The organism is bacterium (assembly GCA_013360195.1).
Taxonomy (GTDB): domain Bacteria; phylum Electryoneota; class RPQS01; order RPQS01; family RPQS01; genus JABWCQ01.
Genome location: JABWCQ010000010.1, coordinates 115343 through 173013, shown reverse-complemented (window position 1 = coordinate 173013; position 57671 = coordinate 115343). Strand labels below are relative to the sequence as shown.

Annotated in this window: 49 protein-coding genes and 1 pseudogene (2 of these 50 running past the window's edge); 43 read left to right on the top strand and 7 right to left on the bottom strand. The window is 52.5% G+C overall.

From position 1 onward, the window contains the following. The 8 genes and pseudogenes from HUU59_09020 to HUU59_08985 all read left to right on the top strand — a co-directional run. A protein-coding gene (locus HUU59_09020; protein ID NUO19573.1) for a hypothetical protein crosses the window boundary here: on the top strand, positions 1–169 show its 3' portion. The gene continues 704 nt to the left of window position 1, outside the view; 169 of the gene's 873 nt are visible here — the last part of the coding sequence; the start codon falls outside the window, past its left edge; it ends in the stop codon at positions 167–169. 17 nt (positions 170–186) lie between these two features. Then, positions 187–429 (top strand): hypothetical protein, encoded by a 243-nt coding sequence (locus HUU59_09015; protein NUO19572.1) that lies wholly within the window; start codon positions 187–189, stop codon positions 427–429. A gap of 18 nt (positions 430–447) precedes the next feature. Next, entirely contained in the window at positions 448–1188 is a 741-nt protein-coding gene (locus HUU59_09010; protein ID NUO19571.1) for a hypothetical protein, read from the top strand. Between the two features lie 27 nt (positions 1189–1215). After that, positions 1216–1839, top strand: a complete 624-nt coding sequence (locus HUU59_09005) for a hypothetical protein (protein ID NUO19570.1) — start codon at positions 1216–1218, stop codon at positions 1837–1839. Between the two features lie 120 nt (positions 1840–1959). Next, complete coding sequence (locus HUU59_09000; GenBank protein NUO19569.1) at positions 1960–2559, top strand: T9SS type A sorting domain-containing protein; 600 nt, start codon at positions 1960–1962, stop codon at positions 2557–2559. A 60-nt stretch (positions 2560–2619) separates the two neighbouring features. Then, a pseudogene (gene udk / locus HUU59_08995) lies at positions 2620–3249 on the top strand (uridine kinase). Next, positions 3250–3861, top strand: a complete 612-nt coding sequence (locus HUU59_08990; protein ID NUO19568.1) for a thymidine kinase — start codon at positions 3250–3252, stop codon at positions 3859–3861. Between the two features lie 3 nt (positions 3862–3864). Beyond that, positions 3865–5115, top strand: a complete 1251-nt coding sequence (locus HUU59_08985; protein ID NUO19567.1) for a NupC/NupG family nucleoside CNT transporter — start codon at positions 3865–3867, stop codon at positions 5113–5115. A 52-nt stretch (positions 5116–5167) separates the two neighbouring features. Here HUU59_08985 and HUU59_08980 read toward each other — a convergent pair whose 3' ends face one another. Further along, complete coding sequence (locus HUU59_08980) at positions 5168–6829, bottom strand: STAS domain-containing protein (protein ID NUO19566.1); 1662 nt, start codon at positions 6827–6829, stop codon at positions 5168–5170. Positions 6830–6842: 13 nt separating this feature from the next. Here HUU59_08980 and HUU59_08975 point away from each other — a divergent pair, with 13 nt between their 5' ends. From HUU59_08975 to HUU59_08925, 11 genes are all read left to right on the top strand, one after another. Continuing rightward, the gene (locus tag HUU59_08975) at positions 6843–7382 is read left to right on the top strand and encodes a thermonuclease family protein (protein NUO19565.1); all 540 of its coding nucleotides are present in this window, start codon (positions 6843–6845) and stop codon (positions 7380–7382) included. Between the two features lies 1 nt (position 7383). Further along, positions 7384–8223: a purine-nucleoside phosphorylase gene (locus HUU59_08970; GenBank protein ID NUO19564.1), complete on the top strand. Its 840-nt coding sequence runs from the start codon at positions 7384–7386 to the stop codon at positions 8221–8223. A gap of 6 nt (positions 8224–8229) precedes the next feature. Continuing rightward, positions 8230–9960 (top strand): hypothetical protein, encoded by a 1731-nt coding sequence (locus HUU59_08965; protein ID NUO19563.1) that lies wholly within the window; start codon positions 8230–8232, stop codon positions 9958–9960. A gap of 31 nt (positions 9961–9991) precedes the next feature. Then, on the top strand, positions 9992–10255 hold the full coding sequence (locus HUU59_08960; protein NUO19562.1) for a hypothetical protein: 264 nt from the start codon (positions 9992–9994) through the stop codon (positions 10253–10255). Positions 10256–10803: 548 nt separating this feature from the next. Continuing rightward, a complete protein-coding gene (locus tag HUU59_08955; GenBank protein NUO19561.1) occupies positions 10804–13257 on the top strand; it encodes an ATP-dependent Clp protease ATP-binding subunit in 2454 nt (817 codons plus the stop codon). A 471-nt stretch (positions 13258–13728) separates the two neighbouring features. Next, complete coding sequence (locus HUU59_08950) at positions 13729–14022, top strand: hypothetical protein (protein NUO19560.1); 294 nt, start codon at positions 13729–13731, stop codon at positions 14020–14022. Between the two features lie 26 nt (positions 14023–14048). Continuing rightward, positions 14049–15737, top strand: a complete 1689-nt coding sequence (locus tag HUU59_08945; GenBank protein NUO19559.1) for a T9SS type A sorting domain-containing protein — start codon at positions 14049–14051, stop codon at positions 15735–15737. Positions 15738–16020: 283 nt separating this feature from the next. Beyond that, positions 16021–17919, top strand: coding sequence for a hypothetical protein (locus HUU59_08940; GenBank protein NUO19558.1), 1899 nt, complete (start codon positions 16021–16023; stop codon positions 17917–17919). Between the two features lie 245 nt (positions 17920–18164). Then, the gene (gene ribA / locus HUU59_08935; protein ID NUO19557.1) at positions 18165–18839 is read left to right on the top strand and encodes a GTP cyclohydrolase II; all 675 of its coding nucleotides are present in this window, start codon (positions 18165–18167) and stop codon (positions 18837–18839) included. Positions 18840–19195: 356 nt separating this feature from the next. Next, positions 19196–19495: an RNA-binding protein gene (locus HUU59_08930; protein NUO19556.1), complete on the top strand. Its 300-nt coding sequence runs from the start codon at positions 19196–19198 to the stop codon at positions 19493–19495. A gap of 123 nt (positions 19496–19618) precedes the next feature. Continuing rightward, positions 19619–20983, top strand: coding sequence for an FAD-dependent oxidoreductase (locus HUU59_08925; GenBank protein NUO19555.1), 1365 nt, complete (start codon positions 19619–19621; stop codon positions 20981–20983). Here HUU59_08925 and HUU59_08920 read toward each other — a convergent pair. From HUU59_08920 to HUU59_08895, 6 genes are read right to left on the bottom strand one after another with little or no spacing between them, the layout of a single operon-like run. Then, on the bottom strand, positions 20946–22376 hold the full coding sequence (locus HUU59_08920; GenBank protein NUO19554.1) for a glycosyltransferase family 39 protein: 1431 nt from the start codon (positions 22374–22376) through the stop codon (positions 20946–20948). The two genes, HUU59_08925 and HUU59_08920, sit on opposite strands and share 38 nt — an antisense overlap. 1 nt (position 22377) lies before the next feature. Further along, positions 22378–25047: an LPS-assembly protein LptD gene (locus HUU59_08915; GenBank protein ID NUO19553.1), complete on the bottom strand. Its 2670-nt coding sequence runs from the start codon at positions 25045–25047 to the stop codon at positions 22378–22380. A gap of 5 nt (positions 25048–25052) precedes the next feature. Then, positions 25053–27167: a DUF1926 domain-containing protein gene (locus HUU59_08910; GenBank protein NUO19552.1), complete on the bottom strand. Its 2115-nt coding sequence runs from the start codon at positions 27165–27167 to the stop codon at positions 25053–25055. Between the two features lie 41 nt (positions 27168–27208). Further along, on the bottom strand, positions 27209–27604 hold the full coding sequence (locus HUU59_08905) for a hypothetical protein (protein NUO19551.1): 396 nt from the start codon (positions 27602–27604) through the stop codon (positions 27209–27211). Between the two features lie 11 nt (positions 27605–27615). Beyond that, positions 27616–28536, bottom strand: a complete 921-nt coding sequence (locus HUU59_08900; protein ID NUO19550.1) for an ROK family protein — start codon at positions 28534–28536, stop codon at positions 27616–27618. Further along, positions 28533–30434, bottom strand: a complete 1902-nt coding sequence (locus HUU59_08895; protein ID NUO19549.1) for a hypothetical protein — start codon at positions 30432–30434, stop codon at positions 28533–28535. Before HUU59_08895 ends, HUU59_08900 begins: the two co-directional genes overlap by 4 nt. 81 nt (positions 30435–30515) lie before the next feature. On the opposite strand from HUU59_08895, the gene HUU59_08890 reads away from it, so the two are divergent. The 24 genes from HUU59_08890 to HUU59_08775 all read left to right on the top strand — a co-directional run. Further along, the gene (locus HUU59_08890; protein NUO19548.1) at positions 30516–32150 is read left to right on the top strand and encodes an AAA family ATPase; all 1635 of its coding nucleotides are present in this window, start codon (positions 30516–30518) and stop codon (positions 32148–32150) included. A 146-nt stretch (positions 32151–32296) separates the two neighbouring features. Next, the gene (locus HUU59_08885; GenBank protein NUO19547.1) at positions 32297–33418 is read left to right on the top strand and encodes an SPASM domain-containing protein; all 1122 of its coding nucleotides are present in this window, start codon (positions 32297–32299) and stop codon (positions 33416–33418) included. An 88-nt stretch (positions 33419–33506) separates the two neighbouring features. Beyond that, complete coding sequence (locus tag HUU59_08880; GenBank protein ID NUO19546.1) at positions 33507–34805, top strand: replication-associated recombination protein A; 1299 nt, start codon at positions 33507–33509, stop codon at positions 34803–34805. Positions 34806–34814: 9 nt separating this feature from the next. Continuing rightward, complete coding sequence (locus tag HUU59_08875) at positions 34815–35501, top strand: Crp/Fnr family transcriptional regulator (protein NUO19545.1); 687 nt, start codon at positions 34815–34817, stop codon at positions 35499–35501. 39 nt (positions 35502–35540) lie between these two features. Beyond that, positions 35541–36254 (top strand): Crp/Fnr family transcriptional regulator, encoded by a 714-nt coding sequence (locus tag HUU59_08870; GenBank protein NUO19544.1) that lies wholly within the window; start codon positions 35541–35543, stop codon positions 36252–36254. Between the two features lie 64 nt (positions 36255–36318). After that, the gene (locus HUU59_08865) at positions 36319–36513 is read left to right on the top strand and encodes a DUF2892 domain-containing protein (protein NUO19543.1); all 195 of its coding nucleotides are present in this window, start codon (positions 36319–36321) and stop codon (positions 36511–36513) included. Between the two features lie 288 nt (positions 36514–36801). Beyond that, complete coding sequence (locus HUU59_08860) at positions 36802–38790, top strand: T9SS type A sorting domain-containing protein (protein NUO19542.1); 1989 nt, start codon at positions 36802–36804, stop codon at positions 38788–38790. Between the two features lie 460 nt (positions 38791–39250). Beyond that, positions 39251–40381: a KamA family radical SAM protein gene (locus tag HUU59_08855; protein NUO19541.1), complete on the top strand. Its 1131-nt coding sequence runs from the start codon at positions 39251–39253 to the stop codon at positions 40379–40381. Positions 40382–40648: 267 nt separating this feature from the next. After that, positions 40649–41617 carry a hypothetical protein gene (locus tag HUU59_08850; protein ID NUO19540.1) on the top strand — a complete coding sequence of 323 codons (969 nt, stop codon included), beginning with the start codon at positions 40649–40651 and terminating at the stop codon, positions 41615–41617. After that, positions 41614–42132 (top strand): T9SS type A sorting domain-containing protein, encoded by a 519-nt coding sequence (locus HUU59_08845; GenBank protein NUO19539.1) that lies wholly within the window; start codon positions 41614–41616, stop codon positions 42130–42132. Before HUU59_08850 ends, HUU59_08845 begins: the two co-directional genes overlap by 4 nt. After that, a complete protein-coding gene (locus HUU59_08840) occupies positions 42133–43020 on the top strand; it encodes a 4-hydroxy-tetrahydrodipicolinate synthase (GenBank protein ID NUO19538.1) in 888 nt (295 codons plus the stop codon). It abuts the gene before it with no gap. A 111-nt stretch (positions 43021–43131) separates the two neighbouring features. Continuing rightward, positions 43132–43902, top strand: a complete 771-nt coding sequence (locus HUU59_08835) for a fumarylacetoacetate hydrolase family protein (GenBank protein ID NUO19537.1) — start codon at positions 43132–43134, stop codon at positions 43900–43902. Positions 43903–43905: 3 nt separating this feature from the next. Then, on the top strand, positions 43906–44427 hold the full coding sequence (locus tag HUU59_08830) for a DinB family protein (GenBank protein ID NUO19536.1): 522 nt from the start codon (positions 43906–43908) through the stop codon (positions 44425–44427). A gap of 7 nt (positions 44428–44434) precedes the next feature. Then, on the top strand, positions 44435–45910 hold the full coding sequence (gene hpaE, locus HUU59_08825) for a 5-carboxymethyl-2-hydroxymuconate semialdehyde dehydrogenase (GenBank protein NUO19535.1): 1476 nt from the start codon (positions 44435–44437) through the stop codon (positions 45908–45910). A gap of 159 nt (positions 45911–46069) precedes the next feature. Further along, positions 46070–46711, top strand: a complete 642-nt coding sequence (locus tag HUU59_08820) for a hypothetical protein (GenBank protein NUO19534.1) — start codon at positions 46070–46072, stop codon at positions 46709–46711. 51 nt (positions 46712–46762) lie between these two features. Beyond that, entirely contained in the window at positions 46763–48256 is a 1494-nt protein-coding gene (gene hpaB / locus HUU59_08815) for a 4-hydroxyphenylacetate 3-monooxygenase, oxygenase component (protein ID NUO19533.1), read from the top strand. 12 nt (positions 48257–48268) lie between these two features. Next, on the top strand, positions 48269–48844 hold the full coding sequence (locus HUU59_08810; protein NUO19532.1) for a flavin reductase: 576 nt from the start codon (positions 48269–48271) through the stop codon (positions 48842–48844). Then, positions 48804–49955 (top strand): fatty acid desaturase, encoded by a 1152-nt coding sequence (locus tag HUU59_08805; protein ID NUO19531.1) that lies wholly within the window; start codon positions 48804–48806, stop codon positions 49953–49955. The genes HUU59_08810 and HUU59_08805 overlap by 41 nt, the downstream gene beginning before the upstream one ends. 85 nt (positions 49956–50040) lie before the next feature. After that, on the top strand, positions 50041–51087 hold the full coding sequence (locus tag HUU59_08800) for a VOC family protein (GenBank protein NUO19530.1): 1047 nt from the start codon (positions 50041–50043) through the stop codon (positions 51085–51087). A gap of 207 nt (positions 51088–51294) precedes the next feature. Then, the gene (locus HUU59_08795) at positions 51295–51819 is read left to right on the top strand and encodes a SocA family protein (protein ID NUO19529.1); all 525 of its coding nucleotides are present in this window, start codon (positions 51295–51297) and stop codon (positions 51817–51819) included. A 129-nt stretch (positions 51820–51948) separates the two neighbouring features. After that, positions 51949–52101, top strand: a complete 153-nt coding sequence (locus tag HUU59_08790) for a hypothetical protein (GenBank protein ID NUO19528.1) — start codon at positions 51949–51951, stop codon at positions 52099–52101. A 45-nt stretch (positions 52102–52146) separates the two neighbouring features. Continuing rightward, the gene (locus HUU59_08785) at positions 52147–52545 is read left to right on the top strand and encodes a DUF3788 family protein (GenBank protein NUO19527.1); all 399 of its coding nucleotides are present in this window, start codon (positions 52147–52149) and stop codon (positions 52543–52545) included. A 1136-nt stretch (positions 52546–53681) separates the two neighbouring features. Continuing rightward, the gene (gene icd, locus HUU59_08780; protein ID NUO19526.1) at positions 53682–54923 is read left to right on the top strand and encodes an isocitrate dehydrogenase (NADP(+)); all 1242 of its coding nucleotides are present in this window, start codon (positions 53682–53684) and stop codon (positions 54921–54923) included. A 168-nt stretch (positions 54924–55091) separates the two neighbouring features. Beyond that, a protein-coding gene (locus HUU59_08775; protein NUO19525.1) for a TonB-dependent receptor crosses the window boundary here: on the top strand, positions 55092–57671 show its 5' portion. The gene runs 1089 nt beyond the window's last position; only the first 2580 of its 3669 coding nucleotides appear in the window; the start codon lies at positions 55092–55094; its stop codon lies beyond the right edge, outside the window.

Here is a 57671-nt window from a genome sequence, read left to right as displayed (position 1 = left end):
ACCGTGGACAGAGAAACTTGCGGCATTTGAGCAGAAGACCGGCACGGGTCAACCTGCGAACACGGGTGTAAAGATGGCACCGGGACAAAATCCGTCCTCGCTTCCCATCAACACTCAGCCGAAGAAGACATCGACTCAGCCCGGGCACGAAGGACACGACCACGGATAAGCAGAACGCACATTAGCATGAGAGCGGCTGTGATGCCGCTCTCTTTGTTTGAGTCAGCCACTAATATCGCACTGGTGATGAGATTTAATCGACAGAGATGCCGCCGAGGATCGGTCGGCGTGACCGGAATGTTACTGTTGGCGGCGAGTGTCCTGGTGTTCTCACAGCTCATGCTTGCAGCGAAGCAGGGGTCGAAGAACGCGGAGGCGCGAGTCATCTATTCAGGGCAATTCAAGGGTCACGTCGAGCCGTGCGGGTGAGGCTCGCGTAAAGGCGGGTTGGCCCGGCGGGCTACCTTTTTACACAAGAGCCGGACAGACAGTATCGCGACAGCGCTGGTGGATGCCGGGAATATCGTGACGATGGCCAATGACGCAGAGGCCGCGCAACGGAGAGACATTTTGCTCGATTTTTACCGGCAGGAGCATTACGATGCGATTACGCTGGGCGAGCAGGATTTGAATACTCCTATCAGCACGTGGATTGCGGCACGGGACAACGGCGTTCCCATAATCGCTGCGAACCTGTTTCACGGAAAACGTTCAAAGAAGCCGTTGTTCGAACCGTACAAGTGGTTCGAGCGCAATGGAGTCCGGATGGCGATCGTCGGGTTGATCCCTGAGCGGGCGATGCGGTTGTGCCCGGATACGGCAGATGTCAAGGTCACTTCGCCGTACGAGCAGCAGAAGCTGATGAAGAAGTTAAAGAAGCGGACTGACCATATTACGATTATAGGGGATTTCACGAAGGAGGAAGCGGCATCGCTGGCGATGGCGTATCCTTATGTGGATCTGATCGTGACGTCGAGCCCACTGGTTTTCAAGCAGGAGACCTACGGGACGACGGTACTTGCCGCGTGCGGAGGCAAGGGGTACTATGGGGACTACATGCAGATGCCGGTTGAGAGTCATGATTCGACGAGTGTTCGCGCAGTCCGGGAAACCTTGGACGTGAAGATAGCGGCGGATACGACGTATGAGCAGAAAATCGCGGCATCTAAGATTAAGCCCCGGAAATAGCAGATGTTGAAAAGAGGAAACCACTTGATGCTGGCAAAACGAAACATGGTGTTGCGATTCGCATGGTTTGCGCTGTTAATGGCGCTGATTTCGACGCAGGCGATGGCAAGAGAAACGATGAAGGGCCGTGAAATCTATGTGGACACGGAGGAGACGCCGACTCGGGACGTTGAGATGGGGAATCCGTTTAATATGCTTGTTTTGATGTACTCGGAAAGGCCAGTTTTGAACAGCAAAGATGCTCCGCATTCGCATGGTGCCTTGATTCAATTGATTATGGACGGCGGGAACGGGGTGCAGGATCCGCCAAATCCGGATGGCAGTCCTGGAGGAGACGACTCATTGGCACTTGGAAACTTCAATATTCTATATCTTGGCGGGCTGGAATATCCGCCGACGATGGAGGGGAATACGGGTCAGTTTGTCTCCGCAAAGTTCTTTATTCCATTCGTTGACGACAGGGTATATTATTTGCGATTGTGGGAAGGTGGTGACCCATCCAAGGCACCGTTCTATCAGGACACACGTGAATATGTTTCGACAATTGGTGATCAAGGCGGCGGACTCGTACGGTTATCGTCCCGGAATTACTCCGGCCCACAGGAGCTCAACTGGTCGTTTGGCAAATCGAAGCCACGGCCAAAAAAGTAGCTCGGAGGGTCAGTTTTGTGGTTGTAATGGAAGGGTTTGCGCACCCCGAACAGGTGTGCAGGCCTTTGTTTTTTGGCTGACAGGGGGCAATGAAAGATGAAGGCGTGGGGGGTATTATTCATGGGCATTTGGCCGGGGATTGTCTTCGGCCAATGGGTGCAGGTAGGATTCACGGATATTCGCAGCGATGCGCCGGGAAGTGTCATCGTGTCAAATGAGTCGGGTTCGTGGGAACGCGAACTGAAACTGCGCAGCCGCTATGATATTCGCCGGGAATGTATCGTCTCAGATCCGCTCGTCTTGCCCCGGCACGCTTCGGAGGGGACATTCTCCATTCGCTGGGAGCAGGGGGGGCTGGCCTTTTCCTATGAATTTAAGCCTGTGGTTGGAAAGCCAATGCAGATATTGCTGGACGACCGGAAGCCGTCCGGACCAGAAAAGGCAACGACTCAGTCAAGCGAGTTTGAATTGTCACTCGCGCCCAATCCCTTCAATCCCTTATCAACTCTTTCGATGAATCTGCCGGAGGCCGCACACCTTCGGCTTGAAGTTTTTGATATCCTTGGCCGTTCCGTACACTTGCTGGCGGACGGTCAACTGCCGCCGGGAACGCATCAATGGCGGCTCGACGGTTCCAGTTGGTCCAGTGGGACCTATTTCCTCTCTTATCGCCTCTCTCCCGGCCAGTCCGGTGTTCGCCGGCTGGTTCTGCTGAAGTAAGCTCCAGTTCTCTCCTACTTTTTTTCTTGCGACTTCGGAGTAAGCTCCGTAGATTACAGCACTATGCCTGTCCTTGTCGGGATCGCGGGCGCCTCTGCCAGCGGCAAGAGTACGTTAGCACACGGCCTCGTCCACGCACTTGGACCTGACCGGGTGCTATGGGTGCTACAGGATAGCTACTACCGTGAACTTCACGGCATGAGTCTCGAGCAACGCGCACTGCACAACTTTGACCACCCGGATGCATTCGAAACGCCGTTGCTGTGCCGTCATCTTGACCGGTTGTTGGCCGGAGAGTCTGTGGTGGTACCGGAATATGACTACACGACGCATTTGCGCAAACACACCGGGACAAGGGTGCACGCGGCGGACGTCATTCTGTTGGACGGAATTCTGGTGCTGCACGAACCGGAACTGCGTTCGCGCATGAACTTAAAAGTATATTTGGATTCTCTGCCCAAGATATGTCTGAAGCGGAGAATAGAACGAGACACGACGTTCCGCGCGCGGACAGAAGAGGAAGTCATTCGTCAATTCACGACTCAGGTTGAGCCGATGTATTGGGAATTCGTCGAGCCTTCGAAGCAGTTTGCGGATATTGTGATTGAAGAGGGGACGGAGATTCATGCGGCGGTAAAGAGAGTGGCGGAGAGAATAGCAAATCTTCTTGAAAGAAAGATCTCAGTTTAAATGCACCACTTCCCTCATAATACAGGCTGGATAGAAGTGATTTGCGGACCGATGTTCTCGGGGAAGACCGAGGAGTTGATCCGCAGATTGGTGCGCGCGCAGATTGCGAAATTGCGGGTAGAGATATTCAAGCCGCAGATTGACAACCGATATGCCAAGGATGAGATAGTAAGTCACTCGCGGCTGACGATTCCCTCGAAACTTGTGACCTCGCCTTGGGAGATTTTTGAGCTTGCGCAGCATGCCGATGTGATTGGCATTGACGAAGCGCAATTCCTGGGGAGAGACTTAATTGAAGTGGTGCAAAAGCTTGCCGATCAGGGGAAGCGGGTGATCTGTGCCGGACTGGATACGGACTATCGCGGCGAGCCGTTTGATCCGATTCCGCAGCTTTTGGCGATTGCCGAATACATTGACAAAACGCTGGCGATTTGCGTGTGCTGCGGCAATCCGGCCAAGCATACGCAGCGCGTAATAGCCTCGAATGAGCGTGTGCTTGTTGGCGCAACTGAAGCGTACGAAGCACGCTGCCGTAAATGCTTTGTTCCTCCCGATCCTGTGCATGAAGAAGCCGCGCAGGAGCAACTCCCTCTCTCCACACCTCAAGGGTAACACTTGGAACGACTACAATCCCTGATCGCGATACCGATTTTACTCGGTATTGCCTATGCTCTGTCTGCAGACCGGAAAAACTTCCCGTGGCGCGTTGTGCTTTGGGGTACCGGTTTACAGCTTTTGTTTGCTGTTCTAATCCTCTGGACTCCGTGGGGCCGCGACTTGTTCGCCTCGCTGGGTGAGCTGGTGACAAAGTTCCTGAGCTTCGCAACGGAAGGCGCGGCTTTTCTGTTCGGCAATATGGTCAAGCAGGAGTATCAGGAGACCTTTGGATTTCAATTCGCTTTTGCGATCCTGCCGACCATTATTTTCTTCGGCGCATTCATGGGAGTGATGTATTACTTCGGAGTTGTGCAAAAGATAGTGAAGGGATTGGCGTGGGTGATGACCAAGACGATGGGCACTTCGGGGGCTGAATCGCTTTCCGCAGCGGGGAACATCTTTTTGGGTCAGACGGAAGCGCCGCTTCTTGTGCGTCCGTTTTTGAAAACGCTGACACGCAGTGAACTAAATGCTATCATGGTCGGCGGCTTCGCAACCGTTGCCGGCGGCGTGATGGCGGGGTATATTTTGCTCGGCGTACCTGCGAAACACTTGCTGGCCGCGTCCGTCATGGCGGCTCCCGGCGCGCTCATTTTCTCCAAAATATTCCTGCCCGAGCGCGAAAAACCGGAAACCGCAGGGAAGCTGCATATGCCTGAAATGCCGAAGCAGGCGAATGTCATCGATGCCGCGGCAACAGGTGCACGAGACGGATTGGGACTTGCAGTCAACGTGGGCGCGATGCTGCTTGCATTCATCGCTCTCATCGCGGTTGTCAACGCCTTCCTGGCCTGGACTTCGGGACTGCTTGGCGGAGTCGGAATTGGCTGGTTTCCCGAAAGTCTGCGTGAGATTTTCTCGTATCTATTGTGGCCGATCGGATTCATACTTGGAGTTCCGATATCCGAGTGCAAGGATTTCGCGTATCTTGTGGGAACGAAAATCTCGATCAACGAGTTTGTGGCGTACGTGGAGATGTCGAATCTGATGAAGGAAGGCGTATTGTCGCCGCGGACGATTATGCTTGCCTCGTATGCGTTGTGTGGTTTCGCCAACTTCTCTTCGATAGGGATTCAAATTGGAGGAATCGGAAGTCTCGCTCCCGAGCGGCGGACGGATTTGGCGCAACTTGGCCTGAAGGCGATGATTGCCGGTGCAATGGTAAGTTTGCAGACGGCGGCAATAGCGGGCGTGCTGTCAGCAGAGTAGAAAGAAAAAAGTCCGCGAGCTACGCGGACTTTTTTGGCAGCACGGGATTCCGTCAAGAGGGTTGGACGGCGAGAATGTGTTTAGCGCGGACGATAGCTTCATCGAATGTCGGGAGAATATTGTCCTCTCCGAATTGTTGAATCAAGTCGGCTCGCTCCAAGACATCGCGCGGCTGTTTGTTGATGCCGGAAATCAGCATGACGCTTCCTTCCTTCCGGCAAGCGTGAAAGACCTCAACAAGCGCCTGCATGCCGGAGCTGTCCATCACGGGGACTTTGCGCATGCGGATGATTCTGACTTTTGGAGCGCGGGAGACGATGTGCATCGCTTCTTTGAATTTGTAGACCGCACCGAAGAAGAACGGCCCATTGATTTCATAGACCTGCACGCCGTTGGGAATGGCGCTTCGGTCGAGCACATCCTGCTCTTCGGCAGGGCTCGGGTCGCGCATTTCGCTGGAGAAAATCTCGATTTCCGTTGCACTGGACATGCGCTTCATGAATAGGAACACGGCCATGACCATACCGACTTCAATGGCGACGGTCAAGTCGAGCACGACGGTCAGTGCAAGTGTTGTAAGAAGCACGGCAACATCGCTCTTTGGTCCGCGCAGCATAGCAACGAAAGAGTGCCATTCGAACATGTTATAGGCGACGACGACCAGAATGGCAGCCAGTGCCGCGAGCGGAATCATCTGAGCGAAAGAACCGAAGACCAGCATCAACGACAGCAGCGTGACCGCATGCACAAGGCCGGCAACGGGAGAGCGGCCGCCGTTCCTGACATTAGTGGCCGTTCTGGCTATGGCACCGGTGACAGGCAGACCGCCAAAGACGGAGCTGCCGATATTTGCGACGCCCTGCGCGACAAGTTCCATGTTCGATCGATGTCTTCCGCCGACCATACCGTCCGCGACAACGGCGGAGAGCAGCGACTCAATGGCCACAAGGACGGCAATCGTAATGGCGGGTGAAACAAGGTGCCTGATTTCCGCGAAGGTCAAGTCGGGCACTTGCGGCATGGGAAGCATGGATGGAATCTCACCAAAGCGGGAACCGATCGTCTCGACATTGAGATTCAGGAAGTGCACCAATCCCGTCGTAACGACCAGAACGACTATGGAACCTGGAATCACATGTGAAAAGCGCGGCCAGATCATCAGGAAGAACACGCTGCCCGCACCGATTAACAACGCCGTTGGATTGATTGAACCGGACGCGAGCCACAGGAAGTAGATTTTCTCGAAGAAGTTCGCGGTTTGACCTTCGAGTTTCATGCCGAAGATATCAGCGATCTGCGAAACGAAGATGATCATGGCAATTCCGCTGGTAAAACCCGTAACGACGGGAAGCGGAATGAATTTGATCACGCTGCCGAGTTTGAATCTGCCGAAGACAATAAGCAGAATGCCGGCGAGAAATGTCGAGACAATCAGTCCGTCAAGGCCGTATTCTGCGATGATACCGAAGACGATAACAACAAACGCCCCTGCAGGGCCGCCGATTTGAACACGGCTGCCTCCAAGGAGGGAAACCAGAAAACCGCCGACGACACCAGCGATGAGTCCGCGTTCGGGCGACACGCCTGAGGCGATGGCAAAGGCGATGCAAAGCGGCAGGGCGACAATTCCGACGATTACACCGGCGATGAGGTCGCGGGAGAATTGCCGCCGATCATAGGATTCGAGCGTAGTCCAGAGCTTTGGGCGTAACATAAGCAATCAATATATGCGAAGACAGAGAATTTTGCAAGTTTTTTCCCTTGGCTTTGTAAGTCTATTACTGCTGTTGTCCGCGTGCCGTCACTCGTCACCGGACACGATTCTGCCGTTTCGCGAAACAACGGTTCAGAAGACCGATATCGAGGTGAAGGACGGTGACACGTTTACATGGCGCGGGCAAAAAGTGCGAATGCTGGGAATAGACTGCGCGGAGAAAGATTCACCGTTTCACAACGGCAATCAGGAGCCGTGGGGTTCGCGCGCAGAGGAATATCTTCGGCAGCAGATAGAAAAGGCTAACAAACTGTCGGTAATTCGCATTGAACAACCGGATCGGTACGGGAGATGGCTGGGCTATCTGCTTGCGGACGGAGAGAACGTCAATGCACGGATTATTCGGGCTGGATTGGCATATGAAACCGTATCACATTACGGTAAGCAAGGACTTGACCGTTACGCGGAAGAGTGTCTGGAAGCAGCACGAACTTCGCCCAAGCCCGAGTTTGAATCACCGCACGATTTCAGAAAACGCAATCGGAAAGAATAGTATGACAGCTCGACAGCACGCACGTGTTCGAGTATCTGAGCATGAGGCGGACATTTCAGCGCTTGCCAGCTATCTGCCGGGCACCGCAGATGTGGCCATCATTCTGGGTTCAGGCTTAGGTGCATACGCGGACACTTTGACAGATGCTAAGGGAATCAGCACGGATGACATTCCAGGGTATCCGGTGTCAACGGTGGCGGGACACGCGGGCAGAATTGTCGCGGGCAAGGCTGGCAGTACACGCGTGTTAGCGTTCAAGGGCAGAATACATATGTACGAGGGCTACTCGCCGGAACAGGTTGCGATACCGGTCCGGCTTGCGCACGCCGCAGGAGCAAAAACGCTGATTGTAACTAACGCTTCGGGCGGAGTCAGCAAGAGATTCTGCGCAGGGGATTTGATGTTGATTGATGACCATATCAATCTGCAGTTCCGTAATCCGCTTCGAGGACCTGTTTCAAATGGAGAGGCGCGCTGGCCGGACATGTGCAGGTGCTACGATCCGGAATTGAAAGAGTTGGCTGAACATGTCGCATTGGAACAGAAAATAGAGCTAAAGCGTGGAACATTAGCCGCTCTGCTAGGTCCGACATATGAAACGCCGGCAGAAGTGAAAATGCTTGCGACTCTTGGCGCTGATGGTGTCTGCATGTCAACGGTGCCCGAAGTCATCACGGCGGCGGCGCTTGGGCTGCGGGTATTGGGAATTTCCTGTGTAACGAATGCCGCATCGGGAATCGGAGAAGACAAGCTCTCTCACGATGAAGTGCAGAAAGTGGCGAACGACTCGGCGCGCAAATTCACGCAATTAATAACCGGTATATTAACCAGATTAAGTTAAACTGTCTTGCATCTCATCTTAATACTGATATTGCTGGGGTCATTTCAAACGGCCGGAGCTCAAACACAATATGCTCCTGGCGACTGGGTATCGTGGCGTGATTTCCGCGGCGCACGCGCATTGGACGCAAGCATGCACGAAGTCTTTGTGGCAACCGCCGGCGGCGTTCTGGTTTATGACATTTCACGCAGTCGTTGGGAAGACCCGGCGGTCATGGGATACGGCGCGTTTGAATCCGTTCCCATAGATGACGCGCTGCTCGTGCTTTATGACGAGCGCACGAACTACCTTTGGGTAACCACTCGGGACAGATTGCTGCGATGGAACCGCGGTCTGGACAGATGGGAGATTGTCCGGGAACACGTATGGCCAGTTGGCGAGCGTCCCGTTAATATTGGCGTAAGCGAGCAATCGCTGCATGTGGAGACCATTCCCGAGCAGGTATTCGGCGAGCTGCATGTGCCGGGCACACCGATTCCCGATCCGGTATGGTTACGTTATGTAAGAAGGTACAGCGGCGACAGGAGCAGCGGGAATCTGTTCAGCGATTTTGGCGCTCCATTCGGGGACACGTTGCGGATACGCTGGCGGGGACTGCGATCCAAAGTACCGATTAAGGACAGTGAACTTGTTTCGGGAGTCCTGGGACAACTGCCCGCAGGATTGCCTATGATTTTGCCGCCCCGGCCCTACATTTGGTATCCCGACGGGACACTGGCGGACGAAAAGAACCGCACGTATCCGATTACGGATTGGCTGATTGACAGTTGGGACGTGTTTTGGAGTACGCATTGGGGTGCCGGCATAATGCGCACTGAATTGCGGGGGCTTCGAAGCGAATTGACCCTTGGCGGCCCGGCGGGGAATGACATTCGAGCCTTATTGCCGCTTGACCGCGAGCTTTGGCTGGGTGGATACAATGACGGTGATTTCATGGGAATTTCCGTTGTGGAGAATTTCGGTGAGCAGTGGCGCACCATCGAGAAGCGGCACCATTCGCAGATTCGCTCAACGATGGTTGAGGACATGGTCTTTCTTAACGACCGTGTTTGGATTGCGACTCATGACGGACTACTCTCTTATGCAGTGAAGAAGCGAAACTGGAAGCGATACGATGTGCAGGACAATTTGCAGTCTCAGCATGTAACGGCGCTGGCGGTGGCTGGCGACAACCTGTGGATAGGCTCGGACGACGGTCTGGCGGTCATGAACACAAAGTCCAATACGATAGTGCGCATTCCTAATTCAGCATTCGAACTTTCCAAAGTGAACGAAATGCTTATTACAGACGGAATCGTTTGGGTCGGGACTGACATCGGGCTTTACAAGGTTGACGAGCAATCGCACGAATCGGCGGCGGTGATGCTGGAAGGCGGTGTGGTGACAGGTCCAATCACGGAACTGTCCTCGTTTGGTTCAGACCTCTGGATAGCGGCAACGAACTGTGTGGCGAGACTCAGTGCCGACGGCGAGACCAAGACATGGCAGGCAGCGACCTGGTTGAAGATGACAACACCACTTTGTATTATGGCGTCGGATCCTTATGTTTGGGTTGGCACGGACGGCGGGCTGTTTCGGTTTGAACCTGAACGAGAAGCATGGGAGCATTATACAAGGCGGGACGGGCTTGTTGATGACCGTGTGCAGGTCTTACGGGTGGATCGTGGTGATTTGTGGATTGGAACCGCCGGCGGACTTTCGCGGTATTATTATAGCAGACCCGGAAAACCGCGATAAGAATCGGCGAACAAGTTACGGAGAGAAAACTGTGTTTGGACCAGTACGCGAAGGTATATTCTATTTTAGTCGTAAAGACTTTGAACTTGGCCAGGCCGTGAAGGTGTGGTATCTTGGGGAAGGCATTAAACGAGGGTGGCAGGTAACTCCATTGCGAGACGGCCGTCCCTCCGGTCTGACCTATCCTCTTAGTCCTGACATTTGGGATTACCTGTACAGCGAAGAGGAAATGAACGCCGGTGCATTTCGCAGTGCCCGGGAACATTCCCGGGAGCATATGGGGTATACCAAGTAGATCCATTTGGGGGAATCGGGGACAGTCAAACAGATAGTTGGATATGAACAGCTATTCAAATAAGATTCAACTGAAGATTCGTCCTTGTCCTCTTCATTGGACCGGAACATAGCAACTGGACAACCTGCCAACATGACAATTCGGGCAGGATTAAAGGTATATGCCCGGTCTTCGGAGGAATCTGAAGGCCGGGCTTTTGTCTCCAAGTTATGTTAAATCTGAACTTGCGCACTATTGGGGCATTTTTCGTGGCGAGTGTGGATAACTTTCAAGTCCGTGAGAAGTGGCTAAACTGACCTTTCTGTGAATTTAAGCCGGGCTGCGCAACGTGTTGCGGCCTCTTTGAGATAAAGTTGCATAGTTGTTTGAAATATCCAAGAGCGGCAAAGTATTTGCTGATTAATCAACGACCGGACTGTATCCCGGTGATGTTGCACGGTCAAAACACGTGGACCGGTGAAGTACAGGCGCTTGCAAAAACAACCCAGCTTGACTAAATTGCAGGTGTATTGCTGAATTACGGCCACTGGCCGAGATAGAGAGGACTTATGCAGAACAAATTCTCCCTGCGCGTTCAACAAGTGATCCAGTATTCCCGGGAGGAAGCACTCCGTTTGGGCCATGACTTCATTGGCACTGAACACCTGCTGTTGGGCATTATTCGTTTAGGGGACGGATTGGCCGTTCAAATACTTCACAATCTCGGTTGTGATTTGGACGAGCTGCGCGAGTCGGTCGAAGAGATGGTTGACACGACGCGTGGCACGATGAAGATCGGCAATATCCCCTTTACCAAGCGTGCGGAAAAAGTCCTCAAGCTGTCCTACATTGAGGGCAAGAGCTACTCGTCGGACATTATCGGGACTGAGCACTTGCTCCTCGCGTTGCTGAAAGAAGAGGACTCCATGGCGGCTCAGGTGCTGCATGGTTTCAATGTGACATATGAGAACGTGAAAGGTGAATTGGACAACGTGCTGCGCGGCAGCGGTCAGCCCGCTCCGGCCACTCCGCAAGAGAAGACCAAGACACCGAATCTCGATCATTTCTCTCGTGACCTGACGAAGCTGGCTCGTGAGAACAAGCTTGATCCGATTATTGGGCGCGACATGGAAATCGAGCGCGTCGCACAGATACTATCGCGCCGCAAGAAGAATAATCCGGTTCTGATCGGAGAGCCGGGCGTGGGCAAAACGGCGATTGCCGAGGGGCTTGCCTTGCGGATCGTGCAGCAAAAGGTCTCGCCGATTCTATATGGAAAGCGCGTCGTCGCACTGGATTTAGGCTCGATCGTTGCCGGCACAAAGTACCGTGGACAATTTGAAGAGCGCATTAAGTCCATTATGCAGGAGATCGAGAAAACTCCTGAGATTATTCTTTTCATCGATGAGCTTCACACGATCGTCGGTGCAGGAAGCGCATCAGGATCGCTCGACGCATCGAATATGTTCAAGCCCGCTTTGGCACGCGGCGAACTGCAGTGTATCGGAGCGACGACATTGAACGAGTATCGTCAGTCGATTGAGAAAGATGGCGCACTTGAACGTCGCTTCCAGAAGGTGATGGTTGATCCGCCTTCCGTCGAGGACTCAATCCAGATATTGATGGGACTGCGGGACAAGTACGAAGAGCACCACGGTGTCAAGTTCACGGATGAGGCGATTGATTCGGCCGTAAGACTGGCCGACCGCTATATCACGGACCGTTTCCTCCCTGACAAAGCGATAGACGTGATTGACGAGACCGGTTCTTCGGTTCGCATTTCGCACATAGTCATCCCGGACAAAATCCTCGAAATCGAGAAGCAAATTGACGCTGTCAAGCAGGAAAAGGAAGATCTTGTCAAACGGCAGGAGTATGAAAAAGCCGCCATGCTTCGCGACAAGAAGGTGAAGCTGGAGACGATGCTTCGCGAAGAGAAGGAGCGCTGGGAGCGCAGCGAAGCGAGGCCGACGCTTGTGGTGACGCCTGAGGAGATTGCGGCAACTGTGGCGCGAATGACAGGAATTCCTGTGACACGAGTGGCCTCGGGTGAGGGCGAGAGGCTACTGAAGATTTCTGAGACGCTGTCGAAGAAGATCGTCGGTCAAAAGGAAGCTCTGGAGATAATCGCCAAGGCACTGCGCCGTGCACGAAGCGGTCTTAAGAGTCCGACCCGTCCGATCGGCAGTTTCCTTTTCCTTGGAACACCGGGAATCGGTAAGACTGAGCTTGCTCATGCTTTGGCAGAGTATCTGTTCAATGACCCTGAAGCGCTGATTCGCATCGATATGAGCGAATACAGCGAGAAGTTCAACGTGTCCCGTTTGATTGGCGCGCCTCCGGGGTATGTGGGCTACGATGAAGGCGGTCAGTTGACGGAAAAGGTCCGGCGCAAACCATACAGCGTTGTGCTGCTTGATGAAGTTGAAAAGGCTCATCCGGAAGTGTTCAACGTGCTGCTGCAAGTGCTTGACCATGGAGAGTTGACCGACGGCACAGGTCAGAAGGTGGACTTTAAGAACACGATTCTGATATTAACGTCGAACCTTGGCACACGCGAGGCGGCCAAATCCATGGAATTCGGTTTTGGCGGCGGACAGCAAGAGTCCCACGAGAAGATGTCAGGCAAGATGATGGACGAAGTGCGGCGCATGTTCCGGCCCGAGTTTCTGAATCGCTTGGATGAAATCGTGGTCTTTAACATGCTGACGAAGGAAGCAATAGAGCTGATTCTGAACAAGTATATCGATGACATCAACAAGCGGCTCGAAGACCGGGTGCTGACGGTTCAGCTTACGGCGAAGGCGCGCGACTATCTGGTGGACAAAGGATTCAAACCGGAGATTGGTGCGCGATTGATGCGTCGCACAGTCGAGAAGTATGTTGAAGATCCGCTCGCAGAAGAAATTCTTCGTGACCGTTTCCACGAAGGCTCGACAATTCAAGTGACTTTGAAAGGTGATGAGCTTGCCTTCCGTGAGTTCAAAGAAAAGATTGCGGAAGAATCCACCGACGGCGAATAAGCTATTACACTGTTTTTGTTAGATTCCTGATAGGGCAACTAAATGGTTGCCCTATTTTTTGTCTCAGTTGGTAGTTTCAGATTTCCTCTTACGGAGTTCAAACAACTCTCTGCATTAAATTGAGGAGAAACTCGGAAGTGCATAAATATTAATGTTGTGACAGGCTTTAGAGTGCAACATTTAACGCTCTAAATTGTACAATTGTTGAAAGAAAATTCTCTTCCTATGAGTTGACTCGTATTGACATTTTGACACCTCCCCGATAAATTAATACAGGTTTTGGCCAAACCGTTATTCATTTATGGTGCTCTAAGTAAACAGAAAGGAAACGGGAATGAGACTCGGATTTCGTAACTTCAATAGGGGGGGTATTTAGCTCTTCTCCTGGCAATTAGTCTGACGTTTATTAGTACTGCGGACTCATGGGAAATCGTTCAAGTCTATACAGCTCCGGGGAATAATGAAGTATCAGTGCCAGTCGCATACACAGGCACACATTACACCTACGTAGTAGGAACCGGAAACTGTGCCGGAGCCGGACATTTTGAGGATCGTTATGGCCATTGGTCCGCACCAGTAGCAATCTACTCCAATTTTGGAGAGCAATCTGACTGCGGTTCTGCAACATTAGTCTTGAACGAAGGATACGCCTTCGTCAGTCATTGTTATGTTGTGCCAGCAGGTGGAACTGTAAAGGTCGTGGCTTATGACAAGACTAGCTCCTATTTTCAACAGGCATTGTGCGGGCAAGTACAGGAGCAGTAGCGGCCTCAGCAAAAGCGAGTCATCAAATGTGTATCACACTTTGGGCACTGCTTGTGCTTTTCTGCAATTGCGCTCGCGCGAATGTTCTGGAAATCTTCCCGGGGCAATCAATCACAGAGGCGGTGCAGATGGTTTCTCAGGGCGACACAGTTCTCTTAACACCAGGCGAGTATCGTGAATTCGTCAGAGTTCGAGAATTCGGCGTCACAATTTGCAGCAATTTCTTATTCAGCGGGGATACCTCCGACATCCGTTCAACGGTGATTATTGCAGACACCTTGGATATCGACAGCGCGAGTTGTCTGTTTATCTATCTGCCAAACGAACAAGATAGTGTTGTATTAGTAGGCTTGTCCTTTGCAAATGGTCGTGGCACACGATGGATCTCCGATGAAGTAGTCTCAAGCGCCGGCGGTGGTGTGTTCGCGTATCGTAGCCGAGTTAGAGTGTCTCACTGCTTGTTTTCGGAATGCAGTGCAGGAGCAGGAGGTGGTATGGCGGTGATTCACGAAGAACCTGATGTCGGAGGCGTATTTGGAGTATTGCGTGACTGTATATTCTGGAACTGCCAAAGCGCAGGCCCGCAGGGCGGCGGAGGGATGTATGCGCTTTCAATCCCCATCATTCTGGAGCGTACTGTCTTTGAAGCATGTTCTTCAATGTCGATTGGAGGGTATTTTTCGTTTGGCGCGCAAACGGCCATGACAGCTTGTACTTTGCGGAACTGCGGTTCAATTATCGGCGCGGCGCAAATAGGTAGCATTGATGAGAGCGTTGTGAGCGAGTGCGTGTTCGACAGCAACGGCATTCCCGGTCAGGGTGGTTTTCGCGGAGCGTGCCATTTGAGAACAGGTGGTGATGTAAGAGTCCGGCACAATATCTTCAGGAACAACACCACAAGCGATATTGCCCTGACGATGTTTGACTTTGATCGTTTCGGCGTACCGTTTTTGGAAGGTAATGTCTTTGAGTCCCATACAATGGGTCCGAGATCGGGGGCTTTCTATTTCTGGGATTGCGAAGGCGATATTTCGTACAACGTGTTCAGAAACTGTTCTTCTGAATATGGCGCGTCGCTTGTGCCGGGTGGTCGAGGAATAGTCAGAATTCATCACAACATCTTCGCCGGGAATTCCCAGGGTCAGAACGGGTTCGGATCAGTTATAAACTACATTAATGCGGGAAGTATTCCCGCACGTTGTGATTCCAACATATTTGAGGGAAATGTTGGGCCGGTAATCTCTTATGACGAAAATTCTCCTCATCCACAGTCAATATTCGCGCAAAGCAATTGGTGGGGAGATTCTTCAGGCCCCTACCATCCGACACGGAACCCGAATGGACAAGGCGACACATTGCTTTCTGACATAATTGTATTTGATCCTTGGCTTACTGTACGACCTGACACATCTCAATCAATATCCGTCCCCGATAACGACAACTTGGCTTCACTCTCAACGTGGGAGCTGCTGCCAATTTATCCGAATCCGTTTAACAACAGATTCACGGTCAGTATCGCAGGCTTCACACGGGAAGACTTTGAGATATCAATGTTTGATCTATTGGGCCGTAAAGTCTCCGATTTGTACAAGGGAAGGCTCAGCACGCAATCCTTTATGGTGAGCGTGCCCGAATCTCTTGGAAGCGGAGTCTATTTCATCCTGGCGAAAGACAAGCTTCAAACATGTTCAAAAAAGGTCTTGTTTCTGAAATGAAAGTAGACTTGTCAGTCATGTAAGGCGGCCAATTGGCCGCCTTCTTGTTTTTTGCACAATGTGAAAAGCAGCCGCTGGAGGTTAGGCACAGAAGTTTCGGGACAATGTCACAGAAGAAGATGGTCTAAGCAACTTCGACATGTTAAGAAACACAGTATTGTAGACTTGAATAGTCAACTATTCCCCTATTCTTGATTGACCATTGTCATTGACAATAAGATAACAGTGCTCTAAGTTGTTATAGTTTTTTGAAATGACTTATGATACGTTATTGGTGCGAATAATGAAAACAAAATTAGTGACTTTTATCTGTGCCGCACTCTCATCAGCGGCATGGGCTGTTCCCACGACTCTTAACGACTTCTTCCTGCCCGGTTCACAACCGAATCAGTCAGGGAACTTCCGGCCGCCTTCACAGTGCGACAACTGCCATTCAGGCTATGGACTGAACATTGAGCAGCACTTCAATTGGAGCGGGAGTATGATGGCTCAAGCGGCACGCGATCCGCTCTACTTTGCGACTGTAGATATCGCCAACCAAGATGCACCAAATTCCGGTGATTTGTGCATTCGCTGTCATTCACCAGTGGGCTGGCTCAGTGGTCGTTCCACACCGACCGACGGTTCGGGATTGACTGGAATTGACTTTGACGGAGTTCAATGCCACTTCTGTCATAAGTCACTGAAACCGTCGCCGCTTGGAGTCAATCCGTATCCTGCCGACCCGACCTACACCGCGACGACCTACGGACCCGATCAAACCTATCTTGGCACCCTGGCACAAATCCCTCCAGCTTCGGCGAACGGCATGTTCGTCGTAAGCAACGTGGATCAGCGGCGAGGTCCAATTGCCAATGCATCCTCACCACATGATTTCCTGTATTCACCTTTTCATTTGAAATCGGATATCTGCGGAACATGTCATGATGTGAGTAATCCGGTATTTACAAAGAACGCATTCGGTCAGTATGTGCCGAATTCCTTCAACGCACCTGCTCCGAGTTCTGACCTGCGCACGATGTTCCCCGTAGAGAGAACATTCAGTGAATGGTATGTCAGTGATTACAATTCCGCACAGGGTGTGTTCCAGCCGGAATTTGGCACGGATAACGGCTATGTATCAAGCTGTCAGGATTGCCACATGCCCAAGTATGATGGTCAGGCCTGCACTCAAGGCGGAACCCGTCAGAATCTTGGAGTGCATGACTTGACCGGAGGGAATACGATAGTTGGACGATGGGTGCGTGCATTGTATCCCGGAGATGTTAATTCAGCGGCGATTGACTCTGCAACTTTGCGTGCCCGCAGAACTTTACAAAAGGCGGCAACGCTGGAAATTGATGCGGAATTCACCGGCAGCACCGTTCTCGCGCACGTCACCGTGACAAATCAGACCGGGCACAAGCTTCCATCCGGCTATCCGGAGGGTAGAAGGATTTGGATTAACTTGCGCGCCTTCAACGCGTCGGGACAGCTCATCTTTGAAAGTTGCGCCTACGACAACGCAACCGGTGTGCTGGCACATGACGGGCAGGCAAAAGTCTATGAAGTACATCCCGGAATCTCGCCTGGACTAGCAGAAGTTGTCGGACAACCTGCCGGGCCGTCCTTTCACTTTGTATTGAACGACACGGTGTACATGGACAATCGCATTCCACCCCGCGGCGCGACAAATTCCGAACTTTCCGCAGTTCAATCCCCAGTTGTTGATTATATTTATGCGGACGGACAATACTGGGACATTACGGATTACGAATTACCATTTGAGACGGACAGCATTGTTGCAAGCCTGTATTACCAAACGACCAGCAAAGAGTATATCGAATTTCTCCGTGACAACAATGTCACCAGCAATCGTGGAAATACGCTTTACGCACTGTGGGACTCGACAGGAAAGAGTTCACCTGAATTACTTGAGCGGGAGTACTTTCGAGTCATTCACCCGGTTGCGCCGATTGACGACTTGACTATTGTGTGGGACCACCAAACGGCGGATTCCATCTACTTTGTTCTTAACTGGTCGCCGCAGCCGATGGTCGAAGGATATGAGGTCTTGCGGATGCTTTCACCGGAAGATACTGTCGGAACTGTTCTCGCGACAGTTTTGAGTCCTCCTTTTGTGTTAGTTCACACCACTTCGACAACGGAGTTACAATACTTCCGTGTCAGGCCGATTGACTGAGGAAGAAACGCAGCAAGATTCGAGAGGCGGTCAGAAGTGACCGCCTCTTTGCTTTTTGCCTGTGGAACCAGAACTTGAGCATTCGAGTTTACCAAGCGGAAACAGTGGATTTATAAATCTCGAATTTGTATGATGTTATAAATTGAATGTTTTCATCAAGTTTAAGTAGATATTTCAGGAACAGAAACATTTTTTGAATCCCTGTCGTGTACCAAAGTAGAACAAAACAGGGAATTGAGGATACCATGACTTTGCCAGCACAGCAACTGCCGTATTCAAGTTTGACAAACGCCGCCCGCGTCCTTCAGTGGCCGTGTGATTCAATCTACTACCCTTTGAAAGTAGTTGCCGAAGCAAGCTTGCCGACCAGGTTTGGAGATTTCAAGATCGCAGCTTTTTCGCCTACTCCGGACGGCAAGGAGCATATTGCCATGATACGTGGAGACGTGCGCGGCAAGGTGAACATTCCCTTGCGCGTTCACTCCGAGTGCCTGACGGGTGATGTGATGGGCTCTTACCGTTGTGACTGCCGGGATCAACTCGAAGCAGCCCTGAAACACATGTCCGAGCAGGAGTGTGGTATTGTCCTCTATCTTCGACAAGAAGGACGCGGAATTGGGCTGGCCAATAAGCTGCGTGCGTATGTTCTGCAAGAGCAGGGGCTCGACACGGTGGATGCAAACCATGCTTTGGGATTTGAGGACGATGAACGTGACTATCGGGTCGCGGCGGAGATGCTTCGAGCACTGGGCGTCACAAGTGTTCGGTTGTTGTCCAATAACCCCAAAAAAGTCATCGGCTTAGAGCAGTACGGGATAGAAGTCACTGAACGCGTTCGACATCAATTGCCGACAAACTCGCATAATCACTTCTATTTGGAGACCAAAGCGAGAAAGTCCGGTCATCTGCTTGAATTGTAAAAGTTTGCGGGATGAGGGGGGACAAAATAGCAGGCAAAGCCTGCTATTCTTTTGTGACTTGAGTCACGCAAGTGGTCACATAGGTCAAGTGTAGGAGAAAATTGGACAGGATTCACGCAAAGTCTTTATTTTTCTCGTCATCCCTTGACATGACACGGAATGTGACGTATATTTCCGAAAGCCCATCCATGCAGTTTAGATTGTGCGGGCGAAGTTTGGAGCAAATCTGGCCTTGTCGTGACGTTTTGGTTCGCCCCCCTCGTTTCGATAGTTGGGATGCAGGTGTTCTGGCTTCAATTGGCTGGGGATTACTGGTAAGCAAGTTGTCAAGGGGCGGTCGAGAGGGAGCGTCGGACATGGCCAAAAGGCTATACGTAGGGAATCTTCCGTTTAGCGCCACGGAAGAATCGGTTCGTGAGGCGTTTGGAGCCCACGGTGAAGTTCTGAATGTCGCAATGATTATGGACAGGGACACAGGTCGGCCGCGCGGGTTTGGCTTTGTTGAGATGGATGATGCCGGCGCAGATGCTGCGATTGCCGCGATGAACGGAGCGACATTAGGCGGCAGAACTCTGAGGGTGAACGAGGCGCAACCGCGCCCTGAGGGGAACTTCAGGGAGCGCCGTCCGCGCCGCGAGAGCCCCGAACAGCAGTAACCGGGGAACGGAATTGGACATGAAAATCAGGCCCATGCGTGAGCGTGGGCATTTTGTTTGTGAACGAAAGTGCATGATTCTAATGGTGTGAAATTTGTTTCACACCAGAAACTGCCACAAACAGTGATAACTTACATTCTTGGAGCTGGTCCCGCCGGCCTTGCGGCAGGGTACTACATGACGCGAATTGGCTGTGCCGTAACGGTGCTCGAAGCCGAACGGGAATATGGCGGATTCGCTCGAACTTTTTGCCACGGTCCGTTCAGGTACGACACCGGGGCACACCGGTTTCATGACAAGGATGCCGAAATTACTGCAGACATTCAGGACTTGATGGGGAATGAGCTAATCAAGGTTCACGCACCCAGTCAAATATATTGGAACGGCCGCTACCTGGATTTCCCGCTCTCTCCGGTGAACGTGGCACGGCGAATCGGCATCGGGACATTCGTTCGAGCCGGGGCTGACTTTGCATTTGCGCGCCTGCGCAGATCGAAAAGAGATGAGTGGAATTTTGCCGCGAAGGCGTATCGCAAGTACGGCAAGACAATTGCGGACGCATTCCTGATAGGTTACTCGGAGAAATTGTGGGGGGTGCCGGCGCAAAAACTGATGCCGGAAGTCAGCGGAGGCAGGCTCAAAGGGTTAAGTGCACGAACGATGCTCTATGAACTCCTGCGGGGCAAGCAGGAGAAGACAGAACATCTTGACGGTTCGTTCTACTATCCGCGGCAAGGTTACGGTCAAATCGCGGAGCGGCTGGCTGCAAGCATCGGAAAGGAGAATATCCGGCTGTCGACTCGCGTGACAAAACTTCGGCACGACGGTACGACAATTCAATTGATAGAATGCGAAGGTCATGAGTCTGCACGGCCGAAGCGAGTAGTAAGTTCGCTTCCGCAATCGGTTCTGCTGCGACTGCTTGACCCGGCTCCGCCGCGGCAGCTGATTGAAATTGCGGAGGGCATGAAATTCCGAGATCTGATATTGACAGCGCTCTTCCTGAACCGAACTCAAGTTTCGCGAAACGCTTCAATCTACTTTCCATCCGAGGATGTTCCGTTTACGCGACTTTATGAGCCGAAGAATCGTTCAATCGAGCTTGCTCCGCCGAGTCAGACTTGTGCTGTCGTGGAAATCCCTTGTTTTGCTGACCAGCCAATCTGGGTTGAAAATGACACCGACCTTATCGGCAACGTAACCAGAGAGTTGGAAAGAGCCGGTTTGATTCGGGGCGACGACGTGATTGGAGGGAAAGTGCACAGGCTGCGGCGGGCCTATCCTGTGCTCGAAATCGGAATTCATGAGAAACTGGACGAGCTCCGGCGCTATCTGCAGCGCTTTGTGAATCTATATGTGGTGGGCAGGACAGGCCGGTTTGAATACACACATGTGCACGACCTGCTAAGGCAGGGAAAAGAACTCGCGAAGCTGATGCAGACTGAAGCAGCTACCGATCTGACTTTACAAAGAGTTCATAGCGGGTAAGGGTGATGGGATGGAGCTGAAAAACGAAGGGATTGACGTCCTTCTTTTCAGGAAAAGACTCTTGAAACGTCTGTTGACCTCGTGCTGAGAGCAGATTACGAAACTCGGCGTCAAGCGAATCTGTTCTCGAGTATTTAGCGGACACAAACCACACTGTACCTGAATCAGGCAATGATTTTGACAAGTCCGAAACCGTTCGCGGCAGTGCGATGTTTTGCCTGTCAATTTCGAGATAATATCTGAGCGGATGCTCAGCATAGAACGGGAACACGACTAGTCGGTTGCCCGCTTTGAATTCAGAGGAGAGCATCGAAACGGTCTGTCGCCACGGGTCTTTGTCGAGCTTCGTGTACAGATTGTAAAGCGGTAGCAGTGTGAATCCAAGGATAAGGCCGGCAGTGATGAACTGCAGCGGCCTTTTTTGTTGGGCAACAGTCCATCCTGCAAATGCGAGGACTCCAAGCAGCGCTGGCTGAGAATAACGCGGTGAATAGACAGGCACAAGTTGTGACACCAGCCAAGGCACAACCACAAAGCTGGTCAGCAGTGCGGCGGGAAAGAGCATCTGTCTCAATCGCTTTCGGTTTGCTGCGATTCCGACCAATACGATAGCGAGCACAGTCCATTCAAGAGGCTGCCAAAAGAAATACTCTTCAGTCGTCTCGGCGAACATGTTCAGTGTCGGCCGAGTCAGCCATCCCCCGGCTATTCCGGGATTCGAGATCTTGCGTACAAAAGTACCCGCAAACACTGCCGCCATCGGCAGGTACGCTGCAAGGATCCACACGGCCGGCCGTCTCATTGCTCGAAGCGCATCACGGCTCAGAGGGCCAAGCAAGATGAGTTGCGACAGAATGACAAAGGGGCCGTACGGATGAGAATACAAAGCACCTATTGTTGTCAGTACGTATCCGATCTTGGACAGGCGGCTCGGTTCACTTGCACACTTGAGAAGAAAGAAGTGCGACAGAGCAATCAACCATAGCCAGAACGCGTATGGCCGGGCCTCCTGTGAGAAGTAGATCAGGAAGGGGTTGGACGCGGCGAATAAAGCGGTCAAGAACGCGGCGCGTGAGTCGGCAATTCGTCTGACAATAAGCCACAAGGCATGCACGGCAAGTGTACCGAACACGACTGAGGGAAGGCGCAGCGCAAACTCGGAGGTTCCAAACAAAACTGTCCAGACTCTCATTAGTATTGGATAAGCGGGTCCCTGTCGATGACTATCCCAATCGGTCAGGAGGCTTCGAAAACCATTGCCAATGCGAAAATTCATCAACGCTTCATCCAGCCACAGGCTTTCGGAGCTCAAGGTGTATAACCGCAATAGAAACGCGCCGATCAGTAAGAAACTGACGGCGCGTTCTTCATTTGAAAGATATCTACGAATCACATCAGTAACCGCGCAGATTACCGCCGTTATTTCGCTCTATCTTAACATCACGTAGCTGGGGAGACTTAAGCCCGATTCTCAGATAATAACCGGGACTGTATCCGAGTGGAGACCAGTTCAAACTTGCCTCCCAGCAATGAAGGTCCCGCGTGATGGTAACACCGGCATTTTGCGGGAGCTTTCTTTCAAGGTCAAAGTAGTAATTAACAGTTGCAGACCAGCGTGGCGTCAACTGAGCGTCGAAATTTGAACCCAGCGTCGAAGTCTTCGACTGAGTGAGATAGTTGACCGCGTGCCGCAAGTTGAATCTCATACGGATTGGCATGTCAAAAAAGGTGCGCATATCCTCGGATTGGGCTTCAGGCAACGGAGGAAGGTCTGGGCCTCTGTCCTCTAAAGCGCGGCTGGCATTCAGAGGGAGGTCGGATTCAGTGTTCATCGTGTCAATTGGAGCCTCTTGCATCGGCGCGGTCCGGAAACTGAACAGGTCACCGAAGCGTTCAGCACCAATTGAAAAATCCACACTTCCGCTCGCACTCAGGAGTTCTATCGGGGCGTACCACTTCGCATCGTCGCGTTCCCAAAAAAACTCATCAATCTTGCGCGAATTCGAGTGCTGATAAAGCGAATGCACGGTGGATAGATCAAGGCCGACGCCTTCGATCGGACCAACAAGTCTTCCCGGCAGGCTCGTGCGGAAACTGGAACTTAGGTCGTTCCATTTCAGAGAATCCCGTTTGAAATCGACACCGGTCGAAAAATTCGCGCTTAGGAGGTCAAACTTCTTCTCCGTTCCTGCCTCGGCGTCGCCATGCTTCATTTGGAACAGATTACCGAGAGAGAAAGACATGGCTTGCGACAATCCTTCGGGTGTTCCGCCGACCACGCCGCTTTGATCCGCGGCTCGAAAGCGGTCATATCTCAGTTCACGTCCATTATCCAATTTCGCGGATTCAAAGTATCCCCATGCTTCATCAGCGAAGTCCGGTCGATAACGAAACGACACGGTTGGAGTCATCACGTGCCTAAATTGTGCGCGGATGCCAAACGGATGTCTCGCCATGCCATATAGCTTTGTCGAAGCTGAAGCTCCAATGTCAAATGTCGTGCGGGTGAAAAACCCTTCTTCGTCGGCCCGGCTGAACGTGTCCCCATCAGGGACGTATCTGACGGTTTTGCGGGTCCAAACATGCTGCCAGTCCAGGGAAGGATTCAGATTTAAATAGCGCAGCAGTCGTGCGGTGGCGGATAGCCCACCTTGGTGACCAAGTCCATCGCGCTGACGGACGATGCTGCTGTCTGTTCCGTAAATCGTGGTATAGCGGTCGAGATCGGTCGAATCAGGTCTGAGACCGATCTCAACCGGAAATTTCGGATAATTGAAGTCGTTTGAGTAGGATGCTGAATATGTCCACGTAAAAACACGATACCACGGCTCGACAGTCTCTTTAGGTGCCGATGCAAATCGAACTCCGCGCGGCGCTTTCCGGGCGGGGAAGAGGCGACCTTGTTTGTGTGTGAATCGCACGGCAGGAGCGTTCGCGCTCCATGTCTTGCGCTCGATATTTTGAGTGAAGCTGGCGTTAACGCTGGCGCTCCACGGAGAATTCATCCACGATTTTGACAATGTCGCGTTGGATCTCACGGATTGGTTCAGCTGGTCATTTACGGAGCCGATATCGCGTCTGTAGCTTGCATCCGACACATAAGATCCGCTCAAGCCGAAGCGAGTTGTCTGGTCAATTGTCTGAGTATGGTTTGCGGCGACTTGCCAGCGGCGGGTTCTCGCATTGCCGCTGCGCTGCAGGTCAAAGTCATAATCCACATTACCGTTGATCCGATATCTCTTTGCATAACGGAATCCGGCACCTCCCAACATACCTTTTTCTTCATAGTAATCGAAAGTTCCAAGGATATCCATGTAGTCGGACATTGCCCAGTAGTATCCGATATTGCGCAGGAACCGGCCGTTCGCTGCTGATTCACCGAAAACCGGAGTGATGAAGCCGCTGGTGCGTCCTTTCTGAATGGGAAACACTCCGTAGGGCAGAGCCAGTACGGGCACATCGGCGAAATATAGATAAACGGGTTTCGCGACAACACGTTCACCGACTTCAATCTTCAGAATGTCAGCACCGAAATGATAATGCGGTGTGTCAAGCTCACATGTCGTGAACTCACCATGCCGCACGCTTAATACATCGTCTGACAATCGTTTGAACTGTTCGCCGTAGTAAGAACCGTCTTGATAGACGGTCCTGCCGCCTTTGACGCGGCCGATCTTGCTTTTCAGATTGTACGCAATTTCGTCGCCGGTGAATTCTTCAGATCCTTGTTTGAAATGCGGCTTGCCGACTTCAATGACAGTATCGACGACCGCCATTGTGCTGTCGGTGTAGAGCGTATCCATCCGTGACGTAGCGATCATCGTCTGCTCATCCCAGTTCAGAGAAATCCGTTCCGCCGTGAGCACCATATCTTTGTACTCGATACGCGCGTTGCCTTCAAGAACCGTGGAGCGCGTTAGGATGTCAAAGTCAATTGCATCGGCGCTGTATGTTATTACCGTATCAACGCCGTCGTTGCGAACAGACACAGCTGTGTCTGGAAGAGTCTCTTGAGCAATCAGGAGCCCGGCTGCGAACGTGAACAGGAGAACAAGAAATGCCACGGGCTTTAGCGGTCGGCAAGCTCCGCCAGAAACTTAACGCGCCAAACTTCACCCGGACCAAGGCGGAGCTCCCATGAATAGAGAGTGGCGACAGATTGAAATACGCGTTCAAACCCGCCCTCGGACAGTGATACGCTTTCAATGGGGGTCCGCCACAATCGCGCCGGCACGCTGTTCTCAATTCGGACAGCCAGACCCTCGTGTTCATCTGCAAAGTGAACATTTGAAACGTTATGATGTTCCATTGTTTCACGCAACGGACGTTTGACGAAATCCGTACCCGGAATTGTAAAGCTATGCTTCCCGGAATTCGGTGCCATAAGAGCGAAGTTCCACTCCACACCAAACGGTCCGTGCATCTCGTGCGTAGAGAGATTGCTGACCGAGTAGTCAACCGATACTTCCGCCCGGGCAGAGGCGACTCGAACAGTCTTTGTAACGCGGACCGGCAAGGTACCGAGTTTGCCCGTTCTTGACAGCGTGACCCCGTCTGGAAACATTTCAAGCAGCTCATACTCACCGAGAAGAAAATCGCCGTAATCTGCCAAGACTCCGCTGCGGAACTGGTCGATTGTGCCGTCAAAACCGTGAAAATGGTCCAACAGTGATTGTCGCGGCCATTTGTCATTAGTGACGAGATTCTCGAGTCCCTCTTCCTTCTTCAAGACAAGGTCGTGAATGGACTCGACGGCAGAGTCATCTTCCGGGTCGGCGACAGTAGCGCGGGCGACATCGGAATGATAGGGCTCTTCCCGGCGCGTCAGAGTATTGAGAACATTATATCCGCGGGGTCGAAAATCCCATTCGAACAGCGATCCGCCTTTATGAGGGGCGAGATACGCGTTCATGTATGCATTTTCAATCAAAAACTCGCTACGGCCGTCCATATCATGATCGACTTGATGCACTTCCGTCCACTTCCGGCCACGGTGAAGCAAGTTGTCAATTGTGAATTCCCCCTGAATCAGCTCTTTCCAGACAGCGTGACGCAAATGCGGCAAGTACAATCCACCGAACACGCCGTGCCAATACGGGCAATTACATTGGCCTCGCAGCACCTGAGTCTGATACTCTGGATTGGACTTGCGATTCGACAGCGAATGAAACTTGCGGGAAACTCGCAGCATTTTCTTCTGCAGATAATTCGCCTCCGGGTACTTTCTCATGAATCCACGCCAAAAACCTCCTTGCACAAACGGCCGGACTTGCGGCCAGTCTTCGCGCTCCTTTAGCTCATGGACGAAATGCACGAATTTCTTGCGTGCAGCAGTCGGAAGAGTCCATTCCCCCATTTCAAAGTAGGAACCTGTCGGCAAGTATGTGCGCCCAAGCGGCTTTATCCTGTCGCGAGCCTCTGCCATTGTCAAGAGTTCAACTGTGTCGCTGTGGTCTGCCAAGGCCTGAAAGAACCTCTTCAACCACCCGTCTTCATAAATCGGCCTGTACGTGCGCGGCCAGAGTCCGAACTTTTCACCGTCGTCGCCCATCAGAAACAGCGAATCAGGACGTCCGTCTGATTGCTCAAAGATGTAATCAAAAGTTGCTTCCGGTTCCCGGAACGGAATTGCATATCGCAGCGCTTGATGATTCGGGAACATTGCCAGCGGACCATTGTGTGATTCTGTGATGTAGTACCCGTTCAGCTCTTCAGGCAAATGTCCAGCGGCGAGAAACAGGTCGTCATCCATAGATATGTACTCTACACCGGCTTCCACAAGCAGTCCGGCGAAATGCGGTTCCCAAACCCGCTCAGGCAGCCATGCGCCACGGGGTTTTGCACCGAATCTCTTCATCAAATAGGCGTTCATGCGGTCGAAGTGTTCAATCGCATCTTCGCGCGGAATGGCCGCGAGCACCGGCTCATAGAATGCACCGCCGATTAATTCTATTTGTCCGCGGTCGTGGAGCTTCCCGATCAAATCGAGATATTCCTTTAGATTCTTCTCGCACCACTCAAGCAAGCAGCCTGAAGTATGCAGACTAAGACGGATTTGTGGGAAATCAATCAGAGTTTGAAGAAATGGTTTATAGCTCTTTTCATAGGCCTCGGCAATCACATGGTCGAAGTTGCCGATGGGCTGATGATTATGCAGTTCTAAGCAAAGATAGACTTTTGACACGAGTAAGCGGAGTTAAGTGAGAAATTGCGGCAGGGGAATAGTTACTCGGGGTAGATATAAACGACTCGGTTCAGGATGACTTCTTGGCCGTCGGCAAGAGTGTCAACAAGCGCGTAGGAAAAATCGGCGCGTTCTTCGACCGAAGGAGAATAGCCGGCACACTCAACGCGATAGTAGATGGTCACATCTTCCGTAATCTTGTCCCAAACCTTGACAAAGTTGTTTGAATTGCGGCATGCCGCATCGCGATCTTCGGTTTCATCTCGATACTTCCATTTCACATGTGCGCATTCCGGAATTTCCCTGTTAGGGAATGCTCCGTCACGAACGGTCACATTCAGGATCCAAACCGGTCCGACCTGTTCGTCATCATCTTTCTTGTCACACCCGATCACAATTAGTGAAAGCACCAGTGAGCAAAGCACCGCGCGTACCATGCTGGACTCCATTATAAAGACTGTTCAAACCAAAGTGCGGCTGCACCGAGCATCCCGGCATAGTAGCCGAGTTGGCCGGGCAGAATTTTCAGAAGCTCCGTATGCGGCGGAAGCGCACGTTTCCGTAAATGGTATTTGAAACGATCGAAGAAGTACTCGGCCTGGTGAGTCGTCCCGCCGCCGATGATGATAGCTTCCGGATTTAGCAGGTGGACCCATGTTGCGGCCGCTTCAGACAGCTGCCGGGCGAGAATATCGTGAATCTCCCTTGCTCGCGGTTCACCTTGTGCGGCCAGCTCAGTAATCCGGCGGGGTGTCGGAAATTCACCGGTCTTGAAGCGTTCATCCACAAGCCGGTCGAACGCAGTCCGTCCGACAAATGCCTCTACGACACCTTGGCGGTCGAGAATCGCAGGTCCTTCTGGAGCGATAATTGTGAACCCCATTTCTCCGGCAGCGCCGCGCGCACCGCGATAGAGTTTGCCGTCAATGAAAATCGCGCCGCCTAATCCTGTGCCCATGGCACACGCGGCGAAATGCTTGAAGTTGCGTGCGGCACCCCAGCGATGTTCTCCTACGGCAAAGTTGTTTACGTCATTATCCATGACTGCCGGAACGCCGATGGCCTCAGAAATCTTCTGGCGAATAGGTTTCCCCAGCCAATCGTTGAAATTGGGTGCCCACAGAACCGTTTGCATGGACTCATCGACAACTCCGGGTGCGCCAATTCCGGCTCCTTCAGGTCGTGCAGCGTGCTTTTCGCAAAGTGATTTCACAACGACGTGAAGAGCGCTGACCACAGCGCTCAAGTCACGCGGCCTCGGAGTCGGAGTGGTTTCCTTGTCAATCAGTTTTCCGGTTTCGGTGACCAGGCCAACTTTCAAATTGGTGCCGCCGATATCAATGCCGAGAGCGAGCCGTGTAGAGTTCATTCAGGAAGGCCGTCGCTCTCAAAGCGCAGCCGGTATTTGTTATCGTCTTCAACAACCAATGTAATCAGCTTCGGCGAGTCACCGGGCTCAAACTTGAATTGCCCTGAGATTGCACCGCTGGGAGTGGGTACGTAAATCTGGCATGTAAATACTTCCTTCAATCCCGTCGCGGCAAGCCAGACACGATTATTGGCAAAATCGTAGTCCACGTAGAGTTCACCTTCGGCAAACGGCACCCTTGCCCTCGTGCGGCCCCATCCCTGTGGAAGCCGCGGATCAAACGTAATGCTTCGTTTTCTCCATTGGGGTCGAATTCCGAGGTAAGCCTCGACAACTGTCTCAACTTCCGCGGCTGCCGAATTCACCGGTTCGTCGCCGAAGAGTGGCTGTGGAAAAACGCCCGGATGGAAAATATCAAGCATGGTTCGCTGGGTTATGTCCCAGTGATCAGAGAGCCGGGTCCTGACATTTTCCGAAAACCGGTAGCGCAACCGATCCATTTCCAAAGGCCATGGTAGATTGGCGACTGCATGCCAATCCGGACTGACTTCAGTTAGCCATCCCAAGCTCCCTCTGCCTGCTATTCTCAATATGGCAACCGTATCCGGTGCGACAAAAATCTCCTTTACTTTTGACTTCGCCGTTGAATCGCCGCCGACGAAAGTCTCGTAAAGTGCAAGTGTGTCTTTACGTTGTGCGGAGTTTTCTCTTCTCCACAATCGTACTCGGCGCTTCAACTCATCTTGCGCGTCGTCCAGCGCCGTCACGGCCTGCTCACGATACACCTTGCGAATGTTTGCGCGGTCAGTGGCAAGGTTTTCCTCTGCGAATGTCCACAGCGTGGCCTCGCGCAGTCGGTCTTCTATAGTTGCGCCACGCTCGATCTCCCGCGAGGTTGTGTCAATACGGCTCATGGCCGCATCGAGCAGCGGTTCTTTCGCCAGCAGCTCGTTCCCGTCAACCGTTCCCCAATCATACATCGCTTGATAGGCGGCCAATCCGTAGGTGAGCAAATGAACCTGTTCATTTGGCTCCGACATCCGTGCCAGATACTGCGGTGAAAACTCGGCGTGTACTAACCATTGTGCCCGTGTCAATTCCGCCGCGTGTTCAAGTTCCGAAGCAGGTTCAGGTATTACTTCGTGAACCGGCGGAATTGAAGCAATCAGAAAAGCGAGCGCCTGATCATTGGAAATCAGTTCAGTATCAATGTCCAGACCGCGCTCACCCCGACGGCTCGGCAGCGGCGACCAATGAAGCGTAAAACTGCGGTGTCGTGTGCTTCCGAAATCAACTTCAGCCGCGATTTCAGACGATGAGCGCGGCAGCGGCGTAAAGTCATTCGCTGCCTGAAGCTTCCAATGGTCGCCCCACGGCAGTGCGATGTCCATGCCAGTCTTGGTCGCAGTCCATGTCTCTTCCAAGGCCGCAAGTCCTCGCTGTTTCACACCGGTAACGTCGATGCCGACTCTTGCCTTGACATTGAGACTTGCATCTCCGGTAAACCTGCACTCTATACTGCAGCCATCCTCCGCGGCAAGTACGACAATACTGACTCCAAGACCCATATTGGCCATCGACAGGCCATTGACCAGCCTCACAGGAGACGAAAACAGGATGGGTCTGTCACTGTTGCCAGTGTACCAATCAAGATGAATCAGCTTCCTGTCGGGAGTCAGAATTCTAAGCCGCCCTTCGTTTTCGCCGACATCAGACAAAGGCAGGAAATCCCAGCCGCGAATCAGGCTGACTCCTATCCCGGAATCGGGCAGAACGATGGTTAACTCTTGTTTGCCATGCAAATAAGGGTTCAACTGCTGTAGCGCCGGTTCACCGCAGCCTCCCCAGAGATAACAGCTGAAAATCAGTAGAAGCAGATGCAGATGCTGTTTTTGCATAGATTTAGAAGATACAAAACGAGCTAAACAGGTGCAAGAACAATATGCCTCCTCCGTCATCACCGGAAATTCGCAATTTGGTTGGCGGATGCTTATATTTTCAAGAGTTGCTGGAACAACGGCTGTCAGCTTGAGGTTCAAGGTGAACATGCCGGCAAGGAATACTCCTCCCGGATTTCAAATCAATCAGACTATATGACCAAAACTCCTCCAAACCCCGATAAGATTCGGGAAGAAATCGGCGAGTTCCTCAAGGAGCGCTATGGCGAAAATGTTGCCGTCGCCGACTACGATCTTAACGTACCCCACGAGGGAACAGAGACAAAGCCGCGGGGATCAAGTCTAGACGGAATAGATTTCAGCCTCCGGCCGACAGAACTTGAAGCCTACCTGAAGCAATATGTCGTTCATCAGGACGAAGCGGTAGAGATACTGGCGACGAAGATTTGTACACACTTTCATCGCCGCAAATGGGAAATTGAGCACCCGTCCGATGAACCCTCGGTTGGCCGTATCAAATCCAACATACTGATGATTGGTCCGACAGGCGTCGGTAAGACATATATCGTCAAGCTCATTGCCGAGAAGCTTGGCGTGCCTTTCGTAAAGGGAGATGCAACGAAATTCTCAGAAACAGGTTACGTGGGCGGCGATGTGGATGACCTCGTTCGCGACCTTGTCCGCGAGGCTGGAGGAGACATTTCGTTGGCCGAATTTGGCATTATCTATGTGGACGAGATAGACAAGATTGCCGCGGCTGGAAACATGGTCGGACCGGACGTTTCTCGCACGGGAGTACAACGTGCGTTGTTGAAGCTCATGGAAGACACAGACGTGGACATGCGGACACCGCACGATCTTGCCAGCCAGATGGAAGCAGTCATGGAAACACAGAGGCGTGGCAAAGCAGTGCGCAAGAAAGTCTCGACCAAAAACATGCTGTTTATCATGTCTGGAGCGTTTGCTGGTCTTCCCGATATTATACGTCGCAGGCTTGCGAAAGGTACGATGGGATTTTCCCGTGCGACGGAGATTCCCACGGCCGATGCTGAACTGATTCGGCGCGCAAACACGACGGACTTGATGCAGTACGGATTTGAATCCGAATTCGTCGGGCGGTTGCCGGTTGTGGCGCAGCTGACCGACTTGAGCGAGGAAGCTCTCTACGACGTCCTGCGCAATCCGCACTCGGCGGTTATACAAGGCAAGAAGCGCGACTTCGCGGCCTATGGAATAGAGCTCGATTTCAACGATGAAGCTTTGCGTGAAATAGCGCGTCGTGCGCACGCCTTGGGAATAGGGGCTCGGGGATTGACCTCAATCGTTGAACGAGCACTCATTAAATTTGAGAAGCTGCTGCCTTCCTCGACTATCCGCAAGTTGATGGTAACGGTAGACCTCATTGAGAATCCGCAACGAAATGCCGAGGATTTGCTGATAACAGATGCCGTGAACACATTCCAACGGAGTTTTCTGGAGAAACATGGCTTGATACTTGAGATTCCGCCGGCTTCCCAGCAGTGGATTCGAAACCATCTTGATAAGGATCCTGTCCAGCTTGTGTTCAAATTGCAGCAGATGTTCACCAACTACGAATACGGATTGAAGCTTGCAGGTCGACAGAATCTCGAGGTGACGCCTGAAGTTTTGGCCGCTCCCGAACAGTATCTTGATGCCATGATCAAGAAAGCATATGTGGAACGTGGCGAAGGGTAATCTGCGCGGATTTCGACAAATATGTCTGGAAAGCCTCAAGCACTGGCTTGGGGCTTTTGCTTGGCAAGGAAGGTTGCTATTGCGCTTTGCGGTTTACCTCGCTATCTTGCTGCGGGTCCCTGTTGCGGCGAGAAAAGAGGTGTCCAATGAAGCCGTTGCCGGTCTTGGAAAAATCGCAAGTCACGACCGAAGTTCTGAAGAAGTGGCCGCTGGAATACATTCGCCATTTGCATGTTGAAATGGGACAGCAATGCAATGTCAGGTGTTCCATGTGCTATCAGGTGGACTTTTCTCCCGCGACAAGATTGCCTGATGTTGTCTGGAAAGAACATCTTGCCCCGGCATACGGCCACTTGTCGAGCTTGACAATGCAAGGTGGAGAACCGACCGTCTTGCCAAATTGCAGGGATCTCCTGCAGAATATTGTCAAGAATCATCCTCAGATTTCGCTGGATACTGTGACCAACGGTGTTCAATGGAAAGGTCTCTGGGAGGACGCGTTTCTAGCGCAGGGCAGTTGCGTGAATTTCAGTTTGAACGCGATTTCGCGCGAGCTTTACGAAAACATTGTCCAGTTTGGCCGGTACGACGAAGTCGTTGGTAATATAGACAGAATGGTACACCGAAAGCGGCAAACGTCGTCGCAAGTAATTCTTCGGACGAGCACCGTTGTTCTTGCGGAGACGATACACGAATTGCCGCGATTCATCGAATGGTCGGCAGAGCACGGGCTCGACCAGGTTATCTTTCACACGGACACTGTTCTTTCCGCAAAGCCGGGTGACGGCAAGCGGGTTCAAGGCTTCATTGGAGAAGCCTATGAAATGGCCGAGCGCCATCCTGAAATCAACGTACTTTCCCTCAACGAATTTGACTGGTTCTATTCAGTCTCGCATCGAATTGACCCTGTTCGGCCACGAGCGTTATTCTCCCGCCCAAGAGGGGCATGTCCGTTGGCTTTTGACACGCTGTTTGTTTCTTACACCGGACTTGCGCGACCCTGTTGCAAGTCTTGGTTTCGCTTTGGAAATCTGAAAGCGAAGCCGGTGGAGGAGGTCTGGAATAGCCGGGCGGCCATGCTGTTTCGGTCGCGGATGCTTAGTGGAGACTTCCGCGATTGCACGACCGTCTGCGATCTTAACACACACCCCATTAATCAGGGATACTCCGATGCCCGGCGGTTCTACTGGCTTGTGAAATCTGAACCTCGACAGGTAAGGGCAAAGGTCGCGCGAAAGCTCGGGTTGACCAGTGCTCAGCACAACTAGTCCGTTCCGAACAAAAATTAGTGTCTCCGCTGAACTGACTGAAATACCGCCGGATTGCATCCGGCGTTTTCATTAGCTAAATTCTGTCATGTCCTTGATCAGCCACTCGCCGCTGGCCGAACGAATGCGCCCGCAGTCGTTCGACGAATATGTCGGGCAGGAACACCTGCTCGGGGAGGGGGCGCTCCTTACACGTCTAGTGAAGTCGGGCTCGATTCCCAGCCTGATTTTCTGGGGAGATCCCGGAACAGGCAAGACGACGCTGGCCCGGCTCCTGGCCAAGACGCTCGACTACGTATTCGTTCAGGTTTCTGCTGTGGCGACAGGTGTGCCGGAGCTAAGAAAGCAGCTGGAGGCCGCAACTCTCCGCCGAAAGGGCGGCCAACGTACTCTCCTGTTTGTGGACGAAATTCACCGCTGGTCAAAGTCCCAGCAGGATGCCCTGCTTCATGCCGTTGAGGACGGAACGGTAACGCTCCTCGGAGCCACGACCGAAAACCCGTCCTTTGAAGTTATTTCGCCTCTCTTGTCCCGAGCCCGAGTTTTGCGCTTGAATCCGCTTTCAGCGGACCATCTCAGGGAACTACTTAACCGTGCATTGAGTAAGGATGAGGAGCTTAGGGGGGAAAACATCGATATTGATGAAGAGGGAGTTGCCGCACTGCTGACCCTTTCCGGAGGCGACGCTCGCACACTATTTAATTCTCTTGAACTTGCGAGCCAAATCGCAACGCCTGTGGACGGTCGCAAGCTCATTGACCGTGTCCTGCTTGAAAAAGCGGTTCTGAGGCGCCTTCCTCGGTACGACAAGGCGGGCGACCGGCATTACGATACCATCTCCGCTTTTATAAAATCGGTACGTGCAAGTGACCCGGATGCGGCGCTCTATTACATGGCGCGGATGCTGGAGGCTGGTGAAGACCCGTTGTTTATAGCGCGAAGATTAATTATCTTAGCAAGCGAAGATATTGGCAATGCCAATCCCAACGGGCTGGTTCTTGCGACATCCTGCTTCCAGGCGGTTCATGCGATCGGGATGCCAGAGGCTCGTATTGTCTTGTCACAGTGTGCGACCTACCTTGCCTGTTCGCCCAAGTCGAATGCCGCCTATGTGGGGATTGACAAGGCGCTTGAGGCGGTTCGGCAGGAAAGCAGTCCGGCTGCGGTTCCCATACATTTGCGCAATCCTGTCACTGGACTCATGAAGCGCGAGGGGTACGGCCAAGGTTACATATATCCTCATGACCGGCCGGGACACTTTGTCGAGACTGACAATCTTCCCCAAGAGCATCGCGACACAAATTTTTATGAGCCGAGTGACCAGGGCCGCGAACAGGAGTTATCCGAACGGCTGACGCGCTGGTGGTCACGGCGGCGAAAGCCTTAACGTTACTTTATGGATTCCCACGAAATACTTTCACAGTTCGATTTCTACCGCAATGCCTCAGGTGCGCTTCAGAAGGAAGTGCTTGCGCGCGCGCAATATGCCGTACTCGAGGGAGGAGTGGAAGTCTATCGTGAGGGCGAGACCTGCCAACGCATCGCATTTGTCGGTGACGGCAGCATTCGCGTGTTCAAGCGCCATGACGGTGGCCGTGAGATTACCTTGTATCATGTTCGGCAGGCGGAATCCTGTATTTTAACCACGTCTTGTGTCTTAACAGGCAAACGCTACCCCGCAACCGCGGTTGTGGAAGCCGAGCATGCGGTGGAGGCTGTGGTGCTTCCTCCTGAGCACTTTCACCGCTGGGTGCATGAGCATCAGGTGTTCAGGGATTACGTTTTTACGATGATGAGTCAGCGAATGTCGGACATGATGTCGCTGATTGAGGAGATTACGTTTGGCAAAATGGACAATCGGATAGCGCACTTCCTGATTGAAAAATTCACCGGTGAAGGAACATTCTTGCGAAGCATCCATATCACACACGAGCAGATTGCCGACGAACTTGGCACGGCCCGTGAAGTTGTGAGCCGGCTGCTCAAAGAGTTCGAAAAAGCGGGTGCACTGGAGCTCGGTCGTGGTCGCGTGCGCATGACCAACGAACGGCTTTTGCGTGCATTTGCGGGAGAGTTGGCATAGTGTTTTTCCATCCTTGCAGGTACCTAAAAGGAGCTGAGAATGAACAAGCTGCAAATTCTCTCTATTTTCGATGTGTTCAATAACGCATCTCCGGCGCTCAGGCAGGCCATGCTCGACGAAGCACGAGTCATGGAGATTGCCGCCGGCGCCCGCGTCTTTAACGAAGGTGACGCCTGTCAGGTTGTTCCGTTCATTGGGTCGGGCGGTGTGAGGGTCTTCAAGCACAATGGCGGCCGACGTGAAGTCACCCTCTATCACGTTTCCGCGGGCGACAGTTGTGTGATGACGACATCGTGTGTGGTGAATCATCAGAACTATCCGGCCAGTGCTGATGCGACGCCCGGCGGTCCTCTGATATTTGTCTACTACACACCGCAGCAGATGCGAGAGTGGATAGAGACCTTTCCGGAGATGCGGGCTCATGTGAACGCAATGATGCACAAGCGAATGGTGCATTTACTGGGCTTGATCGAGGAACTCACGTTTACGCGCATGGACAGGCGCATTGCATCATTTTTGCTGCAAAAGTTCACCGGTTCGGGTTTTTCGCAAAGTCTTGAAATTACCCATGGACAGATTGCCGATGAACTTGGGTCTGCACGCGAAGTCGTGAGCAGATTGCTGAAAGAGCTCGAAAAATCCGGCGCGGTTGAGCTGGGAAGAGGCCGCGTGCGCATGACCAATGAAAACATGCTCCGCGTTTATGCAGGCCAATCGTCCCGATATGTGAGTTCGTCACGGTTTTCGGATTAGCGGCTGAGTAAGTTTACTCAGTCGCTTTTTATTTATCCGTAAATTGAACTGAGGAGATTCAGGTATGAAAGTCAACGTAGGTTCCGCGGACAAGACGATTCGCATTATTGTAGGTCTTGGCCTGATTGCCTGGGGCATCTTTGGCAAAACTTGGTGGGGCGCCTTGGGAATAATCCCCCTGGCTACCGCGCTGATGGGCTGGTGTCCGCTTTATACCATGTGCGGCGCGAACACTTGCTCGACCAAACCGGCCAAATAACGAAACGCTCACATACGGATTAACCTTGAATCCGGGTTGATTGGCGGCCTCCATTTAGTCCAGGGAGGCCGTTTTCATTTGTTAAGTTACTTGATTTGCACACTTGCTGCGCAAGAAAACATCGCAAATGATGCATAGAATGCACTCATTTTTTGAAACGAATATATACATATAAGAATAAAAATTATATATTTACAAAAAAGTATGCACGTAGCACGACTTTTGCAGTAAGTTGACCCGTGTCTTGGTGGGCACAGTCCTCCCGGGTAATCCAAGCAGGAGGTCAACATGAATCGGTTCGTTTTAGTTCTTTTGACGTTCGCGGTGGTGAACTCGGCTGTTCTCGCCTCGGCTACCAAGCCAATGCGAAATGTAAAGCCGGTTGATGGCCGTGAAACCCCCGCCTTCGAGCACATTCCAGATCCTTCAACGTATGGTCCCCACCGCGATGCGTTGGATGATTTGGTCGGCACAGCGTATGTTGCCGGAAACACGTGGTACGATTATCAGCATAATGGTACCTCAGGGAAAATGATCGGTGTCGACGAACTCGGGTTTGTACATGTCGTGTGGATGCGAGCGGAAGACGCAAGCTTCAACGACAGACACGCCTATTACAATGTCTGGGATCCAGCAACAGAGTCCTTTACGATTGAACAGGGCCAAGCCGACGGTTCAACTCGAGGCGGATATGTCTCCCTTGCCGTGAAGCCCAACGGTTTTGCCTTTCCTGGCTTTCATCAGGAGATTGTCCAAAATGGTACTGCGCATACCGCCGCGAGCTTTGACCTTGTTGCGCGGGCCGGCGCGATGACGGGATCGGAGCCAACCTATCTCTTCGAGAACAATGAGGAGATGGAGATTATCTGGCCAAAGACCGCGATGGATAGACACGGCAAGCTCCATTTGGTGTCAACGGAGAACCCGGCCAGCGGACAGGCTGGCGATCCGCAGCGTATCTACTATTCCCGCGGAGTTCCACAATTTGACGGAGACTTCTGTGTGGACATTCTCTGGGAACCCGTTTCGGGTGGTGCGCACTTCCGAGAAATGGATACCGTCATGGTCATCGCACCTGACATTGCCTGTTCACGCTACACAGATCGCGTTGTAATTGCCTGGACAAAGAGCCGGGACACGCTTGACAACAATCCGACTCAGTACAATAATGATGTCGTTTACTCGATTTCTGAAGACGGCGGACTCAACTGGGCACCGGAAATCAACGTAACGAACTTCGCTTATCCGGATTGGGATTGCGCCTCCGGTGATACGCTGCAATGCGATGCCGATACATTCCGCGCCTACACGGACTGTTCGGTCCTGTTGGACGAGGACGACGACGTGCACATTGCCTTCATGACAACGCACTACTATTCGCTTGAAGGTACGATCTCGCGATACTCGTCGCAAATCTGGCATTGGGGCAGCGACTCGGGTTACGTCTCACCAATTTTCGCGGTTGATGCCACCTATGGTGATACGAACTGGGCGGCCGATCTGGGTGATTGGCAGTATGTGCTTCAGCGTCCAAACCTCGCGATTGACCCGATTACGAATCATCTCTATTGCTGTTTCGTTCTGGCCGATTCCGATAACTGGTCGAACATCGGCATCCCGATGCAGGATGTCTGGATTTCCAAATCATGGAATGAAGGCGTTGCTTGGACACAGGCTGTAAACGTTACGAACACCAATACGGGTCAATTCGTGGAAGTAGGCGAAAGTGCACACGAACGTGACGCGACGCTTGCCGAGACAGTCACGCAATACAATGGCGAAAGCTTCTTGCACCTGAGCTACATCTTCGACCGCGATGCGGGAGGGGCTGTCGGCGATAACCCGACCGGTTCGCCAACCGACAATCCGGTGCATTATCAGCGAATTAACATAAACGACATCCCGAACATGCCGCTCTGGCCAAATAACTCGCCAGTATTGCATGTGGACTCTACCGATATGCCGCCCCTCGTGACAAGTTCGGTGGATAACGGTCGACCGGGAGTTCCAAGCCAGTTCACGCTCCATCAGAATTACCCGAATCCGTTCAATCCGAGCACGACCATACAATTTGATCTTGCACAATCGGCTCGCGTGACCCTCAAGGTGTTTAACGTCCTCGGTGAAGAAGTCGCGACATTGTTAAACAGCTCGCCGCTTGAACCTGGTGTTCAAGCCGTGAACTTCGACGGCTCTTCGCTGGCTTCCGGCGTGTATTTATACCGTCTCGAAGTGAATGGGCTGATGCAATCCCGCAAAATGGTTTTGATGAAGTAGTTCCCAAGCAGGGAGCAGGCGACTTCTTATCTCCGGTCGCCAGTTTGTGAGGCCCGTGCCGCGGACCTCAGACATAGAGCGTGTGCGTACGCAAGCAGGTGTCGTAGCGTACACGCATTCGAAATCGGGCGAGGTCCAGCGGTGGCCTCGCCCGTTTTGCATTCATGCCGCAATGCACCGAAAACTCAGTTGACCCAACAATGTTCAACTTATGAACAACTATCAGAGTATTCAGAAATTGGCAATGTAGAGGTTTAATAAACGCTGTTCATTAAATGACCATTGATATTGCTTCACTTAGCTTCGAAATCTGTCCAAAACGTCCTTGCAGTTTCGCCTCGCTTGATGCACCTTATTAAAGTCGAATTCCAATAGAAAGGGTAGTACGCTCAACTTAGCAGGGAAATTCTAGGAAATCAGAAGGGTTCGCCTGCACGACTCAGATGGAAAGGAGGTTCGGATGAAAAATCCGAAATACATCACCCGCTTAAAGCAGGTGGCCGAGCTCTCCGAAGAGCAGAAAGACGAACTGCGAGTAGTCACAGAAAAATTCGTATTTCGCAGCAACGACTATTACCAGCAACTTATCGACTGGAACGATCCGGACGACCCGATAAAACAGCTAATTATGCCGAACATCCGCGAGATGGATGACTTCGGCAAACTTGACGCCTCAGGAGAACACAACTACACCCGAGTCCCGGGACTTGAGCACAAATATCCGTCCACGGCATTGCTTCTTTGCAGCGATGTTTGCGCCGGCTACTGCCGTTATTGCTTTCGCAAACGGCTGTTCATGAATGATAACGAAGAGGTTGTCAAGGACATCAAACCCGGCCTTGCCTATATTCGCCGTCATCCAGAGATTAGCAATGTACTCTTGACCGGCGGCGATCCGCTGATCCTCGCGACTCTGCGGCTCGAGGAGATTTTTGAGCAGTTGTTTGCGATCCCGCACGTTCGAATAGTACGGGTCGGCACCAAGTTGCCCGCCTTCAATCCCTATCGGATTCTGAATGACCCGAAACTGCTTGACCTTTTGGGCAAGTATCGGTCCCGTGACCGGCAGGTGTATATCATGGCACATTTTGATCATCCGCGCGAGTTGACAGTACCGGCAGTCGATGGACTGCGTGCTCTGCTGGATGCCGGTGCGTGCGTGGTGAATCAACACCCTATCATTCGCGGTGTGAACGACAGTACAGAGACACTCCGTGAGCTTTGGGACTCATTGTCATTCATCGGAGTTCCGCCCTACTACGTCTTCCAATGCCGTCCCACCGCCGGAAACGGGCCCTACGTGACTCCAATCGAACGCAACATGGCCATGATTGAGGCCGCTCGCGCACAGGCTTCCGGTTTGGCCAAGCGAGTCAGGTTTGTGATGTCACACATGACCGGCAAGATTGAACCTGTCGCCATGACGGCAAAACTAATTGTGTTCCGTTATCACAATGCCGCCGAGCCGCAGAATGAGGGCAGAGTGATGATTTTCGGACGGAATCCCGAAGCGTACTGGCTTGATGACTACAGAAACATTATCTCGACTCATGTCATGGCAGACGAGGTTTTGGCGGACTTGGCCGCCTGACCGCACCCCCTGAACTGCCGTTGGCGCCTGGCGGGCAGCAGACATGCTGCCCGCTTTTCTCTGTAAGTTGAGCATTCTCTTGCCTCTGGCTTCTCCCGCCAAGCGTCCTCGAATTCTTCTCAGCCTGTCTTAGGTTTGTTCCTAACTTCCTGTTATTTCGCTCTCTGAGAACTCTCTGTGTATGTGGCCAAACAGCGACCAACCCTTTCATTTATAGGTATTTGTTTGTACCTTTTAGATTGAAAAAGCCTAACTTGGAGAAACGGATTGCTTCGCCACTCACTCATCCTTTGTGCATGCTTGACGCTTCTCTGGGCTGTCAAGTCCCTCCATGCTGAAGTCCCGCGTTACATCAGTTTTCAAGGAGTTCTTACCGATGATGCCGGGGCACCTGTGCCGGACGGGGAATACCCGATTCTGTTCAGAATATTTGACTCTGAAAGCGGCGGCGGCGAGCCACTTTGGGTGGAAAGCCAGTTGGTCACGACGGTCAACGGAGTGTTTGACGTATTGCTGGGCACCTCCAGCGAGTTGAATCTTCTCTTTGATGAACCCTACTGGCTCGAAACAGTTACAACGGCAGGCACACTTGCGCCTCGAATTCAACTTGCGTCGACCGCCTATAGCTTGCGTTCCGCTTCTATCGATGATTCGGTCGCTGTGCGCAGCATTAACGGGTTACAGGACGACTTGACCCTCTCGACGGGCGAAGGGGTTGCGATAACAGTACACGGCGACACATTGACGATATCTGCCCCGTCCGTGCGCCTCTCTGGCGATGCTTCCGGTGCTACAACCGAACTGACAGCGAATTGGACAAGCTACGCGGAACTAAGCGCAACGGTAACGGCCAACGGGCCTGGTGTGATCGTCTGTGAGTCTGTGGTGCAGCTTCAGATTTCACATCTAAACGGTATCAACGACAGAGTCCAGTTATGTCACGCTCTTGAAGTGGATGCTGCCGGTACCGATGTGGCCTACTACAGCGTGCATAGCGTACCGGCTGAATTTCCCGCATTCACGAATCAGGAAATCACGATACCGGTGCAAACACTGCTTCAGGTGAGCGAAGCAGACGAATATACGGTGTATTTGAACGGCCGTGTCACACAGGGACAGGGCGGAGACAGGTTCTGGTATGCCAGCTTGACTGCAACGTTTTACCCCGATCATAGTGTTGATTCGCGTCCGTCACGAAGCGGAGCGTCCGTCAGTATCGAAAAGACTTTAGAATGAGATTACTGCTCACTATGGTGCTAATCGCGGTGGCTGCGTTCGCCGACCCGGCGGCGATTCCAATTTCGGTTTTAGGCGGCGGCGCAGCAGATGCACTGCATTCTTCGTCCGGCCTGAAGTTGCGCGGAACCGTCGGACAGTGCATCGCCAAGCGGATTACGGTAGACGGCAACTCAATTCGCAGCGGATATTGGCCGACTATGCGCGCGACGCTGTACGCTCCAGCCGGCAGAATTGACGAGTTGTTGCCTATGCAGATTGAGTTTCATGCCGCGTACCCAAATCCGTTCAACCCATCGACCAATATAAGCTTTTCACTGCCTCAGTCAGGAGAAGTCACGGTGGAGCTATTCGACATAACAGGCCGGTTGGTTGAAGTCATCGCCAAAGGTACTTTTGCCGCCGGCGTTCACCAGATGAATTGGTCTGCAAATGAATTGGCAAGCGGCAACTATTTTGCGCGAATGCGCGCAGCCGATGTAACCTTCACACAAAAACTGGTTCTCCTGAAATAAGTGAAAACGACACAACTTCGTGGTTCAATTGTACCCGTTCCCACACCGTTCCGAGACGGCAAAGTGGACGAAACCGCCTTACAGAACCTGATAAACTGGCAAATTGAAAGTGGCGCGCACGGCATTTCCGTGACGGGAACAACCGGCGAACCAAGCTCGTTGACTCAGGAAGAACGCATGCGTGTGCATGCTGTCGCCAAGGAAGTGATAGCGGGTCGCGTGCCCTTCATGCCCGGAACAGGCAGCAACAATTTCGCCGAAGGCGTGATGTATTCGAGAAACGCCGAAAAGATTGGCGCAGACGCATTGTTGTTGATTGCACCGTACTACAATCGCCCGTCACAGGAAGGCTTGATCAGGTATTTCACCAGTATCGCGTCACAGGTCGGTATTCCGGTGATTCTCTACAATATTCCAGGCCGCACCGCAGTGAACATCGAACCGGACACCGTCGCGCGTGTTGTTGAGAAATGCCCGAATGTGGTCGGAGTCAAGGAGTCCAACAAAGATTTCGAGCACATCAACCGGTTGTTGCACCGCATGGGCCGCGAATTTCTTGTCTATTCAGGAATCGAGTTACTTTGTTTCCCGATTCTTGCCATCGGCGGAGCAGGATTCTTAAGCGCCACCGCGAATCTGCTCCCGCGCGAAACTGCGAATGTGTATAATCTTGTCACGCAAGGCAAGTGGGAAGAGGCAAGAGAGCTGCACTATCACATGCTGCCGCTGAATGACGCCATCTTCTACGAAATAAACCCCGTACCCATCAAGACCGGATTAGGGTGGATGGGCAAAATTAGTTTCGAAGTTCGTTTGCCCCTGTGCGAAATGAGTCCCGCCAATCAGGAGCGCTTGCGCAGCGTGATGAAAAGTTACCATTTGATATAATGCCAAGTGGGCGGGTGGGTGAAGTGTTTAACCCCTCCAGAGCACGATCCCACCCGCTCCGCGGCTGTTTAACCCAGTTGCACCTTCGTACCTCAAACCTTCTACTAATCCTTGAAACTCGCACGCTGGGCCGCTAACGGCCAATTACATACGGGAGAATTCAAAGACAATCTCCTGATCTCGAAAGACGGAACCGAGCATCATTCGGATAGCGTTATCTGGCTTCCGCCCAACGAACCTAAGAAAGTCATCGGCATAGCGTTGAATTTTGCAGATCACGCAAAAGAGCTGAATCTCGCCAAACCCGAACTCCCGGCAATTTTCTTAAAACCACAGACGTCGCTTGTAGGCCACAAAGCCAATGTGTTGATGCCGCCTAAGAGCGAATACATGCACTACGAAGTAGAGCTGGTCGCGATTATTGGTCAAACCTGCCGCAACGTCAAATCCAAAGATGCGCTGGACTATGTGCAGGGCTACACGATTGGCAACGATGTGACCATACGTGATCACATCGGTCCCTATTTTCGCCCGCCGCTAATTGGCAAAGGCTGGGACACATTCGGCCCGATCGGACCTTGGATAGTAACCTCGGACGAATTCGGTTCACCGCATTATGTTGAACTGAAAACCTACGTTAACGACGAATTGCGCCAACACGGTTCGACAAAGGACCTCATTTATTCGCTCGAAGAAATGATCGAGTATTGCTCGATGATTATGACGCTCGAAGAAGGCGATCAAATCTGGACCGGCACTCCCGCCGGTCTTTCGCATGTTTTCCCAGGCGATACGATGCGACTGGAGGTACAGGGCATCGGCGCACTGGAAAACAAAGTTGTGCAGGGAAATCAGGTTATTTCACCGATTCTTGGCAAGTAATATATGCTGCACGCTCCCGGGAAATGGTTCGAACGCAAGTTCAAACTCGGTCTGCCAAATGAAATGCTGCCGATGATCGTTGAGCGGCTGCGTGGTACGCCGGCTCGTCTTGAAGAGCGCTTGCACGATGTATCCCACCGCCGTTTGATTGCCAAGCCGGGCGGCGAATGGTCGGTTCAGGAACACGCCGGACATCTGCTCGACTTGGAAGAACTGTGGAACGGTCGTATTCTGGATTTTCGCCTTGGCACGGCGGCGCTGCGTCCAGCCGACTTGCAGAACTCCAAGACACACAATGCAAATCACAACGAGCACGAACTCAAACGAATTCTGCTCGATTTTCGTACTGCGCGCGCACATCTTGTGCATTCCATTGAACAATGCGACGACGAGCTGCTCAATCGTTCGGCGCTGCATCCGCGCCTGCACCAGCCCATGCGCATAGTTGACCACGCCTTTTTTGTCGCCGAGCATGATGACCATCATCTCGCCGTTATCTCGCATCTATTGCATCGCCACGATTAACCGACACATGCATCACGTCCAACACTATATAAATAACACTTTCGTGCCGTCGCACGGCGGTGAGACATTTGAAATACTAACTCCGCTGACCAACACTGTTATCGGTCACTGTGCCTCCGGTCAGGCTGCTGATATTGACTCGGCCGCGAAGGCCGCGCGCAATGCGTTTGACAGCGGTATTTGGTCCAAAATGAAAGTCAAGGACCGCGCGAAGAAGATTCGCACGATTGGCGACTTGATATTGAAGCACGCCAATACCGTCGCCGAACTTGAAATTGAAGACACCGGCATTCCTCGCGCGCAAATCACCAAGGGGGCAATTCCCCGCGCTGCCGATAATTTCTATTTCTTCGCCGATCAATTGGAAGCACTGCGCGGTGACGCGTACACCGTCAATGACGAGTGGTTGAATTACGTGATCTACCGTCCGGTCGGAGTGGCCGGGCTGATTACGCCGTGGAACACACCTTTCATGCTGGAAACTTGGAAAGTCGCTCCAGCCCTGGCAAGCGGCTGCACAGTCGTGCTGAAGCCCGCTGAATGGTCACCGCTTTCCGCTTCACAACTCTGTAAGATTATGCAGGAAGCAGATCTTCCTCCCGGCGTCTTTAATTGTGTGCACGGCTACGGTGAAACTGCAGGTGCGCCCTTGGTCGCGCACCACATGGTGAATTTGATTTCCTTCACTGGTGAAACCACTACCGGACAAGTTATCATCAAGAACGGCGCCGATACGCTGAAGCGCTACTCGATGGAGCTCGGCGGTAAGTCTCCCAACATTGTCTTCGATGACGTGGACATGGAGCGCGCGATTGACGGAGCATTGTGGCAGGTCTATTCTCTGAATGGCGAGCGCTGTACGGCTGCTTCCAGACTACTATTGCAGGAATCCATTCACGACAAGTTTGTCGAAAGACTCGCTGACCGTGTTCGCAGGATTAAGGTAGGCGATCCCAACGACATGAGCACTGAAGTCGGTCCGCTGATTCATTCCGAGCACTGGGAGCGAGTGCGCGGCTTCATGGATGTGGCACGCAAAGACGGAGCAACGGTTCTCGTCGGCGGTGACAGACCGGCCGGATTTGAGAAAGGCAACTATTTCGCGCCCACGCTCATCACGAACGCGACCAACAACATGCGCATCGCGCAGGAAGAAGTCTTTGGCCCCGTGTTGACCGTGATGAAATTCAAAGATGAGCACGATGCCATCCGCCAAGCCAACGACATCCGCTACGGCCTCGCGGGTTACGTCTGGACCAACGACATCGAGCGCGCACACCGCGTCGCTGCCTCGCTCGAATGCGGCATGGTTTGGATTAACGCACAAAACGTCCGCGACCTCCGCTTGCCCTTCGGCGGCTCAAAATGGTCCGGCATCGGCAGAGAAGGCGGCGAACTCTCCTTCAAGGAATTTTTCATGGAAGCCAAGAGTGTGCACGTGCCGCTGAGGGCCGCGCACGTGCCAAGACTGGGAGCTGAATAGTAGCATTGATTCATTTCTCAATCTGTTCGTTGACATGCCAAAAATTGAGGACTTTTGCAGGACGAGTAGCAGGCGAGACGATTGCGAATTGATCAGAACTTGAGTAACAGTCATATCATATTGTTAACTATACCCCCTATTCCCCCAAGGAGACAAAAGATGAATGGAAACATCGCACGTCTAACCGCCTTGGCATTGATTCTATTGACCGCAATTTCGGCAGCTTACGCCAAGCGTCTGCTTCTGCCGCCGCCGGAAGGATACAAAGGCGTCGAGATTAATGGAGTCAGGTTTGTCGTTGGTCAAGTGTATATCCCGGAGTACGCCGACACCGTAAAATTGAAAGAGTATGGTTTCCGCGCCTTTGAACCGATGGGAAGCTCGCATACCTATCGCAAAGTAAAAGCGATCTGGCCGCTGGACTTGAATTTGAAAGCGCTGCCGGAGTGGATTAGCGGTTTGACCTACGAAAAGGCCAAATCCGTAGAGGAGATGCAGCAGGCCTACAAAACTGGCCCAGACGAGCAGAAATTCGAATCCGTCGGGACCCTCTTCAATATTTACGGTAATCAGTACAACAACTACGGCGGCTGGATGGTGATTCAGGAACCCTACAAGTCGCCGGGCGACCCAAACTACCGCTTAAACAATTACGGCTTCTATAATGACGGCCGCCGGGGGAATCAAACGTTCAATGATTGGGGAATTCGCTATCACACGAAATCTCCGACGCTGCTTACTCCGACCAACATCGGGGTTTACAGCGCGCCGCGCTACTATCGTCCACGCTATTGGCGGTGACAACTCGTTTCACTTATTGAATCAAACAGAACATAGACGGAGACTGAATCCATGCCCGCTCGCAAAGGCGCTGACTTCCTCAAGAATCTGAAAAACAACCCCCCGGAAATATACCATCGTGGAGAGCGTATCTATGACTTCACGACGCATCCGGAATTCAAAGGTCACGCCAAGAGTCTGGCGGATATCTACGATTTGCAGTGGAAGCATGCCGAGGTCATGCTGGTAAAGGATGATGAGACTGGCGAGCTGATTGGCAGGACATATCAAATCCCGCGAACTGCCGAAGACATTCGTCTGCTCTCACAATGCATGCTAAAGATTGCTGAATTCTCCTGCGGCATGATGGGACGGTCGCCGGACTATTTGAATCGTGCCATGGCTTCCTATGCCGGCGGTTGGAAGTATCTTGCCGAGCAGGATCCGCGTTTTGGGGAGAACGCGAAAAGCTTGCATCGTCACCTGTCACAAAATGACTTGTGCATGACACATACTCTGATTAATCCGCAGGCCAATCGCGCAGTATCTGTCGCCGCGCAGAAGGATCCTTATCTTGGAGCGCGGATAAAAGAGGAACGCACGGACGGTTTCGTTATTCGCGGCGCGCGCATGCTGGCCACCGCGCCGATGTCCGATGAAATCATGGTCTTTCCCTCGACACTTCTTACCAGCAATCCCGAAGACGCGCCGTACGCATTCGGCTTTTGCATTCCGTCCAACACTCCCGGGTTGAAGTTCCAGTGCCGCGAAACCGTAAGCTATAATCCAAATGGCTACGATCATCCGCTCGGCTCTCGTTTTGAAGAGCAGGATGCCGTTGTCATCTTCGATGACGTCTTTGTGCCGTGGGAAAAAGTGTTGCTCTACAAGAATGTTGATGTCTGCAACAAGGCATACGCCGCTTCCGGCGCGGTCGTGCATATGTCTCATCAGGTCTTGTGCAAGAACATCGCCAAGAGCGAATTCCTGCTCGGCCTCGCTTCGCTGATGGTAGACTCCATCGGAATCGAACAATTCCAGCACGTGCACGAGAAGTTGTCCGACCTGTGGATTGCGCATGAAACAATGAAGGCCTTCCTGCGCGCTGCAGAGGCGGATTGTCACCTCGATGAATACGGAGTCATGCGTCCTGCCTGGGATCCATTGGATGCAGCGCGTAATCTCTTCCCCAAGACCTATCCGAAGCTCGTGCAAATCATACAGCAACTTGGCGCAAGCGGTTTGGTAGCTATGCCGACGCAGGCTGACTTGAACGGACCACTTAAGGAGGAGATTAAACAATACTATCAGGGCGCGCGTGTGGATGCCTACGAGCGCATTCCGCTCTTCCGCCTTGCGTGGGATGCCTCGATCTCTGCTTTCGGAACTCGTCAGGCACTATACGAGTACTTCTTCTTCGGCGATCCTGTACGCATGGCCGGCGCGCTTGTAAAAAACCATCCGCGCAAGGAAGCCATGGAAAAGGTTCGCCACTTCCTCTCTAAAATGCGCGACGAAGCCGAAGCTGAAGCAAGCGCCACATCACGCAAACCAGCCGAAGCGTAAATAATACTGCGCATGACGGACCACCTTCATCCGCTCGATCCCCGCACGTTCTTCGACACCGTTGGCCTGTTTGCCACCGGTGTTTGCGTCATAACCACCGACGGCGAGACCGGACCACACGGCATGACCGCCAATGCCGTCACATCGCTCTCGCTCGATCCGATGTTAATAATCTTCTGCGTCGCCAAGCGCGCGCACATGGCAGAGTATCTGTCAAAGCCGGGCGCGAAATTCACCGTGAATGTGTTGCGCGATGAGCAGATTGCAATATCAAACCATTTCGCAGGCAGGTCAAAAGATGGTGAACAGCCATCCTTCCGATTTGTTCCGTGGCCCGGCGGACCTCGGCTCGAAGGTGTTCTTGCCGCAATCGGCTGCGAAGTGGACAGCACTCCAACAGGAGGCGACCACCTGATTGTCGTTGGCAAAGTGGTCGCATTGCACATGGGAATCGAGCCGCATAACCCGCTGCTCTACTTCAAGAGCCGCTATCACGATCTCACAGGCAAACTCAGTCAACCCGCACCCGACCGCGTGGACTTGAGCGGTGACGGTCCGCAGCTATTCCTCGACCCTTGGTCAGGCTGATCGTCTCAACATATCATCTTCTTTTTCCGTTTTCACAGCAAGGACAAGAACAATTAACACCGAAGTAATCGTAAAGCCGCGCGAACGTAAGCAGAAGTCCGCGCTGCGGCAGATCAATAACGAACAAGATCTGTTCCAAATTCTAAAACCGTATACAGTACCTTCTGTCAAAGTTTCGCTTTGGCAGACTTTCAATACATTCATTCCGCTCCTCGCGACTTACTACTTAATGTACCTGAGTCTTAGTCAAACCTATTGGCTGACGCTCGGTCTCGGCGTGCTTGCCGCGCTCTTCACGGTCAGGCTCTTTATCATTCAGCACGATTGCGGCCACATGTCCTTCTTCCCCAGCCGCAAATGGAATGACCGCTTGGGTTACATCTGCAGCTTCTTCACGATGGTACCCTACTACTATTGGAAGCGGCAGCACGCGCTGCATCACGCGTCCAACGGCAATCTCGATCATCGCGGCATTGGCGACATGGATGTTTACACGGTGGACGAATATCTCGCCATGAACAAGTGGGAGCGCCTTCGCTATCGCCTCTATCGCAATCCGCTCGTGTTTCTGTTGATTGGCCCGTGGGTACTGCTTTTCTATGTCAATCGCCACTGGACCGACCCTAAGCAATACAGCCCGCGAGACAAGCGCAACGTTGTTATCTCAAACATCACGATGGCCGTGACCTTCGTCGGACTTTCGTGGCTGATTGGCCCCGTCGCATTCCTGAAGATCGCCCTTCCCGTACTCTACATCGCCGCCGGTGCAGGCATCTGGCTATTTTACATTCAGCATCAATTCGAGCACACCTATTGGAAACCCGATGCCGAATGGAACTTCGTCCGTGCCGCCATGCAAGGCAGTTCGTTTTACAAGTTGCCCAAAATCCTTCAATGGTTCACCGGCAACATCGGCTTTCATCACATTCATCACCTGACACCCGGCATCCCGAACTATCGCTTGGAGAAAATCTACAACGAAAACCCCGAGTTTCACGACGTCTTCGAAGTAACCATACTCTCCAGCCTGAAAACCATGTTCCTCTCCGTCTGGGACGTCAAGCAGCAGCGCTTAATCAGCTTCAAAGAGCTGAAACAAAAGTACGCATAATGTCGAACGGCTCGTAGGGGCACAACACGTTGTGCCCGTCTGCGGTTCCCCCGTTTCCAATTTCCAATTTCTATTTTTCCTCGCAATGACCCCCAACATTCTTCGCACGGCCCACGCCGAATTCCGCGTCACCGATCTTGAGCGCGCCAAAACATTTTATGTGGACGCCCTCGGCTTCACGATTCTCCATCAGGATTCCGAGCGCCTCTACTTAGGCAATATCGAAGAGCGCGACCCCTATTCGCTCGTGTTGAGAAAATCCGCTCAGCCCGGCCTTGGCCACTTGGCCTTCAAAGTCGAGCGCGAGAGTGATCTCGACGGCCTCGCGTGGATTGCGGGCGAAGACGGCTTGGCTCACAAGTGGCTCGACAAAGGCGCGAAATACAAAATGGGCCGCACGTTGGTCATGCAGGACCCGCACGGCATTCCGCTTCACTTCTATTTCGAAGCCGAGCGCCGCGACTGGTCATTGCAAAAATATCACGAGCACCGTGGCGCGAAAATTCAGCGCATTGACCACTTCAATTGCCAAGTCCACGACGTGCGCAAAGCCTACGAGTGGTACACCAAGCGCTTGGGCTTCCATTGCAGCGAATACACAGCGGCCAACGACTCGCCGAAGATTCCCGGTGAATATTCCGCGTCGAATCCGAGCTACAGTTGGCGCTGCGTCGAAACGGATGATTTGTGGGCCACATGGCTGCACAGAAAACCCAACGTGCACGACATCGCCATGATGAACGGCATCGGCCCGCGTCTGCATCACGTCGGCTTTTGGGCCTACGACAGATTATCAATCTTGGATGCCTGCGACGTGCTGGCGAGCATGGGCATGGTGGACCACATCGAGCGCGGCCCGGGCCGTCACGGCCTGTCGAACGCGTTCTTTCTCTACTTGCGCGACCACGACAACAACCGCATCGAAATCTATTGCGGCGACTATCTCTTGACCGATTGGGACGTCCCGCCCGTCCGCTGGAGCATCAACGACAAGCGCCGCGCTACCTTCTGGGGCCACCTCCCGCCCAAGTCATGGTTCGACGAAGCAAGCCTCGTAGAAGACATCGTCACCAACGACCTAATGCCCACCGCCGAACCCAAGTTCTTCGGTCGGCCGACTTTTGTGGTGTAGGGGGAGTACTTCCTATGCAAGAAGAGATGAAAACAAGATCAATGGAGCTTGAGACGACGCAGCGATCTTGGAGACTGAGCATTTCGTTTCCATTCTGGCTGTTTATTCCCCCGGCGGCACCCGCTGCGGGTGCCCCTCCTGAGTAAGCGAGGAACCACTTGACCATTCGTTCAAATTTTCGTAAATTAGCTCCGAAAGGAGCAAACCATGTCCACCACCCCTGACAAAAAGTTCGCAGAATTAATACTTTACATCTCTGACCGCTCAGAGCTGGATCCGTATTTCGGGGCCACGAAGCTGAACAAAATCCTCTTCTTCTCCGAACTGTCCTTCTTCGCCAAACACGAACGCGGCATCACGGAGCAAGAGTACATCAAGCGCGACTTCGGCCCCGTCCCCCGCGACATGTCCGCCACCCTGAAACAGTTGCAGGTCGAAAAAGCCCTCGCGGTCAAGGAGATTGACTTTGAAGGCTACAAACAGAAGAAACCTCTCGCACTGCGCAAAGCCGATCTTTCCCTCTTCAGCGCCGAAGAGATTGACGTCGTCAATCGCGTGATAGACAAACTTCGCAATCACACCGCGACGGACGTTTCAGAACTGTCGCATCAAACCGTAGGTTGGGAACTCGCAAAGTTCGGTGAAGTCATCCCGTTGTCAACTGTCCTTATCTCAAACAGACCGTTGACCGAAAAACAGGAAGCCTTCGCCAAGACTCTTCGCTCCAACTGATGAGCAAGAAGCTCTGGACGTTCGTTCGCACAGAACGATTCGTTGACCAATTCCGCGAGTTCGACGGTCGTGACAGCCGGCTCGAACAGTTCATGCTGATCATCGAATGGGCTCGCCCACAACCCTCGCATGGGCAAGCAAACCGCGACAGCAGACATCTGGGCCATAAATTCACGCTACTTGCGCTACGATGTAACGGTTTACTATTCCTTCAACGATCATCAGATTTTCCTCGAAGGTGTCATGCTCGAAGAGTCAACCGACTCCCTTTACGAGGAATAACCCCGCTACCCTCCTCGCCTTTCCAATTTCCTTTTCCACCTCCCCTTGCCCTCAAAACCACCCACAGATAAACAGATTGCCGCACGATTAGGGGAGTGTCACGCCATCTGGCACGACTTCACCACCTTCCTCGAAACTGAGTTCGCCCCGATAACCTACGAGTGGAAAGCGACGAAAGACGTCTGGTCGTGCCGACCGATGCAGAAGGCGCGCAGAATCTGCTACCTTGTTCCCGACGACGGCCAATTCACCGTAGCCTTCGTCTTAGGCGAGAAAGCAGTCACCGCAGTCTACGCCAGCAAATTGCCAAAATCCATCAAGACCGAATTCGAGAATGCCAAACCCTACGCCGAAGGCCGCGGCATCCGCATCACAATTACCAAACCCGCTCAGCTTGCGCACCTGAAAACGCTTGCGCAAATCAAGCTGGCTAAGTCTCCGTAACTCCGTTCATCCCCTTTCCCCCGGTAAGCCTCCGGCCTCTCGAACCCCGAAAATTATCCTCCTGTCTTTCCTCAACCCTTGTTTGCCGAGTTGTCAGGATTTAACGCAGATTCTGAACTTAGCCACACCCCTGACTCGCCTCATTTGACACCCCCATATTCCCAGAGTGCGCAGAAAGTGTGAAGTCGTGCAAACTCTGCGTAATTAATTACGCAGAATTGAATATACAGAACATTGTAAATACAATACTTAATCACGAAAATCTCGATGGCACAGCCGTTGCCATAGTCATAAAGTGAATGGGCCATGTCCGTTCGCCCGGGTCCCATGCCGGGTTTGATCTGGCAAGGATGATTACCCCGCGCGGCACCAACGGGTAATGATCCCTCCCAAGTATAGAGGAAGGAAGTTAAGGGGCCTTGCGGGAACCTCGTCATTGCGCGGTTTTCTTCCCAGTCTCCCTGCTACTTTGTGACGACGCTTTTTCCTCCTTGTTTCGGCTTCGGAACTCGTGAGGCCCTCCCTTTCTCTTTCTTGCACCTATCATTCGGAAATGATCTTTGGAAAGACACGGATTCAGTTACCGAGGGCAAATGGCACGGTTTCTTTCGCTCCTGCTTGCGGCCCCTGCACGGCTCACTCAGACTCTGCAACACGGTTCTCGGTGACTGAATCTGTCTCTTCCAAGACATGGACACGCGCGAAAATGCGCGTGTGACTCGGATAATTTAAAACACCGCCCTCGCAGCGGTGTTTTGTTTTTGGGTGGATAAGTTCAAACTTATTGAGAATAGTGAATTAAGAAAAGTTAACAAGTTGGTTTGTGTGCAAGTTTGGGGTTGACAATCCTTTGGTTGATCGGTATATTAGAAGTTCATAAGATGGCTTAGCAAATACGATAAGGCATGTAAACTTCGGGATCGGAGTTGCTTAGCTATCCGCCGTTGCCTCGTAAATTGATTTGTCTCATTGGGTCATGAGGCAAGTCACCAGATAATAGAATAGTCCTACCACGTTGCGATGCCGCCCGGGGTCGTCGTAATGTCCTACCTGCCTCACCACAAACAGACGTACAACATCAGGCTTGGCTACGCGATCGCGAACCTCGCGCCCCCGTTCGTCAGAGGAAAACTACCGTGTATGAAAAATTGACAGCTCCAGCAAAGGGGTCGAAGATCACTGTTGCTGAGGGCCGGCTTGTCGTCCCCGACGATCCGATTATTCCTTTTATAGAAGGAGACGGAACCGGCCCGGACATATGGCGCGCCTCGCAGCGCGTGTTTGATGCCGCGATAGAGAAGGCATTTGGCGGAAAGAAGAAAGTCGTATGGTTTGAAGTATATGCCGGCGAGAAATCGCTGAAAGTTTATGGGGAAAATGTCTGGCTGCCGGATGATACATTAACCGCTATTAAAGAGTATATCGTTGCGATTAAGGGGCCGTTGACCACGCCAGTGGGCGGCGGGATTCGCTCTTTGAATGTGACGTTACGACAGGTTTTAGATTTGTACGCTTGCGTGCGTCCGGTTCGCTGGTTTGAAGGAGTTCCGGCTCCGGTGAAGGACCCGGGTAAACTGAATGTGGTTATCTTCCGCGAAAATACTGAAGACGTTTACTCCGGTATCGAATGGAAATCCGGTTCAGCGGAAGCAGCGAGACTTATCGAATTTGTTAAGGGCATGGGGAAGAACATTCGGCATGATTCGGGTGTGGGAATCAAACCGATTTCAAAATATGGCAGTGAGCGCATCGTACGCAAGGCCATTCAATATGCGATTGACCGCGGGCTGACAATGGTGACGATTGTCCACAAGGGCAATATTATGAAGTTCACCGAAGGCGCATTCCGCGAATGGGGCTATGAGCTTGCAGCTAGGGAATTCTCGGATAAGGTTGTCTCGGAGAAAGACTTGTGGGACAAGTTTGAGGGTAAGTTGCCCGCGGGTAAGATTCTCTTGAACGACCGCATTGCCGACGCGATGTTCCAGCAATTGCTCTTGCGTCCTGACGAGTATCAGGTCATCGTGACGCCGAACTTGAACGGCGACTACTTGAGCGACGCGTGTGCGGCTCAGGTGGGTGGTTTAGGTTTGGCTCCGGGAGGCAACATCAGCGACGCATACGCGGTGTTTGAAGCGACGCACGGCACGGCTCCGAAGTACGCAGATAAGGATGTCATCAATCCGGGTTCCGTAATTTTGTCCGGTGTGATGATGTTTGAATATCTTGGTTGGGATCCGGTGGCGAAGTTGATTGTAAAGGGACTCGAAGGAGCCATTGGCAAGAAGCGTGTGACCTACGACCTCGAACGTCAGATGCCGGGTGCAACGAAGCTCAAGACCTCGGAATTCGCGACGGAGATTATCGCGAATATGTAGTCCCGTTTGCGTGGCGGTGAAATGCCTTCCGCCGCCACGATTTTTAGTTAGATTTTTGAAATTTGGGTTGCTTCAGAGATGGAGTTCCCCTATCTGCATAGACGAAACAAACAGTCCAAAAGTTGCATCGCCCGCTACGGGCGGGATTGCCGCGAAGAGGATTTTCACATGAAGCGTAGTCTGACCACATTTTTACACATCATTGTCCTGTTTACACTGACGGCAGCGGCTTTCGCGGGAACAGGAAAGATTGCAGGTACCGTAATAGACGCCAACGGTGACGCAGTGTTGTTTGCGGCCGTGCAGATAGTCGAGACACAACAGGGCGCAACAGCGGGCGTTGACGGCTCGTATGCAATCCTTGGTGTCGCGCCGGGCGATTATTCAGTCAGGGTGACTGCCGTCGGTTACGGTCCGCAGCTCATCAAAGGAGTGCAAGTAAGCTCCGACTTGACGACAACGCTGAATTTCACGCTGGTCGAAGAGGCAATTCAGATTGGTGAGCAGGAGATTGTCTACAAGAAACCTCCGGTGGAATTGGGAACGACAGGCAAGCAGGACCGCATCGGACGAGAGGAAATCCTGATGCGCGGCCAGTCACCGGTTTCGATTATCGCCAAGCAACCGGGTTTCAAAGTTGACCCGGACGGCGGTCTGCACGTACGCGGCGGCCGTGATACGGAGGCGAAGTACGTTGTGGACGGTCAATCCAAGTCGGACGCGCTCTACAACAGTTCAAAGCGCTTGATCAATACGAGCGCGCTGAATGTAGAAGAAATCGAGATTCTGACGGGCGGTGACGCATCGACGGGCGGCTACCAGTCTGCTTTGATTCGCGTGACGACGCCGGAAGGCAAGATGGATGCCTACAATGGAACCATCGAGTACCGCACGGACCGTTTGTTCGACACTTACAGTTTCGACCAGGATCAGGCCGACTACGCATTTAGTGGACCTGTACCGTTTGTAAAAGAGCTGTTCAACATGAAGGAGAACAAGTTCAGCTTCTTCACATCGGGAACGGCGAAATTGACGAATACCTACACGCCATACAGTATCCGGCGAGACCCAAGCGATTACCTTGACTTCGGTTTTGACCTTCCGGAACGGCAGTCGAACGACTACTCGACTTTCTGGAAGCTGACGTACCGCATGGATCCGGCGCGCAAGTTCAACTTCTCATATACTCGCGAACACTCGCTCTGGGATATCTATCCGGACGGCGAAGCCTCGATATCTGGAAATTATGGCTGGCAGTACAAGTACAACGTGGAAAATCGTCCTTTTTCACGGAACATACGTGATTCGTACAACCTGCAGTATCAGCACAACGTGACGCAGAAGACGTTCTATGAAGTTTCTGTTGGACGCTTCAAGACTGCGACGCAGGTTCGGCCGCGGGGCAAGAATCCGGATGAATTCACTCTCGACACGGAAGTCGAAGACGACCGGATCTTCACACAAGGCGGATTTGGCGGCGGCGGCGGCGCGGACGTGAATCAGAACGGTATCCCTGACGGATATCGCGACGCGAACGGCGACGGCGAATATAACGGAGAAGGTGAAGGCTACGACGACGTCAACGCGAACGGTCGCTGGGATCGCGGTGAAGATTGGGTTGACTTGAACGGCAACGGCGTGTTTGATCAAGCCGAACCATGGGTTGACCGTTCGAATTCACAGGGTGAGAACAATCCTGGTGTTTATGATCCGTGGGATCCCTACGTGGATGTCAACGGCAACGGCCGCTGGGATGATGCAGAGCCTCAGCTTGCCGAGCAGGATTGGAACGGCAACGGAGTGTGGGACGGAGAGCGGTTTCAGGACGCCAACGACAACGGCCGCTATGACGGTTGGGGCGAAGGCTATGATGACCGCAATGCCAACGGTTCGATTGACAAGAAGACGAATTTCGAAGACGCCGACGACACCGGCGAAGGATTGTTGGACGGGGACTTCGTCTATGACACAGGTGAGCCGTTCATTGATTCGCCGGACGAAAACGGTTATTTCAATGGGACATGGGATGCAGGTGAAGTTTGGCTTGATTTGCCCAGCGGTGTTTCTCTGGGCGGCGGTCGTCTGCAGCCAACGCGAAACGGACAGTATGACGGACCGAACGGGCAAGCCGACGACTACGAGCTCTTCTGTATTCCGTCTTCCTTGGGATACGGCATGGATCCCCGCTTGCCGGTAATTTATACCTGGGCAAACATTCTGGAGGAGTTTCCGGCCGGTGAACCCGAATGGCTCAGCATGGGATTTGACCAGAACTTTATTCCTCTTTACTTCCATTATATCGAAGGCCGTTCTACGTGGATCAACCGCACGTTGGACGATGTTGAGGCACCGGTCTATGATATTCCGAATTTCTTTGCGGACGACGGAGAGTTCTTCTACGATTACAACAAGAACGGCGTGTGGGATTCGAATCCCGATGACTTCCTGAATCCGGGTCAGTGGGACGAAATCGCATTCTGGCAGGACCGTTTGTCTGTCGAGTATTCGGGCAAATTTGACATCACGAGCCAAGTGAACAAGGCGCACGAGTTGAAGTCGGGTATTGAAATCAAGTACCGCGACTTGCAGATGCAGTCCATTCAGGGTCCGGACGAGCCGTACGACAACGAGGATTTCCCGCTGCCGGAAGGTTCACCGTATATTGGGGTCGGCGGCACACGTGACTTCTACAATCACAAGCCGTGGGAAGGTTCGGTTTACTTCCAGGACAAAATGGAGTTCGAGGGC

What these genes read in the sequence shown, in the direction of transcription:
- HUU59_09015 (NUO19572.1), top strand. Translation starts at nt 187, where the DNA reads ATGAGAGCGGCTGTGATGCCGCTCTCTTTGTTTGAGTCAGCCACTAAT.
- HUU59_09005 (NUO19570.1), top strand. Translation starts at nt 1,216, where the DNA reads ATGCTGGCAAAACGAAACATGGTGTTGCGATTCGCATGGTTTGCGCTG.
- HUU59_09000 (NUO19569.1), top strand. Translation starts at nt 1,960, where the DNA reads ATGGGCATTTGGCCGGGGATTGTCTTCGGCCAATGGGTGCAGGTAGGA.
- HUU59_08990 (NUO19568.1), top strand. Translation starts at nt 3,250, where the DNA reads ATGCACCACTTCCCTCATAATACAGGCTGGATAGAAGTGATTTGCGGA.
- HUU59_08980 (NUO19566.1), bottom strand. Translation starts at nt 6,829, where the DNA reads ATGTTACGCCCAAAGCTCTGGACTACGCTCGAATCCTATGATCGGCGG.
- HUU59_08975 (NUO19565.1), top strand. Translation starts at nt 6,843, where the DNA reads ATGCGAAGACAGAGAATTTTGCAAGTTTTTTCCCTTGGCTTTGTAAGT.
- HUU59_08970 (NUO19564.1), top strand. Translation starts at nt 7,384, where the DNA reads ATGACAGCTCGACAGCACGCACGTGTTCGAGTATCTGAGCATGAGGCG.
- HUU59_08955 (NUO19561.1), top strand. Translation starts at nt 10,804, where the DNA reads ATGCAGAACAAATTCTCCCTGCGCGTTCAACAAGTGATCCAGTATTCC.
- HUU59_08945 (NUO19559.1), top strand. Translation starts at nt 14,049, where the DNA reads ATGTGTATCACACTTTGGGCACTGCTTGTGCTTTTCTGCAATTGCGCT.
- HUU59_08940 (NUO19558.1), top strand. Translation starts at nt 16,021, where the DNA reads ATGAAAACAAAATTAGTGACTTTTATCTGTGCCGCACTCTCATCAGCG.
- ribA (NUO19557.1), top strand. Translation starts at nt 18,165, where the DNA reads ATGACTTTGCCAGCACAGCAACTGCCGTATTCAAGTTTGACAAACGCC.
- HUU59_08930 (NUO19556.1), top strand. Translation starts at nt 19,196, where the DNA reads ATGGCCAAAAGGCTATACGTAGGGAATCTTCCGTTTAGCGCCACGGAA.
- HUU59_08905 (NUO19551.1), bottom strand. Translation starts at nt 27,604, where the DNA reads ATGGTACGCGCGGTGCTTTGCTCACTGGTGCTTTCACTAATTGTGATC.
- HUU59_08900 (NUO19550.1), bottom strand. Translation starts at nt 28,536, where the DNA reads ATGAACTCTACACGGCTCGCTCTCGGCATTGATATCGGCGGCACCAAT.
- HUU59_08895 (NUO19549.1), bottom strand. Translation starts at nt 30,434, where the DNA reads ATGCAAAAACAGCATCTGCATCTGCTTCTACTGATTTTCAGCTGTTAT.
- HUU59_08885 (NUO19547.1), top strand. Translation starts at nt 32,297, where the DNA reads ATGAAGCCGTTGCCGGTCTTGGAAAAATCGCAAGTCACGACCGAAGTT.
- HUU59_08880 (NUO19546.1), top strand. Translation starts at nt 33,507, where the DNA reads ATGTCCTTGATCAGCCACTCGCCGCTGGCCGAACGAATGCGCCCGCAG.
- HUU59_08875 (NUO19545.1), top strand. Translation starts at nt 34,815, where the DNA reads ATGGATTCCCACGAAATACTTTCACAGTTCGATTTCTACCGCAATGCC.
- HUU59_08870 (NUO19544.1), top strand. Translation starts at nt 35,541, where the DNA reads ATGAACAAGCTGCAAATTCTCTCTATTTTCGATGTGTTCAATAACGCA.
- HUU59_08865 (NUO19543.1), top strand. Translation starts at nt 36,319, where the DNA reads ATGAAAGTCAACGTAGGTTCCGCGGACAAGACGATTCGCATTATTGTA.
- HUU59_08860 (NUO19542.1), top strand. Translation starts at nt 36,802, where the DNA reads ATGAATCGGTTCGTTTTAGTTCTTTTGACGTTCGCGGTGGTGAACTCG.
- HUU59_08855 (NUO19541.1), top strand. Translation starts at nt 39,251, where the DNA reads ATGAAAAATCCGAAATACATCACCCGCTTAAAGCAGGTGGCCGAGCTC.
- HUU59_08845 (NUO19539.1), top strand. Translation starts at nt 41,614, where the DNA reads ATGAGATTACTGCTCACTATGGTGCTAATCGCGGTGGCTGCGTTCGCC.
- HUU59_08830 (NUO19536.1), top strand. Translation starts at nt 43,906, where the DNA reads ATGCTGCACGCTCCCGGGAAATGGTTCGAACGCAAGTTCAAACTCGGT.
- hpaE (NUO19535.1), top strand. Translation starts at nt 44,435, where the DNA reads ATGCATCACGTCCAACACTATATAAATAACACTTTCGTGCCGTCGCAC.
- HUU59_08820 (NUO19534.1), top strand. Translation starts at nt 46,070, where the DNA reads ATGAATGGAAACATCGCACGTCTAACCGCCTTGGCATTGATTCTATTG.
- hpaB (NUO19533.1), top strand. Translation starts at nt 46,763, where the DNA reads ATGCCCGCTCGCAAAGGCGCTGACTTCCTCAAGAATCTGAAAAACAAC.
- HUU59_08810 (NUO19532.1), top strand. Translation starts at nt 48,269, where the DNA reads ATGACGGACCACCTTCATCCGCTCGATCCCCGCACGTTCTTCGACACC.
- HUU59_08800 (NUO19530.1), top strand. Translation starts at nt 50,041, where the DNA reads ATGACCCCCAACATTCTTCGCACGGCCCACGCCGAATTCCGCGTCACC.
- HUU59_08795 (NUO19529.1), top strand. Translation starts at nt 51,295, where the DNA reads ATGTCCACCACCCCTGACAAAAAGTTCGCAGAATTAATACTTTACATC.
- HUU59_08790 (NUO19528.1), top strand. Translation starts at nt 51,949, where the DNA reads ATGGGCAAGCAAACCGCGACAGCAGACATCTGGGCCATAAATTCACGC.